At 42.9% G+C, this 57,671-nt stretch carries 49 protein-coding genes (2 of these 49 running past the window's edge); 20 read left to right on the top strand and 29 right to left on the bottom strand.

What is annotated here, in order from left to right:
• On the top strand, window positions 1-614 hold the 3' portion of the coding sequence (locus ABN702_RS16765) for a metal-dependent hydrolase (RefSeq protein WP_417897903.1). 253 nt of this gene lie to the left of the window's left edge; 614 of the gene's 867 nt are visible here — the last part of the coding sequence; its start codon lies off the left edge, out of view; its stop codon occupies window positions 612-614.
• 446 nt (window positions 615-1,060) lie between these two features.
• Complete coding sequence (locus ABN702_RS16770) at window positions 1,061-1,225, top strand: hypothetical protein (protein ID WP_386638203.1); 165 nt, start codon at window positions 1,061-1,063, stop codon at window positions 1,223-1,225.
• A gap of 105 nt (window positions 1,226-1,330) precedes the next feature.
• Here the strand turns inward: ABN702_RS16770 and ABN702_RS16775 are convergent, their stop codons facing one another.
• The 5 genes from ABN702_RS16775 to ABN702_RS16795 form a co-directional block, all read right to left on the bottom strand.
• Window positions 1,331-1,468 (bottom strand): hypothetical protein, encoded by a 138-nt coding sequence (locus ABN702_RS16775; RefSeq protein ID WP_417897904.1) that lies wholly within the window; start codon window positions 1,466-1,468, stop codon window positions 1,331-1,333.
• A gap of 24 nt (window positions 1,469-1,492) precedes the next feature.
• Window positions 1,493-2,731, bottom strand: a complete 1,239-nt coding sequence (locus tag ABN702_RS16780) for a S1C family serine protease (RefSeq protein WP_417897905.1) — start codon at window positions 2,729-2,731, stop codon at window positions 1,493-1,495.
• Between the two features lie 292 nt (window positions 2,732-3,023).
• Complete coding sequence (locus ABN702_RS16785) at window positions 3,024-4,439, bottom strand: sensor histidine kinase (protein WP_417897906.1); 1,416 nt, start codon at window positions 4,437-4,439, stop codon at window positions 3,024-3,026.
• Window positions 4,436-5,116, bottom strand: coding sequence for a response regulator transcription factor (locus ABN702_RS16790; protein ID WP_417897907.1), 681 nt, complete (start codon window positions 5,114-5,116; stop codon window positions 4,436-4,438). Before ABN702_RS16790 ends, ABN702_RS16785 begins: the two co-directional genes overlap by 4 nt.
• A gap of 209 nt (window positions 5,117-5,325) precedes the next feature.
• On the bottom strand, window positions 5,326-5,694 hold the full coding sequence (locus ABN702_RS16795; RefSeq protein ID WP_204415089.1) for a DnaJ family domain-containing protein: 369 nt from the start codon (window positions 5,692-5,694) through the stop codon (window positions 5,326-5,328).
• Window positions 5,695-5,888: 194 nt separating this feature from the next.
• Between ABN702_RS16795 and ABN702_RS16800 the strand changes: the two genes are divergently transcribed.
• On the top strand, window positions 5,889-7,184 hold the full coding sequence (locus tag ABN702_RS16800) for an NCS2 family permease (RefSeq protein WP_417897908.1): 1,296 nt from the start codon (window positions 5,889-5,891) through the stop codon (window positions 7,182-7,184).
• 118 nt (window positions 7,185-7,302) lie between these two features.
• Here the strand turns inward: ABN702_RS16800 and ABN702_RS16805 are convergent, their stop codons facing one another.
• Both ABN702_RS16805 and ABN702_RS16810 read right to left on the bottom strand, forming a co-directional pair.
• Window positions 7,303-7,749, bottom strand: a complete 447-nt coding sequence (locus tag ABN702_RS16805; protein ID WP_417897909.1) for an NUDIX domain-containing protein — start codon at window positions 7,747-7,749, stop codon at window positions 7,303-7,305.
• Window positions 7,750-7,968: 219 nt separating this feature from the next.
• Entirely contained in the window at window positions 7,969-8,286 is a 318-nt protein-coding gene (locus tag ABN702_RS16810) for a hypothetical protein (protein WP_417897910.1), read from the bottom strand.
• A 336-nt stretch (window positions 8,287-8,622) separates the two neighbouring features.
• Between ABN702_RS16810 and ABN702_RS16815 the strand changes: the two genes are divergently transcribed.
• Window positions 8,623-9,426, top strand: a complete 804-nt coding sequence (locus ABN702_RS16815; RefSeq protein ID WP_417897911.1) for a DUF4397 domain-containing protein — start codon at window positions 8,623-8,625, stop codon at window positions 9,424-9,426.
• Complete coding sequence (locus tag ABN702_RS16820; RefSeq protein ID WP_417897912.1) at window positions 9,413-10,078, top strand: sortase domain-bontaining protein; 666 nt, start codon at window positions 9,413-9,415, stop codon at window positions 10,076-10,078. The genes ABN702_RS16815 and ABN702_RS16820 overlap by 14 nt, the downstream gene beginning before the upstream one ends.
• A 33-nt stretch (window positions 10,079-10,111) precedes the next feature.
• Here ABN702_RS16820 and ABN702_RS16825 read toward each other — a convergent pair whose 3' ends face one another.
• A complete protein-coding gene (locus ABN702_RS16825) occupies window positions 10,112-10,672 on the bottom strand; it encodes a hypothetical protein (RefSeq protein WP_417897913.1) in 561 nt (186 codons plus the stop codon).
• A gap of 244 nt (window positions 10,673-10,916) precedes the next feature.
• Here ABN702_RS16825 and mreBH point away from each other — a divergent pair, with 244 nt between their 5' ends.
• Window positions 10,917-11,924, top strand: coding sequence for a rod-share determining protein MreBH (gene mreBH / locus ABN702_RS16830; RefSeq protein WP_417897914.1), 1,008 nt, complete (start codon window positions 10,917-10,919; stop codon window positions 11,922-11,924).
• 113 nt (window positions 11,925-12,037) lie between these two features.
• Here the strand turns inward: mreBH and ABN702_RS16835 are convergent, their stop codons facing one another.
• Together ABN702_RS16835 and ABN702_RS16840 are read right to left on the bottom strand one after the other, a co-directional pair.
• Window positions 12,038-12,793 (bottom strand): AAA family ATPase, encoded by a 756-nt coding sequence (locus tag ABN702_RS16835; protein WP_417897915.1) that lies wholly within the window; start codon window positions 12,791-12,793, stop codon window positions 12,038-12,040.
• An 83-nt stretch (window positions 12,794-12,876) separates the two neighbouring features.
• Window positions 12,877-13,695, bottom strand: a complete 819-nt coding sequence (locus ABN702_RS16840) for a helix-turn-helix domain-containing protein (protein ID WP_417897916.1) — start codon at window positions 13,693-13,695, stop codon at window positions 12,877-12,879.
• 209 nt (window positions 13,696-13,904) lie between these two features.
• Here ABN702_RS16840 and ABN702_RS16845 point away from each other — a divergent pair, with 209 nt between their 5' ends.
• Window positions 13,905-14,333: an SRPBCC family protein gene (locus ABN702_RS16845; RefSeq protein ID WP_417897917.1), complete on the top strand. Its 429-nt coding sequence runs from the start codon at window positions 13,905-13,907 to the stop codon at window positions 14,331-14,333.
• A gap of 55 nt (window positions 14,334-14,388) precedes the next feature.
• Window positions 14,389-14,592, top strand: coding sequence for a hypothetical protein (locus ABN702_RS16850; protein WP_417897918.1), 204 nt, complete (start codon window positions 14,389-14,391; stop codon window positions 14,590-14,592).
• Between the two features lie 248 nt (window positions 14,593-14,840).
• Here ABN702_RS16850 and ABN702_RS16855 read toward each other — a convergent pair whose 3' ends face one another.
• The gene (locus ABN702_RS16855) at window positions 14,841-16,091 is read right to left on the bottom strand and encodes a helix-turn-helix domain-containing protein (RefSeq protein ID WP_417897919.1); all 1,251 of its coding nucleotides are present in this window, start codon (window positions 16,089-16,091) and stop codon (window positions 14,841-14,843) included.
• A gap of 246 nt (window positions 16,092-16,337) precedes the next feature.
• On the bottom strand, window positions 16,338-20,582 hold the full coding sequence (locus tag ABN702_RS16860; RefSeq protein WP_417897920.1) for a S8 family serine peptidase: 4,245 nt from the start codon (window positions 20,580-20,582) through the stop codon (window positions 16,338-16,340).
• Window positions 20,583-21,031: 449 nt separating this feature from the next.
• On the opposite strand from ABN702_RS16860, the gene ABN702_RS16865 reads away from it, so the two are divergent.
• Genes ABN702_RS16865 through ABN702_RS16875 form a run of 3 tightly spaced genes read left to right on the top strand, consistent with a single transcriptional unit; the run spans window position 21,032 to window position 24,722 of the window.
• Window positions 21,032-22,528 (top strand): spore germination protein, encoded by a 1,497-nt coding sequence (locus tag ABN702_RS16865; protein ID WP_417897921.1) that lies wholly within the window; start codon window positions 21,032-21,034, stop codon window positions 22,526-22,528.
• Window positions 22,525-23,616, top strand: a complete 1,092-nt coding sequence (locus ABN702_RS16870; RefSeq protein ID WP_417897922.1) for a GerAB/ArcD/ProY family transporter — start codon at window positions 22,525-22,527, stop codon at window positions 23,614-23,616. The genes ABN702_RS16865 and ABN702_RS16870 overlap by 4 nt, the downstream gene beginning before the upstream one ends.
• The gene (locus ABN702_RS16875) at window positions 23,613-24,722 is read left to right on the top strand and encodes a Ger(x)C family spore germination protein (protein WP_417897923.1); all 1,110 of its coding nucleotides are present in this window, start codon (window positions 23,613-23,615) and stop codon (window positions 24,720-24,722) included. The genes ABN702_RS16870 and ABN702_RS16875 overlap by 4 nt, the downstream gene beginning before the upstream one ends.
• A gap of 150 nt (window positions 24,723-24,872) precedes the next feature.
• Here ABN702_RS16875 and ABN702_RS16880 read toward each other — a convergent pair whose 3' ends face one another.
• From ABN702_RS16880 to ABN702_RS16900, 5 genes are all read right to left on the bottom strand, one after another.
• Window positions 24,873-25,595, bottom strand: a complete 723-nt coding sequence (locus tag ABN702_RS16880; RefSeq protein WP_417897924.1) for a YebC/PmpR family DNA-binding transcriptional regulator — start codon at window positions 25,593-25,595, stop codon at window positions 24,873-24,875.
• A 176-nt stretch (window positions 25,596-25,771) separates the two neighbouring features.
• Window positions 25,772-26,863: a nitric oxide synthase oxygenase gene (locus ABN702_RS16885; protein WP_417897925.1), complete on the bottom strand. Its 1,092-nt coding sequence runs from the start codon at window positions 26,861-26,863 to the stop codon at window positions 25,772-25,774.
• Window positions 26,864-27,010: 147 nt separating this feature from the next.
• Entirely contained in the window at window positions 27,011-27,859 is an 849-nt protein-coding gene (locus ABN702_RS16890) for a YitT family protein (RefSeq protein ID WP_417897926.1), read from the bottom strand.
• Window positions 27,860-28,286: 427 nt separating this feature from the next.
• On the bottom strand, window positions 28,287-29,540 hold the full coding sequence (locus ABN702_RS16895) for an oligosaccharide flippase family protein (RefSeq protein WP_417897927.1): 1,254 nt from the start codon (window positions 29,538-29,540) through the stop codon (window positions 28,287-28,289).
• A 167-nt stretch (window positions 29,541-29,707) separates the two neighbouring features.
• Window positions 29,708-30,643, bottom strand: a complete 936-nt coding sequence (locus ABN702_RS16900) for a phosphotransferase enzyme family protein (protein WP_417897928.1) — start codon at window positions 30,641-30,643, stop codon at window positions 29,708-29,710.
• A gap of 128 nt (window positions 30,644-30,771) precedes the next feature.
• Here ABN702_RS16900 and ABN702_RS16905 point away from each other — a divergent pair, with 128 nt between their 5' ends.
• Window positions 30,772-31,488 carry a tryptophan-rich sensory protein gene (locus ABN702_RS16905; protein ID WP_417897929.1) on the top strand — a complete coding sequence of 239 codons (717 nt, stop codon included), beginning with the start codon at window positions 30,772-30,774 and terminating at the stop codon, window positions 31,486-31,488.
• A 46-nt stretch (window positions 31,489-31,534) separates the two neighbouring features.
• Here ABN702_RS16905 and ABN702_RS16910 read toward each other — a convergent pair whose 3' ends face one another.
• On the bottom strand, window positions 31,535-32,308 hold the full coding sequence (locus ABN702_RS16910; RefSeq protein WP_417897930.1) for an arylamine N-acetyltransferase: 774 nt from the start codon (window positions 32,306-32,308) through the stop codon (window positions 31,535-31,537).
• 135 nt (window positions 32,309-32,443) lie between these two features.
• Here ABN702_RS16910 and ABN702_RS16915 point away from each other — a divergent pair, with 135 nt between their 5' ends.
• Window positions 32,444-32,839 (top strand): C40 family peptidase, encoded by a 396-nt coding sequence (locus tag ABN702_RS16915; RefSeq protein ID WP_417897931.1) that lies wholly within the window; start codon window positions 32,444-32,446, stop codon window positions 32,837-32,839.
• Window positions 32,840-32,880: 41 nt separating this feature from the next.
• On the opposite strand, the gene ABN702_RS16920 is transcribed toward ABN702_RS16915, so the two are convergent.
• From ABN702_RS16920 to ABN702_RS16930, 3 genes are all read right to left on the bottom strand, one after another.
• Complete coding sequence (locus ABN702_RS16920; RefSeq protein ID WP_417897932.1) at window positions 32,881-34,011, bottom strand: S1C family serine protease; 1,131 nt, start codon at window positions 34,009-34,011, stop codon at window positions 32,881-32,883.
• Between the two features lie 13 nt (window positions 34,012-34,024).
• Window positions 34,025-35,215, bottom strand: coding sequence for a zinc-ribbon domain-containing protein (locus ABN702_RS16925; protein ID WP_417897933.1), 1,191 nt, complete (start codon window positions 35,213-35,215; stop codon window positions 34,025-34,027).
• Window positions 35,216-35,830: 615 nt separating this feature from the next.
• Complete coding sequence (locus tag ABN702_RS16930) at window positions 35,831-37,036, bottom strand: DEAD/DEAH box helicase (protein WP_417897934.1); 1,206 nt, start codon at window positions 37,034-37,036, stop codon at window positions 35,831-35,833.
• 149 nt (window positions 37,037-37,185) lie between these two features.
• Here ABN702_RS16930 and ABN702_RS16935 point away from each other — a divergent pair, with 149 nt between their 5' ends.
• On the top strand, window positions 37,186-38,715 hold the full coding sequence (locus ABN702_RS16935; RefSeq protein WP_417897935.1) for an FAD-dependent oxidoreductase: 1,530 nt from the start codon (window positions 37,186-37,188) through the stop codon (window positions 38,713-38,715).
• A 22-nt stretch (window positions 38,716-38,737) separates the two neighbouring features.
• Here the strand turns inward: ABN702_RS16935 and ABN702_RS16940 are convergent, their stop codons facing one another.
• A complete protein-coding gene (locus ABN702_RS16940; RefSeq protein WP_417897936.1) occupies window positions 38,738-40,015 on the bottom strand; it encodes an ATP-binding protein in 1,278 nt (425 codons plus the stop codon).
• A 463-nt stretch (window positions 40,016-40,478) separates the two neighbouring features.
• Here ABN702_RS16940 and ABN702_RS16945 point away from each other — a divergent pair, with 463 nt between their 5' ends.
• Window positions 40,479-41,447: an EAL domain-containing protein gene (locus ABN702_RS16945; protein WP_417897937.1), complete on the top strand. Its 969-nt coding sequence runs from the start codon at window positions 40,479-40,481 to the stop codon at window positions 41,445-41,447.
• Between the two features lie 47 nt (window positions 41,448-41,494).
• Here ABN702_RS16945 and ABN702_RS16950 read toward each other — a convergent pair whose 3' ends face one another.
• The 3 genes from ABN702_RS16950 to ABN702_RS16960 form a co-directional block, all read right to left on the bottom strand.
• Window positions 41,495-42,907, bottom strand: a complete 1,413-nt coding sequence (locus tag ABN702_RS16950; RefSeq protein ID WP_417900946.1) for an alanine/glycine:cation symporter family protein — start codon at window positions 42,905-42,907, stop codon at window positions 41,495-41,497.
• 521 nt (window positions 42,908-43,428) lie between these two features.
• On the bottom strand, window positions 43,429-45,234 hold the full coding sequence (locus tag ABN702_RS16955) for an ABC transporter ATP-binding protein (RefSeq protein ID WP_417897938.1): 1,806 nt from the start codon (window positions 45,232-45,234) through the stop codon (window positions 43,429-43,431).
• Window positions 45,215-46,957, bottom strand: a complete 1,743-nt coding sequence (locus ABN702_RS16960) for an ABC transporter ATP-binding protein (RefSeq protein ID WP_417897939.1) — start codon at window positions 46,955-46,957, stop codon at window positions 45,215-45,217. Before ABN702_RS16960 ends, ABN702_RS16955 begins: the two co-directional genes overlap by 20 nt.
• 672 nt (window positions 46,958-47,629) lie before the next feature.
• Between ABN702_RS16960 and ABN702_RS16965 the strand changes: the two genes are divergently transcribed.
• Entirely contained in the window at window positions 47,630-49,120 is a 1,491-nt protein-coding gene (locus tag ABN702_RS16965; protein ID WP_417897940.1) for an amidase family protein, read from the top strand.
• Complete coding sequence (locus ABN702_RS16970; RefSeq protein ID WP_417897941.1) at window positions 49,117-50,484, top strand: dipeptidase; 1,368 nt, start codon at window positions 49,117-49,119, stop codon at window positions 50,482-50,484. Before ABN702_RS16965 ends, ABN702_RS16970 begins: the two co-directional genes overlap by 4 nt.
• Before the next feature lie 409 nt (window positions 50,485-50,893).
• Here the strand turns inward: ABN702_RS16970 and ABN702_RS16975 are convergent, their stop codons facing one another.
• Entirely contained in the window at window positions 50,894-51,721 is an 828-nt protein-coding gene (locus ABN702_RS16975; RefSeq protein WP_417897942.1) for a DUF4037 domain-containing protein, read from the bottom strand.
• 22 nt (window positions 51,722-51,743) lie between these two features.
• Window positions 51,744-52,850 carry a D-TA family PLP-dependent enzyme gene (locus ABN702_RS16980; protein ID WP_417897943.1) on the bottom strand — a complete coding sequence of 369 codons (1,107 nt, stop codon included), beginning with the start codon at window positions 52,848-52,850 and terminating at the stop codon, window positions 51,744-51,746.
• A gap of 134 nt (window positions 52,851-52,984) precedes the next feature.
• Here ABN702_RS16980 and hpaB point away from each other — a divergent pair, with 134 nt between their 5' ends.
• From hpaB to ABN702_RS16995, 3 genes are all read left to right on the top strand, one after another.
• The gene (gene hpaB, locus ABN702_RS16985) at window positions 52,985-54,424 is read left to right on the top strand and encodes a 4-hydroxyphenylacetate 3-monooxygenase, oxygenase component (RefSeq protein ID WP_417897944.1); all 1,440 of its coding nucleotides are present in this window, start codon (window positions 52,985-52,987) and stop codon (window positions 54,422-54,424) included.
• 115 nt (window positions 54,425-54,539) lie between these two features.
• Entirely contained in the window at window positions 54,540-55,487 is a 948-nt protein-coding gene (locus ABN702_RS16990) for a glycerophosphodiester phosphodiesterase (RefSeq protein ID WP_417897945.1), read from the top strand.
• Between the two features lie 132 nt (window positions 55,488-55,619).
• A complete protein-coding gene (locus ABN702_RS16995; RefSeq protein WP_417897946.1) occupies window positions 55,620-55,817 on the top strand; it encodes a YwbE family protein in 198 nt (65 codons plus the stop codon).
• An 18-nt stretch (window positions 55,818-55,835) separates the two neighbouring features.
• Here the strand turns inward: ABN702_RS16995 and ABN702_RS17000 are convergent, their stop codons facing one another.
• Window positions 55,836-57,041, bottom strand: coding sequence for an MFS transporter (locus ABN702_RS17000; protein ID WP_417897947.1), 1,206 nt, complete (start codon window positions 57,039-57,041; stop codon window positions 55,836-55,838).
• A gap of 183 nt (window positions 57,042-57,224) precedes the next feature.
• Window positions 57,225-57,671, bottom strand: the 3' portion of a protein-coding gene (locus ABN702_RS17005; RefSeq protein WP_417900947.1) for an aldehyde dehydrogenase. It continues 930 nt past the right edge of the window; only the last 447 of its 1,377 coding nucleotides appear in the window; the start codon falls outside the window, past its right edge; it ends in the stop codon at window positions 57,225-57,227.

The raw sequence follows: 57,671 nt of genomic DNA on the forward strand, positions 1-57,671 counted from the left end.
TAAAGAAGAGGGATTGGCGCTTTTTATGGGTCCCGCTTATCGCTGTTTTCATACATAATACGAGTGATTTATTCAACGCATGGGGAACCGGATATCTTGAGCCCTTTTCCTCGATACGGATAACGTTTGGAACGATATCAATCGTTGATTTTATGATCTGGTTCATTATCGCAGTCGGCTTTTTTGCACGTCGCTTTTGGAAAAAAGAGCGCCATCAACTGTATCGAATGGTGTGGCTGCTCATTTTATTCCATGTCACCATCCAGACATTCCAGGGTTATCTTCTCTATAAAAGCTATGAGGATAAATACGATCAAGTTGCACTTTCAGCTAGTTTCATTCCATGGCATTACTCAGTGATCGGTAAGATTGAAAACACTGTCATGATTTTTGATGACAGCCTGTTCACAAAGCCGACCTTGCAATATTCCTTGGAATCTGCGGAAGATGCAGACCTAGAAGCTTTGTTTGCCGAAGTGCCGGAAGCCAAAACACTGTATGAGTGGTCTCCGTTTGTCGTGATTGTGGATGATGAGGAGCGACTCGGCGTCTATGATCCGCGCTTTTACCGGGATGGCCAGTCGTTTTTGTTTGAGTTTTTGGAAAAAGAATGATCTGTTGTTGTTTGTCAGTTGAAGTTGTAATTTTCGAGGCTTTCTCAGGTTTTAGCGGTTGTGTTGCGCATCCTGCTGAAACTGGGGAAGCTTTTTTTTGGATCATTTTTGGGCATTTTTGTAAAGTGGATACATTGCGGTGGTTTTTCGATAGATTAACAGATGTTTTGGATAGAATAATACTGATTGTGGATAGATCAACACTATTTCCGGAAGAGTTATACAACAAAGTGTGTAGATTCCAATTTTCACACGCGTTCCTCATCTCCAGCATTTGCTTGATTTCCCGCCCAGCCCTGCTACATCTCAGCCCCAGCCGCGTCCACAATAGACAATCTATAAAAAACAAAAATTTTTTTAGAAAAATAGTTTTTTTAGGTATATAAATCTAGCAAACTGGGAATTACTATAGAAAATACAAAAAAAATTTAAACGAGGTGCTGAACTTGCTAGTAGCAAAACGATATTTCTTAACTGATATGGAACGTGAAAGTGTAGAACAAACGCTAATGGATAAAGGTCACCTGCGTCAAAACTTACTTAGTTTAGATGATGAGGAAATTATTCATATATATCAAAAAATAATGGTAGATCAACTTATCACCAAATAAGAAACTTTTCAGGTAAAGCAAAAGCGCCACATCTTCCTCTCGTGTGAAAGGAAATGTGGCGCTTTTTTCATTTATGTTAAAGGGGAGGAAACATAAATTATTGTATTATTGGGGGCTTAGCCCTTTAATCAGGTCAAGCCTTGGCTTGCATACTTCCACATTGATGCCTTTTTTCTTGTATTTTTCCACTATTTTGCGAACATCGATACCTTTTTTCTCTTTGACAGTCGTTTTTTGCATCATTTAGATCGCCTCTATTCGTCGAATTTAAAACATTTGTTTTACTAACGTCATTTCAGCTTCCTGCAATTGACCATTTCGATAGAACGACACTTTCACTTTGTCTCCAATTTGCTTTTCATTGTAAAGGAATTTGCGAAGCCCTAAAGCGTCCTTGATTTCCTGTCCATCCAGCTTAACGATGACATCATATGCCTTTAATCCCGCCTTTTCGGCCGGTGACATTTTTTCTACACCAGTGACGACTATTCCGTTTTGAACTTCTTCCGGAAGCTTCAGTGTTGTGCGCTGTTGTTCTAGTGGGACGTCAGAAAGTGAGGCAAGACCGACACCCATAAATGGTCTTTGCACTTCTGCATGCTGTTCCAGATCTTCGATGATCGGTTTTACTGCTGATATTGGAATTGCAAAGCCTAGGCCTTCAATCTCGGACTGAGCGATTTTCATCGAGTTGATTCCGATTACTTCTCCTCGCAGATTGATTAATGCTCCGCCACTATTACCAGGATTGATGGCTGCATCGGTCTGGATGACATCCGCTTCCCAATCCGGCTGACCGTCTTGATTTATGTCAACGGGAATGATCCGTTCTTTTCCACTGATGATGCCCTGTGTCACTGATCCGAAGAATTCAAGTCCCAGCGGATTACCGATTGCGATTACCGGTTCACCAAGCGTGATGGATTCAGAATTTCCGAAGGTTGCAACCTTGCTGACCTTTGATCCATCCACTGTCAGTACGGCAAGATCTGTCAGTGCATCACTACCAACTACATTTGCTTCGACTCTGCTGCCGTCCGCCATGCTGACCTCCACTTTGGAAGCTCCGTCTATTACGTGGGCATTTGTGACGATGTATGCTTTACCGTTCTCTTTTTTATATACGACTCCTGAGCCTGTTCCCGCTTCCTGCGAAGATTGGGAAGGCCTTGGGTCAAATAGTGAATTTCTTCCTTCTTGTATATTTACTACCCCAACTACGGCGTCAGAAACTCTTTCTACCGAAGTTGTTACATTTGTTTGTATCTGTTTGAAATCTACCTGCTCGGTCTGGATGTTTGCAGTGCTTGTTTCCACCGTTGGAGGTGTTTCTTGGTCCTGTGCTTCATTATCGATATATAATCCCCAATCCATCAGGACCGGCAGCATGGAGACTACCCCAAGTGCTCCTACAATCCCGCCTGAAACGGAAGCGATCATCACTTTACCGAAGGATCTTTCCTTTTTCGAACGTGTCCGGTTCACATGTTCATCATAGTATCCCATTTCCTTTTCACCTCATCTTGTTTTTTCAGAAGGCTGTTTTCGCCGAAATTGTTGCTTTTAACGAATAAAATATTTTCACGTAAATTTATCTACCATCGTGTTTTTTTCAGAGATTGAGCAAATTTCCCATTTGAATTTTTCTAGTTTATGACTGTAAAAAATCCAAAAGCCGATAAGCAACAAACTTTATGAAAAGAGCCTTCCAGAATCATCAATGAAATATTCTATACTTATATTTAACCGTATAGTGATGAAAACAACCTTAAAGAAAAATTAGATTTTGATGAGAAATTTAAGATGGAAGTTTTTCAATATCAAATTGCAGTTGAATGACGGTCCATTCCCCTTCTTTACTGTCAGCTTCAATCAAACCATTATAGTTGTGGACAATGCGCTTGGCGATTGACAGTCCCAGCCCTTGTCCGCCTTTTTCACGGCTGCGGGCTTTATCCACGCGATAGAAGCGGTTAAAGATTTTTTTCAGGTCTTCCTCCGGGATGCCAATGCCATAGTCCTTGATGTGGCAGATGAACTTGTCTGCTTTTTTCTCAGCTATAATTTCCACTTTTGTGGATTCCTTGGAATACTTCACTGCATTATCCAGGAGGATGATCAAAAGTTGTTCTAAGTGTCGATCGGCCATTTGTATCGAGATGTCCTCTTTTAATCTATTTTCAAATGTAAAAGAAAACTCAGGGTGGAGCAGAATGAATTTTTTAATAAGCTCTTCTATTACAGGAACTGGACTTATGAGATCATCGCCGATTTCGAATCGGTCGGACTCCAGTCTTGTCAGCTCCAGCAACTCAAATACGAGCATTTTCAGTCGCTCCACCTCTTGCTGGGACGCTTTCAGCGATTCCTCGAGTACCTCGGGGTCATTTTTTCCCCATCGGTTGAGCATGGAAAGATGGCCTTCTAGGATGGATATTGGAGTTCTCAGCTCGTGGGATGCATCCTCCACAAATTGCTTCTGCTTTTGGAAGGATGTTTCTACGTCTGTCATCATCTCGTTGAACATATTGGAGATGTCCGCAATCTCATCCTTTTCGTTGCTATCCTGAGGAACACGCTCCTTGAACCCTCGCTTTTTGATGCGCTTCATCGTATCCGTCAGCGCTGCAATCGGTTTAAGGAGCTTTCGTGCAATAAGCATCCCGCCAATACCACTAAGAAGAATCGCCCCTGCTCCCGCTGACCAGGTAACAAGGAAAATGAGTTTCCTTAGCCGTTCGTAGTTTTTTAGATCCCTGATAATTTCTATGTATCCGATAAAACCGTTCGTAATGACCGGCTGGCGGTGAATGAGATAATGCTTTCCGTTTACCTTCACATGCTCGAGATTATCGCTGTCCACTGGAGTCACAAGCAGCTCCTGCGGTAGATTGGTCGCTACTGCAAGAACAAGGTTTCCGTCGCGGTCAATAATTCGGATAAGCTCATTGGCTTCATTTACTTTTTCTAAAAAACCGCTGCTATAGATGATTTCTGTGCGATCGACCAGAAAGGGCTTGTCTGCCAGGTAGGCTTGTACCTCATTCATCTTGTCCTGGATATTCCGCTCCTCCTGATCGATCATCCAAGTTCTCATCACATAGTATTGTATCGAATTATAGGTTACAAATAAGATGAACAGCACTAAAGACGACCAGATGGTAATTTTCCAACGGATCGGCAGCTGATAAAAAAAGTTGGTTATTTTCGTCATTTTCTCATCACATAACCCGTCCCGCGCACTGTCTGAATAAAGCTTTCTCCGTCCGGTTTATCAATCTTATTCCGTAGGTATCGCACATACACATCCACCACATTCGTTTCTGCATAGGTTCCGAGCTCCCATACCTTTTCAAGGAGAAGCTCCCTGGTCAGGACCCGATTGATATTGGTCATGAAAACAACCAAAAGGTCGAACTCCCTTTTCGTCAGCTCTATCAATTCCTTTTCCCGATGGACGGTTCTGGCATCAAGATCCACTTCCAGCTCCTGAAAGGTGAGGGTTTTCGTACTGGATGCCGACTTCTTTCCTTCGAGCCTCCGCAATAGGGCACGGATTCTCGCAAGCAGCTCCTCTATGGCAAATGGCTTGGACATATAATCGTCTGCCCCGCTATCAAGGCCTGATACCTTGTCCATTACACTGTCCCGTGCCGTCAGCATGATGATTGGCGTATCTTTTGCCGCCCGGATCCTGCGGCACACTTCCATGCCGCTCAGGCCCGGCAGCATCAGATCCAGCAGTATGACATCCCATTCTTCATTTATCGCTAAGTCAAGGCCCGCTCTTCCATCATACGCAGTGGCGATCGTGAAGCCTTCATATTGTAGTTCCAGCTCAATAAAGCGCGCCAGATTCTTTTCATCTTCTATTATAAGTACTTTACACATCTCTCCACCTCCAAGTATAAGTGGCACCTTGCTTACAGTTTAGTCTATTACCTTAAAAATCAATCGCAAAACTCCTATATATTAATAGTACCTAAAATTCCATCCTCACGGCATGAGAATTTGATGAGAATTAAAAACGTAATGATTGTAATTTTGCTGAAATGAATGCGGCTTCCACAAAAAAAGACCCGATATATTTGATCAGGCCCTTACTTTAACCTTTCATCGATCCGGTTTTGATAATTCTTGAACACTGCCGAGTTTAGGTCCTTTTTCTTTTTTTGCATAAGTTGGTTGAAGCGGAGTTGCTTTTCATTCAATCTTACCTTCAATCTGGACTCCTCAAGGTCATCATGCGCCCCTTTAATCAGGTCTTCGAGATATTCAATCTCTGTTTTCAATTGTTGCTCCTCCATCATGCCGGAGTTTTTCATGATTTTATATGCCATTCTCATTTCAGGCGGAACGTGCGACATGTCCTCCAATTCCAAAGGCTTTCCTAGCCCAGGCAAATTTTCAAATTCGCCGTCTTCATAAGCTTTGCGAATTTTCTCTTCCGTTATTCGAAAAAAGTCCATCCCATCACCCTTTTCCTTTGCGTTACTTATAGTATACCCGAAGATTTTCAAATTGATTGTGAATATTTTCTGAACATTCTAATATAGTGTTTTCAAATTTTACTATTGTTGTTTTCTTCTTATAGACTTATAATACTAGTTTGTGGGTCCTGCGAGACCGGGTGGGAGAGGGAAACTGAATAAGGTGTTTTACTATGCTTCAATGGATAAAGTCTTCTTTTGATTTACCTGGCCATGAAACCACGTTAAAGCGTGAAATGATGGCAGGTATGATATCATTCTTTACCATTGTGTACATTATTGCTGTCAACGGAACGATTCTTGCTGAAGCAGGAATCCCAATTGAAGCTGGAATCATTGCCACCATCCTCACTTGTGTAGTGGGTTGCTGGCTGATGGGATTCTGGGCAAATGCCCCGATCATCCTCGTTCCAGGTATGGGAATCAACGCGATGTTCACTTATACATTGGTTCATTCCATGGGATTATCCTGGCAGGAAGCGTTGGGTGTAGTAGTGATTTCTGGGGTGATCGTAACCGTCATTTCGTTTACGAAGCTCTCTCAATTACTGCTAGAAGCAATTCCAAACTCTTTAAAGCATGCAATAACAGTCGGTCTGGGTTTATTTTTAACCTTGATCGGGTTGGAAAAAGGCGGACTTGTGACAAAAGGCGATAATTCGCTATTGGCACTTGGTGATGTGACGAGTCCTTATGTGATCGCCACCATCCTTTCTGTAATCCTTGCTGTTATTCTGTTCATGCGCAATGTTCCTGCCAACTTTCTGATCAGTATGATTGTCGGTACAGGTATTGCTGCGGCTTTAGGAGTGGTAAGCTTTTCCGATGTAGGTGGAAATGCATTGCCATTGGATGCTTATGCTTCCTTATTCGGTGCCGTTTCATTTGCAAAGATTGGAGAGTTTACGTTTTTAGTAGCTGTCTTCTCTTTAACGATGGTTCTCTTGTTTGAGAACATCGGGCTGATAAATGGTCACCTGAGTATGATCAAGCGTCCGGAAAAATTCAAACGTTCCTTCCAGGCAAACGGTATCTCCGTTCTTACGAGCGGACTTTTAGGCACAAGTCCAACTGTTTCCACAGTGGAAAGTGCTGCCGGTATTGCTGCAGGAGGACGAACTGGTGTGACAGCCATTGTGACAGGAAGCTTATTTTTGCTTTCCATTTTTGCGATTCCTTTCATTAAGATCATCCCTGGAAGCGCGATTGCACCAATCCTGATCATCATAGGGGTTCTTATGCTGCAAAGCGTCAAACAGATCGACTTCCAAGATCTAACGGAAGGATTCCCGGCATTTCTTGTAATTGTAATGATCCCATTCTCTTACAGCATTGCCGACGGAATCGCATTCGGATTCATTGCCTACCCGCTGGTTAAACTGGCACTTGGCAAAGCAAAAGAAGTATCCGCACCGCTTTATGTGATCGCGGCGCTGTTCTTCCTGACCTTTCTGACTAATGTGCATTAATGATAGATCGTTCTTTTAGTGAGTGAGTAAAAAAAATCCCTGCCAGGGGCCAGACCCCGGCAGGGATTTTTTCATTTACGTCGAAGCACCTTTTTAACCGCATGCCCACGTGCTGCGTTTATCGCACAAATGCTTCCCTTCGATCGGAGAATGCGTCAACAAGCCATCTGGGGTGCATGGGCAGGAGGTCATGTGGCAGTCTGTTTGGCGCAAAGTAGTCGATTTCGATTAGTGCTTTGTTCTTCTTTTCTGTGGTTCCACCAGTTATCTCGGCTTCGAAGTAGGAGGTGACAAACTGCACCAGTCTTCCATCCGGGTATTCGAATGTCTGGGATTCGGGATCGGAATATACCCCGATAAGACGGTACGGATCGACAATCAACCCGGTGTCCTCATATACCTCGCGCACTGCTGCCTCCTCGACCGTTTCTCCAGGCATCACATGTCCGGCAGGGATGGTCCATAGCCCGACATCCGCCCTTTTTTGAAGCAGTATTCTCTTTTGCTTATCGAAAATTATCACTGCAACAGCAGGATACATATTGATTGGTTTTTGTTTATTCATAGGAATACTCCTAACACAACGTTTTTACAATAGTCTATCGCGGTACCCATCCACTTTCAACGGAAACCACTTGCCAGTTTGAAAAATAGTCCATTTATACAAGGGAAATATTCCAAATTATGCATTTAACTGGTCTAAACCTACCCATTTTTTTATGTACCCCCATAAAAGTTCAGCAGCATTGACCAGCCTATTCAAAAGAAAAAACCAGCGTGTCCATTACACCCGCTGGTTCAATCCGTTCATCGTTTTGATTTCCTCTTTTGTTGTTTCCGTTCCCAGTTCATAGATGGATGCAAAGATCTTGTCCATGATCAACTGCTGCTTGTTTCGATGTTCCTGGGTACTTTTTTCATTCAATGGGGCTTGAAAGCCATCAAAGCTGTATTCGGAACGGTTCAACTCGTCGAACAGCACGTCGAGTTCCCTTATCTCATCGTTTGTTGCAAGGACCTCATAATATTTTACCTGGTCATCAAAAGGTTCTCGGTGTATCTTACCGGTTTCCATCGTGACATAGTATAGATACTTATCCATTATCTTTTCCCTCCCGATTCTAAATCCGAGTATCGGTTATTGCGTTCGTGGAGTTTTTTTTCTTTCTTTGAAATATTTATAGCCTTCCTTTGCCAAAATCGGCAACACTGCAATGAATACTCTTCTAAATAATCTCTCCATGAATATCGCCTCCTAAGCTTTATACGGTATAACTACCCCTGCCCCTAAAAAATAAAACAAAATCCAAGGTTCGGTTTTCCACGGAGCACATTCGAGCACATTAATAGTTTGAATTAAAAATAATCACGTGGTATACATTAGTTATACAGTTAGTTAACATATACTGTACAAAAACAAGAAAAGGGAGAGATTTATTTGAAAAAGTTTCGTTTGTTGATTGCAAGTATTGCCAGTATTTTTGCATTTTCGGTGTTAAGTAGTTTTGCAAGTGCAGATGACCATGCAATGGTTCGAATCATCCATGCTTCCCCTGATGCTCCGGCAGTTGACGTTTTTGTAAATGGTGATGCAGTTGTGGAAAATGCTTCTTTTAAAGCTGCTACAGATTACATGAATCTTCCTGCAGGTACACACAAAGTTGAAATTTATGCGACAGGAACAATGGGAGAAGCAGATCCTGTCATTGCAGCCGATTTGACCGTGGAAGCTGGAATGTCCTACACGGTGGCTGCCATCAACACCGTGGCAAACCTGGAGCTTTCCGTTACAACTGATAACAACATGATAGAGGAAGGTAAGGCAAAGATCCGTGTGGGTCATTTTTCTCCTGATGCCCCTGCAGTAAACGTAGGACTGATCGGCGGGGATGATGTATTCTCCGGAGCGGAATTTAAGGCTGTGACAGATTATATGGCATTGGATGCTGGGTCCTATGACTTGGAAGTTCGCACAGCAGATGGCGGTCAGCAAGTATTAGACCTTTCCGGCACTGAACTTGAAGCGAACAAAGTATATTCCGTCTATGCAATTAATACAGTAGATAGCATTGAAGTATTAGTATTGGTGGACAACACGATGATGCCAAGCGAAATGCCGCAGACTGGTATGGGCGGTGCATCCGCTTCTGCTTCTGAAGGAATCAATACTTGGGCAGCGATAGGAACACTCTTATTGGTGGGAGCTGCAGTCATTGGGGTTCGTCGCTTTGCAGCGCAGTAATAAGCTGATTCTTCCCTTCTTTGCACTAGCAATTCTTATTGGGTGTCAGACCCCTGAAAATTATAGTGCCCCTACACCGGAGCAGGAGCAGCCCTCCTCGGCTCCGGTGGAAAAGAAGGAAGAGACTACCGTAAAAAATCCACAAGTCGAGATCAATAGCTCGGAAGGCACCTCCTCTGGAAAAATAACGAAAGATGCACAGATTACCGTTATCCCTATTCAACTGCGTATTCCTGCCATAAACGTGGATGCTCCCATAAAGCCGCAGGGACTGTCCGAAAACGGCGAAATGGAAGTCCCGGAAGATGGAGAAACAATCGGATGGTATGAACCAGGCACTAAACCTGGAGGAATGGGTAATGCCGTACTGGTAGGGCATGTAGATGATTACACAGGTCCCGCGATATTTTTTAATCTAAAACAACTCGAAGTCGGAGATGAGATTCTAGTAGAGGGAGAGAACGGGGAAACACTTACATTTGTTGTAAAGGATAAACAGGCGTATCCATATGACCTAGCTCCGATAAGGCAGATATTTGGACCAAGCAACAAAAAACAGTTGAATCTGATAACCTGTACAGGCTTGTACAACCGTTCCACACAAAACCACGAAGAGAGGCTTGTTGTCTACACAGAACTGAAAGATAGCTAAAAGCACCCAACATTTATGAGGTATTGGGTGCTTTTAGTATGTTTTAAAATAGAAACGGATAGTTCCATCCTCTAATAACTCATAGTTGATTTCTGCTAGATCCATTGCTGCTATCAAACTGTTTTTCTCTTCTTCCATCAACAGATCAATTCCCGCAAATTTCTCTTCTGCAGCAGAACGGGAACGGTTTCCAAGAGAATAGGCGTAAAAGGCTGCATACCTTTCTGCCAATATGGCATTCATCGTGTCCTTATGTTCAAGGAACTCCCGGGGTGCATCCAGCGCTTTGCCTTCTGCCATTCTTTGTTTTAGGGATTCCAGGTCATCATCCACTAAAGTAAAACTGTTATTCTCCCCGTTTGCATACATCAATAAAGGTTCAGTAAGCAGTTCCGTTTCCTTTAGAAGTCTATCCGAAGTTGAGATGTAATCACTGATTTTCTTTTCCTTGTTAACAGAAATCCCATCATAGAATAATAGGAAGGTTAATGCCCCAATGATCAATGTACAGGCTATCAAGAAGTAGGTGATTATTCGATCCAAGGAAAAGAACTCTTCCTCGGTACTGTCCTCTATTTTTCTTTTAAAAGACATAGGCATGATTCCCCGCTGATTTTTTCTCCAATATACCATAAAATGACTATATTTCCCACTAAAGGGTATACATCTAGGTGGAAGGAGTGGAAAAGCAAGTGAATAGAAATGACTAGTATCCTTCTTTATTTTAACAAGAAGTATATTACCATATTATTCTATTACTTTTACCCCCACAAAACGACATAATTCTTAGAACGTATATAAGAGACCTAAACTAAAAGAATGATTGGGTGAAGTGACTATGTTTTCAACAACGGAAATTGGTATTGACTTAGGTACAGCGAATACGCTGGTATACAGTAAAACTAAAGGGATCGTGTTCAATGAACCGTCCGTAGTGGCAATTGATCTAGAAACTAAGGCTGTTCTTGCAGTAGGAACAGAAGCAAAGAATATGATTGGTAAAACTCCTGGCAGAATCGTTGCCGTTCGACCTTTAAAAGATGGTGTAATCGCAGATTTCGACATCACCACCAGCATGCTTAAACAAATCATGAAACAAGCAGGTAAAGCGATGGGCTTCTCCATCCGCAAACCAAGTGTGGTAGTTTGTACACCATCCGGTTCAACATCGGTGGAACGTAGAGCGATCCAAGACGCCGTGAAAAATTGCGGCGCGAAACATGTCCACCTGATTGAAGAGCCGGTAGCAGCTGCAATCGGTGCTGACCTTCCTGTAGACGAGCCTGTGGCAAACGTGGTTGTCGACATCGGCGGTGGGACAACTGAAGTAGCGATCATCTCTTACGGTGGCGTTGTTTCCTGTAACTCTATCCGAGTAGGTGGCGACCAGTTCGACGAAGATATCGTTCATCATGTTCGCAAAAACTACAACCTTTTAATCGGGGAACGTACAGCTGAGCAGATCAAGATGACAATCGGCTATGCACTTGTTGATCATGAAGAATTGACAATGGAAATCCGCGGCCGTGACCTTGTGACAGGTTTACCGAAAACGATTGAATTGCATTCTACTGAAATCCAAAAATCCATCAGAGAATCTCTGCTGCACATCCTTGAAGCAATCCGTGCCACATTAGAGGATTGCCCACCGGAGCTGAGTGGAGACATCGTTGACAGAGGTGTCATCATCACTGGTGGCGGGGCATTGCTGAATGGCATGCAGGAATGGTTGAGCAACGAGATTGTCGTTCCTGTCTATATAGCTCCAAATCCTTTGGAGTCCGTAGCAATTGGAACAGGGAAATCCTTGACGTTCCTTCATAAGCTGCAGAAGGCTGCGACTTAATTAATCTAGTAAAAAAGAGCCTGTCCCAAGAATCGGTCATTTTTGACCGGACTATGGGGCGGCTCTTTTCTGTTTACTTTTACAGGTTCGGACCTTGTTATTGTGCCTGTAGATTATTGAAATAGATGGTATAGTAACCGTTCCTTATTCTCAAAAAACTGTTTCATAACCGAATAGTGATTTGTGTCCTCCAGAAATGATTCGTGCATGCCATCTTCTGTTATTTCAAAAATAGATGCTTGTGGATATGCCATGATAATAGGTGAATGCGTAGAAATGATAAATTGCGAGCCTTGATTCACAAGCTCATTTATCCTAGCGAGCATGGACATCTGTCTTAGCGGGGATAAAGCTGCTTCTGGCTCATCGAGAATATAGAGACCATTACCTTGGAATCGCTCCATAAATGCAGCAAAAAACGATTCCCCATGTGATTGTTCATGCAGAGACTTTCCGCCAAAGGAATCAATAATTCTTCTGCCCCCCGACGGCTCTTTATCCAATTCATCTATGTTGGTTGCTACATTATAAAACGTTTCGGCTCTAAAGAAAAAATGATCCCTGGCCCTATTTACCCCTTTTATTAAACGAAGATACTCATCCAAATCAGAATGGGAGTCATAGCTCGAAAAATTAAAATTCAGTGTGCCCCCTTCCGGATTGAATCCAAAAGCGATGGCGATCCCCTCCAGCAGAGTGGACTTCCCCATGCCGTTTTCACCAATGATATATGTGACATTGGGATGAAACCTTAACTCTTCGAAATTCCTGATAAGAGGAAGATTAAGTGGAAAGGAATCATAATTGGTAATATGATCTCTCTTAAGATTGACTGCCCTGATATATTGAGAATCCTCATTCAGCTTCACAGTATTCACCTCAGTTTGCAGAAAGAAATAGAGGGGGGGCTGGCCCTCTCTGTTTTTTATATGGCTTTCCAGAACGTTAGCGTTTAGTCTTCATATTCTCCAGGTCGTTTTCCTGTTTCTACATATTTCTTTAAAAACACTCCAAGAAGCTCCTCCCAACCTTTCCTATGACCTTCTTCCCAACCCGGTTCGATAAGACCAACCGCATGGTGGGAAAGCTTCAATATAGTAGAAGTTTCCTTCTCTTCTAGAACATATTTATAACTGCTTTGCACAGCTCCTTGCATACCGAGAAGACCTTGCAATCGGATTTCTACCGGCTTTTTTAGATAAGTAACTGTCCCCCATAAAGCTCCTTGGCCATTTCCAAAGTCTTCGTAAAACGCTCCTCCTATTTTCGGATCTAATAAAAGTGGCGCTTCTTTGTCTTCTCCTAATCGATAGGCCCACCATTCTCCGATTCTTTCAGTTAATGCATCGTATACACGTTCTTTGGGTGCATCAATAAAAATTTCTTGTTCAATTTGGAATGAGTTAATTTCAAACTTATGTTCTTTTTCTAACATGGTCTTACTCCTTTCTTCTTCCTCCAATTTTTCCTTTAAACTTAACAGTGAGGTCGCTGCCTGACCGGCATAAAGGCTAACCCACCTCTGGTACAGTTGCTGCAATGGTACAGCATTTAAATAATTCAACCGGGTTCTTCCTACTTTTCGGGGTACTAACAGTCCAGTTTCTTCTAATACATCGATATGTTTCATAACAGCAAATCTTGTTACTTGAAACTGTTCGCTTAATTCTCCAGTACTCATTGGACGATCTTTAATATAATCCAAAATTTGAATTCTCATAGGATGGCCCAATGCCTTGAAAATATTCGCCAATTTTTCGTTAGTCATCATTTTGAAATATCTAAAAGTCTCCTTCCTTTAACCAATAAAAGTTTCAAAAATAAAACGTGACTAAAATGTAACATATTGTTGACACCCTAACAAGAGGATGATATATTCTTAAATGTGACCTTTTGGTAACATTATAATCCCACGCAGTCAGAATAATGCTCTTCCTTAGAGCAAATCATAAATTTAATAGAAGAAAAGAGGAGTAAATAATGATGAACATGCCACATCAAATCACCATCAATGCATCGCCTGAGAAAGTATATCAAGCAATTACCACTTCAGAAGGTTTCAAGGGTTGGTGGACAACAGACGCTAAAGCTGTACCTCAAGTAGGAAGCATTGCTGAATTTGGCTTTTACAATCGCCAAGCTGTATTTCAAATGCATATTGACCAACTTGAAGAAGGTAAACTGGTTGAATGGACAGCTCAACACGAGATGCAAGGATGGAAAGGTACAAAAATCCGCTTTGAGTTGAATGTTAATGAACACGGAGCGACTATTGTCAACTTTAATCATTCAGGATGGGAGTCCATGGAAGGACCATATGCAATGATTAATACAACGTGGGGAACACTTATGTACATTCTTAAGCAATATGTAGAGGGAAACAAACCGGCTGTCTGGCATCAAGCATAAATAAATTATCGTTTACGCAATATTGGAATAATAATTTTTATACAAGGAGGCTCTTATGGAACATAAATCTAATGCAGAGTTTAATGGTCAATGCGCATTTGCAGTGAGCTTGGGAAAGAAAGACGTTTTGTGTAACGGAAACCACTATATTGTTCAAAACGGAAAGAAATATCAGTTTTCAAACCCTGTTGCCAAGTTTTTGTGGAAGGTTATTCCGGGAAGCAGAAAGAAAGCAGATTCGAATTGGTCTTCCAGATAAATGAAAACAGACTCGATCTTCCGTCATGTTGGCTAGAATAATATTTGGACCAAGATCGTTGATATTCATGATAAAAAGGTTCTAGGTCAAATGTTTGGGTGAAGTTAATTTTACTTCACCCTTATCCAATTTAATACTGAACCCTTCACGAAGGAACCCCACCTTATGTAATAGAACCTAAAAAACCACAAAAGCCGGCATTTCCCGTTTGGCAACTTCTGTGGTTCAATCATTGCATTGTAATAGACCTATACACCAAATCTATCCTCTTTCTTATTCATGAAAAAATGCATGGCTATTTCCAAAGCTTTTTCCGTTTCACCATGTTCTGTGTAATAACTAAATAGTTCTTTTTCTGAACGCTGGACTAAATAAATAAATCCATATTTCCTAAAGTAAGGTAAGCCTTTTTTAGAAAGATAGTTGAAATACTGATCCTGTTCCCCTTTTATTAAATACGATAAGAGATTAAAGAGGATAATATACAAATCATTATTCAATTCATTAGCTTTATTTATTCCTTCATTTGTTAAACTTAATAATTGTTTTTTTGATAATAGTTCTCCTTCAAACAAGCTACGAATATAGCCTTCAAGAGATAGTAAGTACTCACTTGACTTCATATTCTTTAGATTGCATGACTTTTTATATAGCTCACTTGCTTTTTTATATTTATTTCTAATAAAATATTGAAACGCCAAATTATGTAAAAGCTTTGATTTTCTTCTTATAGAATTGAGCATTTCACAGCTTTCAATTAATCTTTCATATTGTTGTACCGTATTATCAAAATCATGGTGCTTATCAAATTGGAGTTGGACTAAAAGAAGCATTTCAGTATCAATAATTTTTAGAAAGTTATTACTGTTTTTAAAATAGTGTAATGCTTTATCTGCATAGTAATAACACATAATTTGAGAGTTAATATTATGATATGAGACAGCAAGGTGGTAATAATATTCAGGGTTATTATATTCGCTTTGAGTGATAGTTTTAAGAATATTTATTGCCTTTAAATAATCGCCTTTTGATAAAAAGTACAGTCCTTTTACGTGTTTAAATAGGTTCTTCTCATAAGTCGATAAATGGACTTCTAATTTCTGGATATCTTTTATTAGTTCATGGGCTTTCTTATAATCATTATGTGTTAGTACATATCTAACAGTTTGCAATCTGTATAAATTTTTGTAGATGGAAATATCAATTAATTCAGCGTTTTCAAGCTCTTTTTTTATTACTTCAATTTCTTGAAATCCTTCTTTGACTATCACCTCAAGCCAACGGTCTAGAAGCTGTTTTATCTCGTTAAGCTTTTCCATTTCCTTTTCCATTTTAATTCCTAAACGGCTTGCGATGATAGCAATCGTATGCGGAGAGCACTCTGTTAAACCACGTTCAATTTTACTTAAATGAGTGATAGAACAAATTCCACTTACAAGCTGCCCTTGTGTTAGTTTAGCTTTCTCACGATAAAACTTAATGATTTCTCCCTCAATCATCAAAAAGTCTCTCCTTTACTGACTTTAATAACAATTTTAATATCTACTTTATTTTAAACCTTTCCAAGTAGATGAAGAAATATTCTTCTAAAAAACTTGAATCAGTGCATTTCGATAGTCAGTCAGAAAATATGTTACCAAATGATTAAAGCCACCTCTTGAAAATAGGGCCCCTATTAGGCCCTATTTTCCTTCATATATTATTAATGAAACATTTCCGTACTTTCTCTGACTCTAATAACTGAATTATTCATTATCCTCATTTAATAAATCAGTTAAACCCAACTCTTTAAGAATATCTTCAAGCGTTTTACCACCTTGTTTTTCTTTTGGTACTGGTGGATTGTCAACCATTTCATTCACACTTAAATAATTTTGGACGATGAATTTCATATCGGTAGCATCAATGGTTCCATCTTGATTAAGATCTGCTTTTGGTGTCCCTTCTCCTGGCTTATTGATATGATTTTTTAAGAAAAAAGCATCTTTAATATCAATAACATGGTCGCCGTTTACATCACCAGCTAACTGTAATCCTGGATAAACTCTTGTTTTAATTCCTAATACTTCACCATTTACCTCTGCACCTACAGTCACCTTAGTGTGTGATTCGAAGTGACCCGGAACTTTCACCACTACTTTATAGGTCTCTTCTGTAGCTGGAATACCGTGAATTTCAAATTCTGATTTAGATGATTCTGTTAGCGCTCCTTCATATTTAACTCCATCTGGTGAAATTGCGGTAATCTCCACACCTTTATCATGTAGATCTACATTTACCCATCCTTCCTCATGTAGGAATGCTTCAGGCCCTAAATAACCCCAGATAACAGAATGCGTTGGAACTATTTCAAGCTTCTCTGTAATAAAACCAGGAACTTGCACAGCCTCCCCTTTTCCTACTTTATGGTATTTAGCTTCTAAAAAATTAAAAGATGAAAGATAATCATAAAATTCGTCATTTATCACCTTAAAGGTAACGTCTAGAATAGGCATATTTCCATCTACCCCATCTATTACATCCCCTTCTAAAAATGCACCAATAGGAACGTTATTCTCCCAAAAATCATGTACTATTTCTCCCACTTCTACTCTAGTACTTAAATTCTTTTCTTCTGCGAATTTCATTAATTTTTGATTAACTTTAGCATCGACAAATTCAAAATAGGTATTTTGATAACTAAGCTTAAATTCTCCACCTATTAACTCTTCAACATTCTTCATTGTTAATGTAATTGTAACTTCATCCCCAAGGTAAAGTTCATGCTTATCAAGATTAGCCGTGGCATACTTTTCACCTTTTCCTATGAAATAATACTTATGCATACCGCCTCCTTGATCTCCAGCTGTTGCTGCATCAAAACCATAGAACATAAAGTCCACATATTGACCGTTTGCTACTTCTTCAGGGGTAACACCGAACTTAAAGCTTCCATCCGATTCAGGAGTAAAATAATGAGTCGGCCATCCCCACCCTTTACTATCATAGCCCACTACAGTATTTAATCCTTGGTCAACGGGGCTGAATTGGCCATCAAAATTATTCCTTATTTCTTTTAATCCTTTTTCTTTCATTAAGTCAACGTTTGAATCGTAAATTTTTCCATTAAACCAAGTGACTCCTTGTTCATCATTTTCGTTATACTCAATTTCATAAACGCCAGGCTCTTGTTCCATTGTGATTTCCGGCACTTGATTATCAATGAATACATAATCTGATGGCTTAAACATTTCACCATCTTCATTTACACCGATGATTTCAAGTTCATATGCTCCATCAGGTGCTATCACCATTTTTTCATTTATCGGATTTTCTTCATTTCCAGTAAATGGGTAGTATGCTCCACCACCAAAAACAAATGGCACTAAAAAGTCAACTCCTAGATTTTCATTTAAAAATTCTGGATTGAATGACCCAAGATAACCTAAATATTCACCTGTATCTCCATCTTTTACAACTAAATCCATGGTTTCCATCGGACTTCTTAATCCTACATATAAAAAAGTTGCAGGGACACTCATATGGGCATGGTATTTACTGCCGTCTGAAGCAAATGCAGGTCGATCGACTGAATAGTTAATTCCTCTATCAGCTACGATTATCGAGAAAGGAATTTGAAATTTCTCGTGTTCATTATTTACATTTTTAAAATGAATATATCCTTCATATGTTCCTGACTTTGCGTCTGATGGGACTTCTATACTTGGAGTAAATTCAACTTTACTGTTTGCTTCTACAGATATTGAATCACTTACTTTAATTGCAACTCCGTTTGTTTCTCCATTATTTGCACCTGAAATATCAGAAGACAATAGTTCTACACTTACGTCAAAATCTTTCTTTTGATCACTATCATTTTGTAATTCTACAATTCTACTATCTACAGTTGATGAATCTTTTTGTTTGTAATGATATCCGTACGCAATCGCTCCCGTAATATCATCAATGACAACTTCATTATAAGATTCATCAATAGATAGCGTTTCATCCATGACTTGAATTTTCACTTCTGAATGAACAGCATGATATGGATCAACTCTACCTGCACCCACTTCAAACACGCTGTAATCTTGACTTAAATCATCTGCAGTATTCATTAATACCGTTTTCACATCAAATGGTGAGTAGTCAGGGTTATTTTGTAGTACCAGTGCAGCTACACCAGCAGCATATGGTGTTGCCATAGAAGTACCTGACATTCTTTCATATGCATATTGATAATTAGAAGGATCATCCTTATCGTTTATATATCCTGGTACCGTCGAAAAGATACTGACACCTGGTGCTGTAATCTCAGGCTTGATATCATACGTTTTTAAAGCTGGTCCACGAGAACTGAAGTCAGCTAATTTATCTCCTTCTGTTTTAATCTCGCCGACTTCTTTAAACGAAAACTTCGTCTCTTCTGTTATACTTTCTTTCAGGCTTTGCCCATCTTCTTTCGTCATTGTGAAAGTAGGAATATAATCGATTCCTTCACCTAAAAAATTCGGAATCACTCCATCAACATTATTCCAAATAATTACTGCACTTGCCCCAGCACTCTTTGCGTTAGCAATTTTTTCATTAAAAGGTAATGTACCACGTTGAATCAAAGCTAATTTACCAGTAAAATCTTTACCTTCAAAATCCTCAGCAAAGCCTAATCCTGCATCCATTACGTCAAGTGATGTATCGATTAGCTCCGTTATCTTGTCGTCAAAATGCTTTGCTAGCAACTGCAGATTATAGGAAGTTTCCCCCATTTCTCCTTTTGCTGTAGGTATCTTAATTGAAACATCACTAGCACCCACTGTAATCGCTAGAGCTGATGTTCCAGGAGAGCCTAAGGTATAAGCATCAGAACCATTATTTCCTGCAGCTACAAGAGATACTGTTCCTGTTATCATCGCATTATTTAAAGCAACTGATGTTGGATAGAGAGGATCATTTACACTCGCACCTAGTGAAAGGTTAATGATATCCATACCGTCTTCAACCGCTTTATCAATACCAGCCAATACAGAACTTGTATACCCCGATCCATATGGTCCTAATACACGATAAGCATATAAATCGACACCATTCGCTACACCCGTCACCGCATGTTCTGAATCAGCTTTACCTTGTCCGGCAATAATACCTGATACATGCGTTCCATGTGATGTCCAATATGGAACCCCATTCCATGTTTCTGGCCAAGCAGAATGGTCTAGATTTTGCCACTCTCCATAGGTAGCCTCCATTGGGTCAGCATCATTATCTACAAAGTCATAACCACCTTTATAGACATCTTTTAAGTCGGGATGATTGTAATCAAGTCCTGTATCCAGAACACCAACTTTAACCCCTTCACCTGTTATCCCTTCATCGTGTAGACCATCCACTCCCAAAAAAGGAATACTATCATTCATCATTGGAGAAATGGATGATTCATTTTCTTCTACAGGAGGTTCTAGTTGTATCTTTTCGTCAACCCAAACTGCTTTAACTTCTGTTAATTCGATGAGCTCCATTACCTCTTTTGCTGGTAATGTCATAGAAACACCGTTAAACGCATTTTTATATTCCTTGTTAATCTTATTATTTTTAGCTGATTTTGATTTGTTTATTTTTTCTTTAAAGTCATTATGGGATTTTTCTACTTTTTCCTTTGCCTCGTTAAGTCCTAAAGCTTTAGCCTTTTTACCTTTAGCTTGTTCTTTTGCCACTTGCACTTCTGCAGGGTCTACTTGAAACTGAACGATTATATCCAACTCTTCTTCATTATTTAGATTTACATCAGAAGAAATACGTAATTTCGCCGCTTCTTCTGAATATAAGTTTTTAAGCTTTGACCTTTGTTTTTCTGTTAAATTTTTCAAGATACTTTCCACATCAGAGATCTTTGCATGTTCATTTGTAGCCTTTTCCAAATAATCTAACCCCATTGCAAATGAGCTTATCGGAGTTATAAATAAACAAAAAATTAATACTAATGATGTTAATGCCTTCAAAATAGTAGACTTCACGTTTCTAATCCCCCTTTAATCTTTTTACCATTTTTCTATTGCATGCTTTCCCTTTCTCTCTTCTTGATCAGTCGAGAGAGTAGTTCTATCAAAACTAGTAAGCTTGTACTATACTTTCTTTTCATAAAACAGCTCCTTTTTTATTTTTTAGAAAAGTCAAACTTATTCTCTTTTTGAATAGTAGCATGGTCTCTATTAAGCAGTAAATCGGGGTTTTTGTATCCTGAACGTCCTCTTTTGTTCACTATTAATAGTGATAAATAATCATTTTTCCAGATCTATTGGTACATAGTTAGTAAATAAGTCACAACCAAATGATTGATGATTTGGGGTTATTGAAATATTATCCACAAAATGTACTTAAACCCATTGATACAACATCTTATATGCATACTCGTATTTATAACGGAAATAATAGGATTAATTAGTAATCTCTAAGGGGTAATTAAATGAAATTCTTCAAAAAAACTACAAATCAAAATACAAAAGAAAATAATAACCTTTTAACAAAAAATATAAAAGATAATATCGAACAGATAAAAAAGCATATGAGCGAAACAGAAGATTTGATAATAAAAGAAATTATCCATAATGACCAAAAGCCTGTCCTTCTGTACATAGAACCATTAGTCAACAAAGAACTGCTTCACTCCTTCATTATTGAACCTATGCTGGAAAGTAATTCTGAAGATATTGTAAGAAATATTAAATCCTATGAAATGAAAAATACCTCTGATATTTCAAATATTTGTAATGGCATCTTGGACGGTTTTTGCATCATCTTAAAGGAAAATTGCAATAATGCCATTTTGGCAGCTGTACTGGGTAACCAAGAACGTTCTATACAGGAACCGGAAAATGAACAAAATATCCAAGGTCCTCGTGAAGGATTTGTTGAAAGCATTAGCACTAATATTCAACTCCTTAGAAAAAGGGTAAAAAGCCGTTATCTAAAAGTGAAATATTTTACAATTGGAAACTATACGGGTACGAAAGTCGCTATGCTCTACATAGATAACCTTGCTAACAGAACGATCATCGAAGAAGTGGAGGAGAGAATCACATCTATTGAGGTAGATCAACTTTTATCAACCGGAAATTTGGAGGAGATGATTGAAGATAATCCTTTTACACCTTTTCCTCAAGTTTTAAATACAGAAAGACCTGATAGGGCAGTCTCTTATTTAATGGAAGGGAAAATCAATTTAATCGTGGATGGCAACCCTACCGTATCAATCTTACCAACAACTTTTTTTTCTTTTTATCAAGCACCTGATGATTATAATAGCCGCTGGTTGATTGGGTCATTTTTCCGGATAATCCGTGTAATTAGTTTCTTCATTACCATTAGTTTACCGGCTATTTATATCGCCATCGTTTCATTTCATTCCGAAGTACTTCCTATCGGTATTCTTTATTCGATAAGAGTTTCATTGGAATTCGTGCCGTTTCTTCCATTAATTGAAGCTTTTACCATGCAAATCATCCTGGAGTTACTAAAGGAGGCGGCTATCCGCCTTCCATCTCCTATTGCTCAAACAATTGGCATTGTTGGCGGACTTGTCATTGGGACAGCAATTGTAGAAGCAAATTTAGTTTCAAACACGATGATTGTAGTAATAGGATTTACCGCAATCGCATCATTTGGGACTCCCGTAAATCAAATGGGGACAAGTGCAAGGTTATTAGGGTTTCCTACCATGATTGCCGCATCTGTTTTTGGTTTCTTCGGAATTGTTTTTACACTAATGATAATATTTATGCATTTGTGTAAACTAGAATCATTCGGAACACCGTTCTTGTCTCCATTAGCACCTCTCAAAATAATGGACTTAAAAGATACATTTTTTAGACTTCCTATATGGAAGCTTATTACGCGACCGGCAAATGCAAGACCAAGACGAATTGTTCAGCAAAGCTATTCTAGGGTGTGGAAGAAAAAATGAAGAATAACTCAATATCTATTACAAAATTCCAATTAATATTTTTCCTAGTACAGAGCCAGTTAGGAATTGGATTACTCTCTTTACCTAATGTTGTACAGAGTTCCGCTAAAGGGGACGGTTGGATTTCCTCCTTACTGGCCGGACTGGTCGTTCAACTTATTCTCATCATTTATTGGTTACTATTAAAACGCTTTCCAAATGAAATGTATACTGATATAACGAAAAAAATATTGGGACGTTTTTTGGGGAAGCTATTAAATGCAATCATTTACCTCTACTTTATTCTTACAGGAAGCCTAGCTCTTGTATTATTTATAAAAATTACCAATTTATGGCTATTGCCATTAACTCCTTCATGGATTTTATCATTGCTTATTATAGGGGCATGTATATATTTAACGATGAGTGACTTAAGAATCATTGCAAGATTTTTTGTCTTAGCTTCTTTTCTAATAATTTTGTTAGTTTTTCTTTCTTTTTTAACTTTTAGCTTGCCGAAGGATTTTACATTCATCCTGCCAATAGGCAGCTCGGGAGTTAAGAACATTTTACAGGGGAGTAATAAATCACTCATCTCTATGTTGGGTTTTGAAGCATTACTTCTAATATACCCTTTTGTAATTAATAAAAGAAAAGGTATATTAAAAACCATTTCGATAGCCAACCTATTTATCACTTTTTTATATACATTTTTTATCTTCCTTTGTCTAATAATCTTTAACCCAAATCAATTATTTTTGATAAAAGAGCCTTCCCTTTATATATTTAGAGCGCTTTCTTTTACGATGATGGACCGGCTCGATTTAATTTTTTTGTCTATATGGATTGTTCCTATGACGACTTCTGTTATAGCTTATCTTTTTCTAGCAGCTAAAAGTATCAGTAAGAAGGAGTCTTATAAGAAGAATGTAGTCATTAGTGGTAGTATAATTTGGCTCTTTTCGCTCATTCCTTTAAATGAAAATTCGATAGGTCTATTTAGCCAATATATTTCCTATCTCAGCTATTTTATCGTAATAGGACTTCCAGTAATTCTTCTTTGCCTGTCGATTATTTTTAACAAAACGGAAAGAAGTGAACCAGCTTGAACAAATGCTTTCTAATTCTTTTAAGTATCATTTCGATATTAACAGGTTGTTGGGACCAAAATCTATTAGTGGGAAAAAAGCTGATTAATGGCGTTGGCTTTGATTTAATAGAGGACAATCAGATTCTGGTAACTACAAGAGCATTAAATATTCAAAGTAAAGGTGGCGGTCAATTTGACATTCAAGATGAATTGGTTCAAGCAACACGGCCATCAGTATCAGGGTTAAGAATCGACATTGACAATAAGTTGCCAGGTAATTTAGATATAAGTAAAGCCCACCTTATCATAATAGGGGAAGATTTTGCTAAGAATGGATTACATCCTATTCTAGAGGGAGAATTTCGTGGTAAAGATTCGTATATTGCAGCAAAAATTGTGATTGGAAAAGGTAAAGCATCAGATATCATATCAATTGAACCCGGGAAAAGCCCCATCGCATTTGACATATTAAAAGGACTTGAGGCAGCCGAAAACACCAATGTAATCCCGGACGAAACAATAATAAACGTCTGGACAAAAATTGGAGATTCAGATAGGAGAGATCCTATCCTACCTTATTTAGAAAAGATAGAGTCAAATAAAATAGTGATAGCAGGCGTTGCGCTATTAAACGATGACAAATATACCGGTTTTAGCTTACCCAGTGAAAAGAGCACGTTATTATTACTTTTAATGAATGAATTAAAAAAGGTTAGCAATTCCGCAGTGATTCTGAATCAAGGAAAAAAAGTCCAATCAATCGCATTTACTACAACACGTATGAAAAGAAACTTTGAGCTTGAAGTTGATAAAAAGTCACGACAAATTATTTGTAGAATAGATTTGAAGCTAGATATACGAATTAATTCTTATCCACAAGAAAAAAATAAGAAATTGAATATAGATAAACTAAAAAATGCTCTCTCTACAGAATTAACAAAACAAGCGAAAGATGTGACAGACACTCTCTTGGATGCAAATTGTGATGCACTTGGAATTGGCCGAAGAATAGCCAGTTTCCACCCAGATATTTGGAAAGAAATCGATTGGGAAGAAGAATATAAATATGTTCAATTTGAACCAAATGTAAAAGTGGACTTCATTAATACAGGATCTATTTATTAGGGTGGATGAGAATGTTTCCATTCAAACGTATAGGTCTTGCTTCCTTCACCGTAAAATTAATAAAAAATAGAGTATGAAACCTTATGATGGTTTCATACTCTATTTTCTGTATTGTTTAATATTCTACTCCGATTGCTAACATAAATTTTATTATTCTTCCCCTAAATCCACATTATGATATACCCTTTGAACATCCTCCAGGTCCTCCAATGCATCAATCAGCTTCTCGAATTGTGCAACGGAATCTTCCGGGATCTCCACTTCGTTCTGGGCAAGCATCGTCAATTCCGCAACGGTGAATTCCGTAATTCCAGCTTCCTTCAGTGCAGCCTGGATGGCATGGAATTGGTCAGGCTCCGCGTAGATGATGACAGACTCTTCCTCTTCAAAGATATCACGTGCATCAAGGTCCGCTTCCATCAGGATTTCCATGATGTCATCTTCGGATTTCCCTTCGATGCCGAAGACAGCTGTATTATCGAACATGTAGGATACGGATCCACTTACGCCCATGTTTCCCCCATTTTTACCGAATGCTGCTCGCACTTCTGAAGCTGTACGGTTCACGTTGTTTGTCAATGCATCCACGATGATCATGGAGCCGTTCGGACCGAAGCCTTCGTAGCGAAGCTCGTCATAGCTCTCCTCGCCTCCGCCCTTGGCTTTATCAATCGCACGATCGATGATGTTCTTTGGTACATTGTAGGTCTTCGCACGCTCAAGGACGAATTTCAGCGCCATGTTGGACTCTGGATCGGGCTCGCCCTGCTTTGCCGCTACGTAGATTTCCAAGGCGAATTTCGAATATACACGGCTTGTATTGGCATCCTTCGCCGCTTTCTTTTCTTTGATATTGTTCCATTTACGACCCATATATTTCACTCTCTTTCCTGACATTGAATCCTCTAATTCCACTATCCATTATATCAGATATTTATGGGAAGAAATATTAAAAAAGAAGCATCCGGTTAGATGCCCCTCTTCTAGCTTCTTAAATAATAGATTTGGAGAAACCTTTTTACCGCTCTATAATTCATCTTGATTTCTCTTTAATAGAGCCTCTCTTGATAAAAGTAATTCGGAATAACTATCTTGTCCTCGTAAGAATGGTGGAAAATATGTGTCGCAGCTGGAGAAACAGGCGGGATCAGCCACGCCCATTCCCCAGTCACATGGCGGCAGCTCTTCGCTTCCTGCTGTTCAAAATGCTGGAACTGCATCGCTGCTGTATGATGGTCGACGATACTGACCCCCATCTCCTTGAAGGAATGAAGAACGGCGACATTCAGTTCGATCAACGCCTTGTCCCTCCATAGCGTAGCATTCGTGGTGGTATCGAGCCCCATGATGCTTGCGACCTTTGGAATCATATTGTACCGGTCTTTATCCGCAAAATTACGTGCGCCAATCTCCGTTTCCATATACCAGCCATTGAAAGGAGCTGCCGTATAGTGAATCCCTCCGATTTCAAGCCGCATGTCCGAAATGAGAGGCGTCCCATACCATTTCAGTTGGAGATCTTGAAATTGCGGGAGCTCCGGGTGCTGAATCGGAACCTCCAACACGATGTCCCTTGGGATCGGAAACAGTTTTGGATTGGCTCCATCAATCTGAACTACGAGCGGCAAAATATCAAAATGGGTTCGCGTTCCCTCCCAGCCTAACTCCTCACACACCTTTGTAAAAGCAATCGAGGCAGGGTCGCCGATTGTTCCATGCTCCGTTTCATACCCTGCATACCTTAACAGCTGGTGGTTCCAGATTCTTATCTCCTTATCTTCCTTCCTCTCTCTGAAAATAGTAATCGTCGGTCTGATTTTCCCTTTATTTGTGGCAAATTCAATATGATGAAGAAGAGCTTTCGCTATTGTTTCTTCATTGTTCAAATGCCTTTTATCGATTACATGAAGCGCATTCCAAAAAAGACGGCCAATACAGCGATTGCTGTTGCGCCAAGCCATCTTCGCCCCATGCTCTAATTCTTCATATGTATGTTCATACGTTCCATAGAGCTGTATACTATCTTTTACTTCTTGCAACCTGAATGATAGCTCTTGTGCTGACTTTTCAAGCTCAGAGTAGCATTGATTGATAAATTCCTCCGCCTTTTGAAGGAGTGTTTGCTTATTTTCTGACAACATGTCCACCTCAAAATAAAATTCCTTGCCCTCTATTGTATACTGATTTGATTTGGAAAAGAAATAATAGGTATGTGGTAAGTTTTTTCAGTGTTTCTCCCAAAAATAAAAACAAGCGAGCCGCTCTGCGCGACCCGCTTGTCCACCACATCAAGCCAGCTGTTTAAAATTCTGACCCAAGATCTCTTTCATATTATGCACCGTAATGAACGCCTGCTTGTCTGTTGCACCGATATATTTTTTTAGGCGTGAAAAGTCCTTTCGGCTCAAGACTGTTGTAATGACTTCCTTTTCATCCGATGTAAAAGCTCCTCTGGCATAATGGATGGTGGCACCACGACCTAGCTGCCCGACAATATAGGAGCGGATCTGCGCACTCTCGCTGCTGATGATTACCACTTCACGCATTTCATTGACCTGCTGCAAGGTATAATCAATCACAAGTCCATTCAGGATGACTCCGAACACTGCATACATGCCAACCTCCGGACCGAACACAAGAATGGAGGATAGCGCGATAAAGATATCAGCCAATAGAACTCCTCGCCCCATATCAATGGAAAGATATTTATTAAGTATCAAGGCAATAATGTCCGTCCCGCCTGTGGATGCGCGTTGATTGAACACAAGTGCAATCCCAAGCGCAGCGATGCACTGCCCGATAATCAACTGGATCAGTATGTCCTCACTAAGCGGAGTGGAGATCGGGAACAGCCACTCCAGCAGCCATACCATCACCGATAGCATAATGCTCGCATAGATGGTTTTAGCACCAAATGCAAACCCCAGCAAAATAAACCCAACGACAAAGAGGACTGCATTCACAATCAGCATCAGGACCCCAATTGATAGGTTTGGAAAAACATCATTCAGAATGATGGATAGTCCACTGACTCCTCCAGTAGCCAAGCTGTTCGGAGATAGGAAGAAATGTACATGTATGGCAACGAAAAGAGGACCTATATGGAGAAATAAGAATGTTTTCAAGTTTTTGTTCAAAATGGTCACCCTCCTTCAACTGTTTTCAATCATAGTCTACGGGAGAGTATAAAGACCTTTATGGCTAATGTAAACACATGTAGGAGAAGTTGCACAATTGAAAGCGATTTTATTTCCAGTGATCCACTTCACTCATTTTCTTAAAAAACCTTTTTTAAAAGTTAATTTCTTTAAAAAAACTTTTCTGCCGCACCACACATGAATTCTGCGCTAGCTTTAATCAATCGTTCGTTTGAAAATTCCTATCCTGAAAAAGAAAAAAGAAAAGATTTGCCACAAAACACGACCTCTCCCCTCTTTTTCGAAAACTATCGCGAAAATCCTTTTATAAAAGTAAATTTCTCAAAAAAACTTTTCCACCGTGGTATACAAGGATTCTGTAGACCTCTTAATCAAACGTTCGTTTAAAAATTCCTATTCTGCGAAACTATCCAATTTTCTGCGGTCCGGCATGCTTCAACCATAGAGTGACCTTTATTTTGTGGCAGACCGTCAAATAATGCATCAAGGTCAGCAGTACAATGCCCGTATTCATTCCCAATATGACTCCTGTCATGCGCAGCGATTCCATCGAGCCTAATATGAAAATCAAAGCAAAGGAAACCATCGTCGCCCAGATGGAATGCAAAAAGGCATCCTTTATCAAACCGAGGCCAATCAGGTAGGCCTGCAACGGAATGACAAAGAGGTGAAACAGAAAATACGGCCACAGCAGCTGCAAGTAGGTCGAGGCCTTGGAATATTCGTAAAAGATGTTAGTCAACGGTATGGCAAAATGGTAGAACACCATCACAACTGGAATTCCATAAAGGAAAGTGAGTCCCATCACCTGCTGAAGCAGCTTTTGCAGTTTTGGATAATCACCATTTTCATGGGCTGCTGAAACGGTTGGAATCAGGACTATCAAAAAGGAGTGCGCAATAAATCCAGGGAAAAATCCGATTGTCAGCGCAACCCCTGCCAGCAGTCCGAATTCCTCAAGGGCTATCGTTTCACTGAGACCCGCCTTTAGCAGCGCTATTTTTATCAAAAATGGCTGAATCGCACTGGTGACCGCGTGAAATATCCGCATTCCTGTCGTAGGGATGGATACTTCCAACAGACTTTTGCGGACGGACCTGGCATTAAGGCTGGCACTGGGCTGCTTCTTCAATTCACGGAACTGGAGTATGTACATGTACATTAAATAAACGCAGACAATCAGTTCAGTGAACACCAGGGTGCAGATGGCAATGAGAATCGCAAGCTCCATCGAGAAATGGAAAAAATGATAGACGAGAACAAGCAGCACCAGTTGGACCGCTTTTCGCAAAAAGTTCGAAATCGCGATTTTCCCCATATGATGAAGTCCCATAAAATAGCCTCGCGCAATGGACGAAAAGGAGATGATGGGAATCATGAACAGGATCATCCATCTGACCAACGGGTGATACTGGTCGAAAACTGAAATGAAAGGAAGAATGACCGCTGCCAGGCAGATGACACTGATCATAAATCCGACTGTTAGCCTCATGGCATGCGATAGCATACTCTTATGGTATTTCTCCTCTTTTGCCGCTACAAATTTGGAGATGGAAATCGGCAGCTCCAGGCTCGCGATGACCACAACCAGAAATATGACAGGCAGGACGGACATATAGAGACCCATGCCTACTTCCCCAAGCTGTTTGGCCAGTACCATATTCACAATGAATTCTAAGCTTTCCCCAAGAAAGCGGCAATGGCAAGCAGCAGCACAGCTTTGAAAAACTTATTCATGAACGTTCTCCTCTCTTCATGGAAAAGGCTTATCCGATGTGACCCATTCTCCATCATATGAGACAAGTTCATAAATATTGCTACCGGGTATCAGAGGAATTGCAGAAAATCGATATCGCTATGCGGTTTTTCTTTCAATATGGACTCCCTTAGTTGGTGTATCGTATATTCCTGCCATTCCTCTAACGCGTTCAGATTCCATTTCTCCATAAACAATGCATAGAGAAATAGCTCTCTTATTTTTAAAAATATAGGAATCTGAAGAAGAATATCCTTGTCGACACTATGCTCTTTTTTATATTCAGCCATAAAATTCCTTATGAAATCTTCTCCAAAGCTCACTGCATCCGGATTGGCGGACGTTCCCTGCCAATAGGCATGATAAAAGCTCACCGCGATGTCATACGCATACCAATGATAGGCGCAGTCATCAAAGTCAAAAAGGGTGATGTCCTCTCCATCGTAGAAGAAATTCCCTTGATGGAGATCGTTATGGATGAGGCCGAATGTTGTCTCCTTCTTTTCAAAGCCTTGCAGCTTTCCTAGCAACCTTTTGTATACCTCGCACATTTCCTTTGATTCCAGACTCTTCTCTAACCTTAGCAGGTCGGGATTGTCACAGGTCCATGCAGGACGATTTGCTAATGCCAGAGGCTTTTCCGAACTAAGTCGGTGCAGCTTGCCAATCAGCCTTCCCCATTTTTCAAATAAGGTTTCGTTCCAAACAGACATGTTGTACACGTCTACCTGTTTCCCCTTGGCCTTTTGGAAGGCAATTACATGATTCTTTTGCGAGCCCTCCACATAGGATTGGAGCACATTTTTGATAGGGGCAGCTACTTGAACGTCATTCTCTTTTAAAAAGAGCAACCACTGGACCTCATCCTCTATTTGGCCTTTCGTTCTCCTCTCAGCATCAGAAACCCTCATTATGTAAGCAGCTTCTCCTTTTTCAAATTGGTAAACTGTATTCTGATAACCCTCGGATAGAAGGTTCAACTTTCCTTCTACCTCATACAATTCCATACATTTATCCACTTTTCTCATCCCTGTTCCTACAAATGTTTTTAATCTTATTTTAGAACATCCCGATGGTTATGTCTCTCTCTATTAAGGAATAGTATAGAAAGAGAGATGAAAGGAGCGGACCACAAATGAAGCTATGGCTCAATGTGATTGCTTTTTTATTAGTTGTCATTGTGAATTATCTATCGAATGCACTGCCGTTGAATGGCCAGACGACTGGCGAAATTTCCAATAGACTGAATGTGCTATTTACCCCCGCAGGGTATGTATTTTCTATCTGGGGTCTCATCTACCTGTTACTTGGAGTTTGGATTATCCGTCAGTTTCCGAAAAGGCGCCGGAATCTTCCTATCTATCAGAACACCAGCACTTTATTCGTGTTGAGCTGCCTCCTCAATAGTGCATGGGTGGTGCTATGGCATTATGAGTTTTTCGTTACAACGGTCGCTGTCATGCTGAGCTTATTGCTCACGCTGATTGCACTTTATAAAAAAGTGCAGGTATCAGATCCCGGATTGTTTGACCGTCTGCCATTTTCCATCTATCTTGGCTGGATCAGTGTCGCAACTATCGCCAATATCAGTTATGTACTGGTGTATCTCGAGTGGGACGGGTTTGGCCTTTCTGATGTCACCTGGACCATCATCATGCTCGTTGTGGCTACCCTGCTCGCAATCTGGTTCAACATGGCTAACCGTGACCGAGTTTATCCTTTGGTGTTTGTCTGGGCCTTCATCGGGATCGGTGTGAAAAATATGGAAGCATACAGCAATGTATCCTATGTCGCGTACAGCTTGGCAGCGGTAATTTTTGTGATGACGTTGCTGTTTAAAGGGAAGAAGTAGTGCACATCCACATTAAAAAAGGCGAGGCTGCACTCACCTGTGCGCCTCAGCCTTTCCTTTTATCATAAATCTCCTTCGCCCGTTCATAGAGACAAAAGTCCATCCTGAACTTTTCTTCTATCCAGTAGCGGATCTCTTCATCTGTTAATTCTTCCTCGATCATTGTCTTCTCATGAAACGTGATGAGCTTGTTTTCTTTCACTTGGTACGGCTTGTCATCTATGTATCCGAAAACCTTCAAATGTCTGAATGCAAAGCCATCCTGCCAATCGTGGGAGTCCATGATATGCGGAATCAGCGCTTCAAATGTTACAGGTTTCTTTCCGAGTGTTTTTGTCGGGCCCGGTTCCCGTGACACAAGGATATTGTCTTTATGGACCTCATACCGGAATACCTCCCATTCATTTTCCGCTGTAAATGAATGGTGCAAAGGGTAAGCCTTGAATAATGGCGCGCAATATCCGATGTCTACGTAATAAGCTTGATCCAACATCACCTGTAAGCATAAATGACCCGGGTCCATATACAGGTATTCCACCTGAAACCCTAGCGCATCCAATACATAATGGAATCCCCGTGCCAAAGTCCAGCAGGTGCCGCCTGTTCCTTGGTCCACCACTCTATCAAGATAGGAATCGATTGAAGGCAAATAGTAGTTCTCCCTCTTTCCTTCCTCAAAATCAATGAATTTCGTGAAGGTCTCCCATCTCACCTTCTTCTGATGCGCCTCCACAAGCTTATTAAGATAGGCTAGTGTCGGGGCTTCCACACCAACCTCTAAAAAGTTCAAAAACTTTGCTAGTTTAGTATCCTGATTCAACAGCCTCTCCTCCTTCTAATAGAATTCTCCACCAAGAAATCAAATCCTTTTCCAAAATTGGATTCATTTTGTCCAAGCAATTAACCTCTCCCATCATTTACTAGATAGTAAAGGAAAAGTAGAAAGGAGATAAGCATGTTAGCAAAACGCATAATCAGGACAGGCAAAAGATATATAGGAACTCCTTATGTATTTGGAGCTCCCTCTAATCGAAAGGATATATTTGATTGCAGCTCGTTTGTCAGGCACGTCTATGGGAAACACGGAATCAGACTCCCGCGGAATTCACGCCAGCAGTTTCAGGTCGGCCAGGCTATTCCTCTATCATGGCTGAGAGAGGGGGATCTTCTATTTTTCACCACACCTAAGCGAAAAAAGAAAAATGGCCTCGAGCGGATTGGCCATGTTGCCATCTATCTCGGCAACCACACCATCCTGCATACCTCACGCAATGATAAGAAGGTGACCATCACTAGCCTTTCCCCATATTGGGAGAATGTGATTGTAGGTGCGAGAAGAGTCATCACATAAAAAGAGACGCAAGCTGCCAATGCAGTCAAGCGTCCCTCTTCTTATTCCACTTCTTCCCGCTCTTCGGACAGGATTTTCATCTGGTCGTTTTCAAGCCCCAATACAAATTTCACCTTGTACTTTTTATAGGTTACGCCTCTTTCCGAACGTTGCTGTACGGTTATAATCGTGACAACTTCCACCTTATCCCCGACCTTTTTGGTTAGAAGGTCTTCTGTTTCGATGGTGAGGAAATCAATATATCCCTCCCTGAAATCTTCATAGGCGGTTTCGGATTGCCAGCTGCTTCCCAGTAAGGAATAGGCTGTGACATAATCCCGGTAATTCAAGCTTTCATAGAAATAGTTGACGAGATATGTCGCAACATCCTCATTCGTCGATTCTGTTCCTGTATTGTTTCCTGGAGTGTCTCCTCCAATTTTCGGCAAGGACTGCATCGGAGATTCCGACCAGCTCTCCAATAAGGAAATGACATTGCCGAGTGGAATACTGAAGCCGATGACTCCTTTATCCATTGTTGCAGAATTGATCCCTACGACCTCCCCTGTAGTCGTATTAATAAGGGGGCCGCCACTGTTGCCCGGTGCAATGGGAGCAGAGATCTGAAAGACATCCTCATATTTGAAGGAATCTATTTCAAAGCTGCGTCCCACACCGCTGATGATACCGGTCGTAACCGTATTTTGAAATCCAAGCGGACTTCCAAGGGCGATGACCTCATCCCCAAGTTCCGCTTTCTTCGTTTTCGCAAGTCTCAGAGGCTCCGTTCCTTCGAGTTCCGGAACCCGGACGACGGCTACATCCGTATCGACACTTACTCCGATTACTTGTCCCGTCAGCTCTTTGGAGTCTGCTGTAACGACCTTTACATCCTTCGCATTCGGTACGACATGGGCATTCGTGATGACATCCCCTTTATTGTTATAAAGAAAACCGGAGCCAAAGGAACCGTCCGGCAGTTCGATTTTCACTACCAGCTTTTGGGACTCGAAGATAATCTCTTTCAATTCCTGCGGCACCTGCTCTTTTTCTTCAGGTTTCGTTTCTATATATAAGCTCGACTGTGCTGTCAGCTGCTTTGGAACTCCTTGTTTGATAAAAAAGTACCCATATGTTCCTGCCCCAAGGAGAACTAGGGTTACAATGACACTCACTATCCATCTTTTGTTCATCCCTGCACCTACTTTACTCTTCGACAAGCCATGTCATATTCTCTATCTCGACTGTTACGTCTTCAAAAACACCATAATAGTAATCTTCGAATTTAGCTTTTTCCCCAGGAGGCAATTTGTACGGATATACGGTGGTAAACCCGGTATCGAGTACCGTTTTATCCTTACTCAAAATATTATAGTAGACGGTGATGGAGGATACGGTTTTTGAGACAATGTTTTTCACTTCGCCGGTAATCGTCATTCCACCAGCATCGTCTTCTACATATTTTAAACCTACCACTTCAAGTGCAGCGTTTCGATTCTTCAGATCTTCTTTTGCTGCAGCTTCCATCGCCTTTTCGATTCTTTCCTGTTCCGCCAGTTCAAACTCTGTCTGGGTCTGCTCAATTTTTTCCTTCAATGATAATAGTCGTTTGTCATTGATGGCATATTGCAAGCCTTTGTCCGTTAAAGAAATGGCTTTTGTAAATTGTTTCTGCTCAAGCTCAGCTTCCGCATCGGTTGTCGTGATTTGAACAATCCGATTCAAGATCTGTTCTTTCACCGCTTTCCCTTCCTCTGAAGGAATGGCGGAAAGCACGGCAAGCTTTCTTGCCAATTCATCCACCGTTTTCAGCTGATCGAGTTCACTGTTGATTTTACCGACCTTAATCATCGTATCCTTTTCCGCAAGCTCTTTTCTGATCGGCTGGAACAACGGTCCGTTCAGTTTGGCAATCTTTTCGTTCAGACGGGTAAGTTCATTTTCCGCCCCTTCAAACTTTTTATCTTTGATCAGGGTATTGGTATTTTCCATTTCAGCCTGCAGTTCTTCTGCGATCATGACGACCTCCAGGTTGTTTTGAAGCACATAATATCGCGGCCTTAATTCGATTGCCGAGGACAGCTTTGACTTTGCCTGTTCATACTTTCCTTCTAAGGCAAGTTCTTCGGCGTTATCCTTAAGTGCAATAACCTCCGCATTCACATTCGTTTCATGGAAGTAGAACCAGCTCAGACCTCCGACGAGAAGGAAAAAAGCCACTAAAGGAAGCAAAAAGGGGATGATCATTCCGCCTTTTTTTCTGTTTCGATCTATTCCTCTGCCTTCCAATATTTCATTGTCATTTTTATGTATATCATCTTCTCTCAGGTTTGCACCGCAATTGGAGCAAAACTTGGCATCAGAAGAAACTTTTAATCCACAGTTGTGACAAAACATGTCGACCTAGCCTCCATAACTACTATTCTTTGACCATTTTACAATAGTTTCTTGTATAAATGTGAGATCTCTCTTTTAATCTGGCACTCTATATGATAGTAACTTTTTCCTTGATTGTGCTTTCTTTCCCTATCATACGGCATATTTCGGCAAATGTTAAATAATAGGGGGTGGATTCTACCGTTTTTTTGAAATTTTAATAAGGGAGCTAACTTGAAAATGGAGTGGATACTTTGAACACCCTGTTGGTTTCCGTTCCAGGGGTTCGCTTTCCGCGGGGCGGTGCTTGAGCCTCCTCGGCTTGCCTGCGGGGTCTCAAGTCTACCGCTGTCTCCCGCAGGAGTCTCACCCCTTGCACTGCAACCAACAGGGGCGGCTTGTAAAATATAGTGACATCATTCAGCTGTCGTTCAGTTTCCGTATGCAACTCAGACAGATATATCCAGTAAACCTTCAAACCTTCATTTCTACAAATATATGAATATGAAGCTAGGGGATTAGGAAATATTATGTCATCATTTCTCGGGAAATTGTGGTTTCACATGAAACATGTCGGATATTTCCATCTGGGTAAATGACAAAAAACTGCCTCAGTTGAGGCAGTTTTTTCTTTTCTTACTTTCTTTTCACTTTTGTTTTGCCGGCTGAGGGCTTCTTTTTGAATCCGCCTTTTTTTACGGGCTTCATGTCCTCTTCCTTGATCAGCTTGCCGCCGAACATGACTCTTTTATGAAGGGTGAGTCCGAGGTCTTTGGCAAATTGCTTTAGCTTTCGTTCTTCTCTTTCTGACACGATGGAAATGACCGTACCTTCCGCGCCTTGTCTTCCTGTACGACCGGAGCGATGCACATAGCTTTCCACTTCCTCTGGCAGGTCATAGTGGATGACATGGCTGAGTTCCTTGATGTCGAGTCCTCTAGCCGCGACGTCCGTTGCAAGCAGGACAGGGTACTCGTCCTTTCGGAAATTCTTCAATGCCGTCTCCCTCTCCTGTTTGGTTGATTCGGAATGGAGGGAACCGACGTTGAACTTTTTGAATAGCAGCTTCTCGGTCAGGACAGCCAGATTACCGATGTCGCGGACGAACCCAAGTGCCTTGATATTCTTTTCCTCACGCAGAATATTTGCCAGGACATTCGCTTTTTCACGTTGATCTACAACTACATAGATGTGATCCACTTTTGAAGGGGCCATTTCATCTTTTGTTACCTTTAATACAAACGGATCTCGCATAAATTGCAGGGCCTGCTTTTCCGTATCGTCCTTTAAGGTTGCGGAGCATAACAGTAGCTGTCTTTCCTGCATGGTCGACTTGAGAATGTTTTGGATCGTTTTGGTATGTTCCGGGATGAATAGCTGATCCGCCTCATCCATCACTATGGTCGTTACTTCATGCATTTTAATCTTTTTCATCTGAATCAGCTCTTGCAGTCTACCAGGCGTCCCGACAAGGATCTGCGGTTTCTTCTTCAGCTTTTCCACCTGTCGTTTGACATTGGCACCACCGATAAAAGAAGCACCGATAATGTCGCTTCCTTCCGTCCATTTCTGGATTTGTTCAAAAATCTGCATGGCAAGCTCCTTGGAAGGTGCTACGATAACGGCCTGTGGATGCTGCCTGCCAAGCTCTATTTTTTCGATGATAGGCAACAGGTAGGCCAAGGTTTTCCCTGTACCGGTAGGGGATTCTATCAGTACATCCTTGCCCTCCAGGATTGCAGGGATGGCTTTATCTTGTATTGGAGTTGGACTGTTGAATTCACTTTTATTCCAATTTTCCTGAATGAATGGTTGTAGGGATGTTATTACGGTTGTAGACATATACTTCTCCTTTATCACCCTCAAATGGGGTTTTCACATGGTTCTTTTCTCATTCTACCCTACTTGAGAGAAAAAAAGGAATACATACATGAATTTCTTCCCTTTTGGAAAAATTATGTACATGTTTGTTTTCAAGGAGGATTTACACTATGTCGGAACAAAATAAATTTGTAAAGTTGCCCAAGGGACCGGAACCATACTGGAGGGAGTCCGCTTCCCTTCAGTCCTTTTCTCCATTAAAAGAAGATACAGTGGCGGATGTCTGTATTGTCGGGGCTGGTATTACGGGAATCACCACTGCTTATCAGCTTGTGAAGGATGGCTATAACGTCGTTCTGCTTGATGCTGATCGAATATTAAATGGAACGACAGGACATACAACGGCAAAAGTGACAGCTCAGCATGGATTAATCTACGATGAGCTGATCGGGCATATCGGTCAGGAAAAGGCGAAGCTCTATTATGAAGCCAACAATGATGCCCTTCACTATATTAGAGACCTTGTCAATCAAAAGCATATGGAATGTGACTTCAGCGACCAGGATGCGATGATCTATGCCACTACCGAACAGGATAACAAGAAAGTCCTGATGGAGATGGATGCCTATCATAAGCTTGGTATTTCTGCTGAATTGAATGAGAAGGTCCCATTTGCCGTACCGACAAAAAGCGTGTTGGTAATGAAGGATCAGGCCCAGTTCCATCCCCTTCAATATTTGAAGTACCTAGTGGATGCTATCGTAGAAAAAGGAGGTAGGATCTACGAACAGACGGTTGCTACGGATGTAGAGGAGTCACCTGAGCTGCGTGTGGTGACAAAGGGCGGCTCCAATATCAAGTGTAAGCATGTGATTGCATGCTCCCACTTCCCATTTTACGATGGGAAAGGCTTTTTCTTCACAAGAATGTATGCAGAGCGTTCCTATGTTGTGGCAGCTAAAACGGATAAGGCATGGCAAGGGGGCATGTATCTTAGCGCCGGACAGCCGACGAGGTCCTTGCGCTCTGTTACCATTAATGGCGAGAAGTATCTTCTGATTGGCGGCGATGGCCATAAAACGGGACAGGGCAAGGACACTATGAAGCATTATCAGGCATTAAAGGATTTTGGAGAAGAGGTCTTTGGCATCCAGGATATTGCCTATCGCTGGTCCGCGCAAGATCTTTATACGCTTGATAAAGTTCCATATATCGGGCGAATCACATCCGGCAAATCGAATATATTCATTGCAACCGGATACCGCAAATGGGGGATGACCAACGGTACAGCAGCGGCACTATTGCTGCAGGACCTTGTTAATGGAAAGAAGAATAAGTATGAGGATCTTTTCACCCCTTCCCGCTTTGTGGCTGATCCGTCATTGAAGAATTTTTTCAGCTCCAATATGGATGTTGCCAGTCATTTGGTGGAAGGAAAACTTGACCGTCCAACTAAAACTCCGGATGAGCTCGGCTTGGACGAGGGTGGCGTGGTTTCTCTTAATGGTCGCCGTGCCGGTGCGTATAAGGACGAAAAAGGGGAACTTCATTGCGTGGATACTACCTGTACCCACTTGGGTTGTGAAGTGGAGTGGAATCATGGAGACAGAAGCTGGGATTGCCCTTGTCACGGCTCGAGGTTCTCGATTCATGGTGATGTACTCGAGGGCCCTGCAGATAAACCGCTTGAGAAGCTGTAAGACGAAAAACGGTGCAATCCGGCTATACGGACTGCACCATTTTTTTCTCCTTGTTTCTTGTGAAATCAGGAAACACAACCTTGACCTCGGTCCCTTTCCCCAATTCACTTGCATAAGACACCTTCCCGTTCATCGTCTCTATGATACGCAGCGAGACTGTTGTACCAAGTCCGGTCCCTTTATCTTTTGTACTATAAAAAAGTGTTCCGATGCGTGCGAGCTGTTCCTTCGACATGCCTTTTCCATTGTCCTTGACGATGATTGTCGTTTCGTTATTGCTGACAAGCAGCTTAATAAACACTCTTCCCTCTTGCTGGGTGGCCTCGATTGCATTTTTAATGATGTTGACGAGCACTTGCTTCAGCTGGTTTTTATCTGTATCCATATAGAGATTCTTTTCAAGATAGCTGTCAAGGGAGACACCGCTCTTGATTGCCAAGGGGTTCAACAGCATCATGACCTCTGTTATCAATTCTGCCAGGTTGACCTGCTCTATCTTTTTGAATTCAGGCTTGGCAAAGTTCAGGTAGTCATTGATGATGGATTCCGCCCTTCCCAATTCGCTGAGGACAAGCGGGATATAAGGGTACTTCCTATCCTCTTTTTGCATGAGCTGAAGGAAGCCCTTCACCACCGTTAAAGGATTCCTGACTTCATGTGCAATGGACGCGGCAAGCTCTCCAAGGGTATTCAATTTTTCCGCCCTCATGATCTCGCGTTTCATCAGTTCCCTTTCCAGTACCGCTTCATGAAGCATGGAAGCAAATCCGACCCCGATCACCTGAATCAGACCGAACGGCAGGATATACAGCAGCAGGGATGCTCCACCACTAAATTCAGGCTGGGTAAAAAGGAAGGCCAAGAGAATGCTGAGCATCACGATGTCCGGCCATAGTCCGACAAGCACCGATAGCGTGATCCTTTTCTTTTTCGTACGAAGCCTATTAAATTTCCTCACCATCAAGAAAGGCACCAAGGCGGACAACAGGGCACTGATATAGCCGAATAGAAGGGCATCTCCTCCCATATAGGTCCTTGTGCCAAGAATGGCAGCCAGGACAATAAGCCCAGCCTTGGGACCTCCGTACAAGACAGCCAGAACAAGCGGTATATACCGCAAGTCCCAGAATAATCCATAATCATAGTATGCAAAGAGCAAGCAGAGACTCGCCGAAGCCCCCTGGAGAAGACCGATAAAATAAGGGGAACCGCTGATTCTATTGTTCTCGGAGACGACATAATAGATTAACACCGGTGCTAATATGATCAATACATGTAAGAGTAGTTTTTCTGCAAGCATGAGGGATGGCTCCATTCCTAATCATATGGCTCTGTTTAACACCGCTGTTGATTTCCGCAAAAGGCTACGCTTTCCGCGGGGCTGACGAGAGCCTCCTCGGCTTCGCCTGTGGGGTCTCCACTAAACGCCATCTCCCGCAGGACAAGGAAGGCTGCGGCAGCGAGACATCGCACGAAGAAAATGCTCGCATTTTCGAGGAGTCTCCGCCTTTTGCTCCAATCAACAGCTAGATTCTTATTAAATCAACACTAGACAGTAACAGAGCTAATCATATAAAGATAACTTACTAGCTTTTATGTTCGACAGGTTTAGAGAAATCCCTTGTTCATTCTTTAACATTCGATAACTTTCTTTCTCTTTCACACCAAACAGACCATTTATTCTACTTTTCACGATATTATCTCTCTATTTTGCAAGAATAATAGTAAAATTACCCTAAGAACTATTTAAGGAGGATGTCACCATGCATTGTATCGATTGCGGGGTTCCAAGTCCCATCGAAGAAAGCGGAACATTGATTTTGAAGCAATCCGGAGAAGATGGGCAGTATACATATACTTCACATAGAGAATTGGCCGACTACATATTGAGGTTGAATAAAGAAGGGGCATCCGATCAAACAATAGTGAAAACTGCCACGATGAATGGCTTTATTTCTCTTTCTTCCTTTGAGTTGATGGTGCAAAACTATGAACTTGTCAATCTGATAGCCGGCAATTCCTTTTCCACCCATTTTCAGCCTATCATCGACCTGCAAAATGAGTATCGCATTTTTGCATATGAATGCCTGCTGCGTCCTGTATCAGCTGGGAATCCCATATCCCCATTCAAGCTCTTTGAATTTGCTAGAGAGTCAAATCTGCATAACTATCTGGACCAGAAAGCACGGGAGCTCTCGATTGTTTCAAGCAGCAAACTAGGTGTATCGCCAGAAGTGAAATTTTTTATAAACTTTCTCCCTTCTTCCATCTATAACCCGGAGTATTGCCTGCAGCATACCTTCCACATTGTGAATAAGCACAGCATTTCTCCCGACCAGCTTGTGTTTGAAGTGGTGGAATCGGAAAAAATCTCCAATATCGAACATTTGGAATCCATTTTTACTACCTACAAAAAATCGGGAATGCAGGTCGCTTTGGATGATGTAGGTTCCGGATACTCCACTTTGGATGTCCTACAGAAGCTGCAGCCTGATTTTGTGAAGGTGGATCGATCCTATATCTCGTTCTGCGATACAAACCAGGATAATCAGCTCTTTTTAAAGAAAGTTCTCGAGATCTCCCAAAAGCTCGGCATTAAAGTCTTGGCAGAGGGAATCGAAAGGGCGGAAGAGTTGGAATTTTGCCGAGAAATCGGCATCGACTATGCTCAAGGTTATTATATTGGAAAGCCTAGTGCAGAACCGGTAGTCCCTCAATTTGAAACCGTATAAGCAAAAAAAACGACAGTCCCTGTTTAAGAGGGTCTGCCGTTTTTATGTTAGGACACTTTTTCTTTCTTTTCCTCTTGGTAGTCCTCTGTCCAGAATTCAGCGTTTTTGATTCCCAGCTTATCCGGATTAAAGACAGGATCAAGTCCTTGCTTTTTCTGCTCATCATAATCCTTCAGCGTTCTTAATGCAGGCTTGGCCAGGATCAGGATGGCGACCAGATTCAGCCAGACCATGATACCAAGTCCAATATCACCTAAAGCCCATGCGATCTTGGAGTTATTTACCACACCATAGTACGTGGATGCCAAGAGAACTACCTTCAACAAGAACATTGGAATGGCATTGTTTCGTCCACGTACAAGATAGGCAACATTCGTTTCAGCGATATAATAGTAGGCCATGATGGTCGTAAAGGCGAAAAACAACAGGGCGATACCTACAAATCCTGCACCGAATCCAGGAATGGCGGATTCAATGGCCGCTTGTGTATAGGCAGGTCCAGCATCTACATTTGCTCCCAGGTTGTTGGTGATAAAGCCACCTTCAGGATTTTCCACATTGTACATCCCTGTGAAAAGGATCATGAATGCCGTTGCTGAACATACAAGCAAAGTATCGATATAAACGGAAAAAGCTTGTACCAACCCTTGCTTCGCCGGATGGGACACTTCTGCCGCTGCTGCAGCATGTGGTCCGGTCCCTTGACCAGCTTCATTGGAATAGATGCCCCGTTTTACACCCCAGGCAATCGCCATCCCGATAATCCCGCCAAACGCGGAATCAAATGCAAATGCACTTCGGAAAATCAAACCGAATACTGCAGGAAGCTCGGTAAAATTAACCGCAATGATATACAGTGAAACGAGAATATAGGCAACAGCCATGAACGGTACAACATACTGTGCCACCGTCGCAATACGTTTTACGCCACCAAAAATGATGAGTGCAATAACTAGAACCAATCCGATTCCTACGTATGTCTTATTGGCACCGAACGCATTGCTTAGCCCATCCCCGATAGCGAAGGCCTGAACCCCAGGCATCAGAAGACTCATTGCCAGAATTGCAGAGCCGGCAAATAGGATTCCATACCATCTCCAACCGATTCCTTTTTCTATGTAATAAGCCGGACCGCCTCGGTATTCACCGTCTTGCTTCACTTTATAGATCTGCGCCAATGTGGATTCGATAAAAGCACTCGAAGCTCCGATAAACGCAATCGTCCACATCCAGAATACCGCTCCAGGACCACCCATTGCAATGGCCGTTGCCGTACCTGCAATGTTACCCGTTCCCACACGTCCCGATAATGATATCGCTAGTGCCTGGAAGGAAGATACGCCAGCGCTTGATTTCTCCCCGGAGAAGATATTCTTGATCATATCTTTGAAAAGTCTAACCTGTACTACCCTAGTAAGAATCGTAAATAAAAGTCCAACACCCAAACAGAAAACAATCATCGGTGTGCTCCAGAGAATCCCAGCTACTTCCCCAAATGCACCTTCGAGCCAAAGCTTCCACTTTTCCAAGAAAACGTCCCCCTCACGATACGTAATTTTTAGAATTTTCTTTCTATGTTTTTGGATTATAAAGCAAATTGTACTAATACACAATGCTCAAATCCTCCCAAACTTGTTACCTCTTCACCACCTGATCTAGTAATTTTCATTAAAATTTGAATAATCTATTATTTTATTCATAGTCCTTTTCCCTTAATTTTGAGGGAATAATCCTATTTTGAAAAAAATTATGTACAGTTTTGGGTAATTTGTAGTGTTTTGTTGAAATAGGGATTGCTTTCGGGACTATTGTTCTTTTCGATTGGGCAAAGTTGTGTAATATTACAGGGTTAACGAATCATCTGTCCGGGTGCCTGGCCCCCTTCCCTAGTAATTTATCCACTTTACAAAAAATCACATCTAACCGCACAAAAAAGCCCAGCACATCGTCCCAACAACCGACGACACACTGGACTTTTTCTTTAACCGACTTCCTTCTTCAACTGACTCGTAAATAGGTCATAGTAAAACCCTTGCTCCTCCAGCAGTTCCTCGTGGGAGCCTTTTTCAATGATTTCGCCCTCTTTCAGAACGAGGATCTGATCCGCTTTCTGAATCGTGTTCAGCCTGTGCGCAATGACAAAGCTTGTTCGCCCTTCCATCAGGCGCTGCAAGGCTTCCTGGATTTTCATTTCCGTGATGGTGTCTATGCTGCTTGTCGCTTCATCGAGCACCAGGATTGTCGGGTTGGCGAGGACCGCCCGCGCAATGGAAAGCAGCTGTTTCTGTCCTTGACTGATCCCGCTGCCATCCTGCTTCAGTTTAAAATCGTACTGACCAGGAAGCTTTTTGATAAATGTTTGAGCATTGGCAAGCTTTGCCGCCTCTTCCACTTCCTCGTCGGTCGCCGTCAATTTCCCATAACGGATATTCTCACGGATTGTTCCTTCAAACAGAAACGAATCCTGCAGCACGAAAGCCATATGCTTACGAAGACTCGAGCGCTTTATCCTATTAATCGGATGGCCATCAAGCAGAATGCTGCCGCTATCCAGATCATAAAAGCGCGATATCAGATTAATGACCGTCGTTTTCCCTGCTCCGGTTGGTCCGACGAATGCTACCGTTTCCCCGACGGATGCATGGAAGCTGATATTTTTTATCGTTGTATCATCATCGTCATAGGAGAAGGAAGCGTCAATGAACTCAATTTCTCCTTTAACTGATTCCAGTTCGATCGCTTCTTTTTCATCACTTGCCTCTTCTTCTTCATCGAGCACATCGAAAACTCGCTCCGCCCCTGCAACCGCCGACAGCAGGGTATTGAATTGGTTGGCAAGATCATTCAACGGCCTTGTAAATTGACGGGAGTACTCGGCGAAAATGACGATGACCCCGATGGTTATTCCCATGCCATTCAGCGCCATGATGCCCCCGACTCCGGCAATAACTGCAAAGCTCAGGTTGTTCAGCATATTCATCAGTTTCGGGATGAAGCCTGAATAGGTCTGGGCCCAATAGGCACTCTTTTTCAGACGCTCGCTCTTCTCCAGAAACTCCGTCATGACCTTATCCTCCTGGGAAAAGGTCTTGACGATGCGCTGACCGGAAATCGTCTCTTCGATATAACCATTCAATTCTCCAAGATTGCGTTGGGTCTGCTTAAATAGCGGCCCGGTCCGTGAAGTGATCCACCTCAACCCGAAGAACATGACAGGCACGATCACCAACGTAATCAATGTCAGAATCGGACTAAGATAAAGCATCACTGAAACTGTTCCGACCAATGTCAATATACTTGAAAAAATCTGTATCACCGAACTGTTCAGGGTGGAGCTGACATTCTCCATGTCATTGGTCACCCTGCTCATAAGCTCTCCATGCTGCCTTTTATCAAAATACGGAATCGGCAGCTTATGCAGATGCTGAAAAAGCTGGGTCCTCATTTTATAAACGGTATCTTGTGCGATCCCGACCATCCAGTAGTTCTGCAGCCAGGTGGACAGCGAATAAAAGATATAGATGAACACAAGGCCGATCAGGACGTTGATAAGTCCTGTGCTGTCTCTTTCCACAATATAATTGTCAATGGCCATTCCTACAATGAAAGGTCCCAATAATCCGAGGGCGGAGCTTGCAAGTACCATCAACAGCACCAAGGAGAGCAATCCTTTCCGCTCGCCAAGATACATCCAGACCCGCTTGATCGTCCCTTTCCAATCCTTTGCTTTCGGCTTTGGATCGGCCTTATTCTGAACGGCGGCACTACTACTTATACGCTTCGGCATGCTCTGCCACCTCCGCTCCAAATTGTGATTGATATATGTTCTGATAGAGAGTCGAATGTGCTAGAAGATGTTCATGACTGCCCTCTTCCAGAAGCATTCCATCTTCGAGCAGCAAGATTTTATCCGCTTCCATTGCGGTACTCACTTTTTGCGTAATGATGAAAGTGGTGCAATCATACTTCCGCAAGGCTGTCAGAAGCTTTCCTTCCGTCTTCAGATCCAGTGCACTCGTACTGTCATCAAGCATCAGGATCTTCGGCTTTCTGATTAAAGCCCGAGCAATCGATAATCGCTGCTTTTGTCCACCGGATAGATTCACACCCTTTTGCCCCAGCACTGTTTCGTATTTATGAGGCAGGCGGTCGATTGTCGCATGAATCTGCGCATCCTTTGCCGCCTGGATGATTTCCTCCATGGATGCATCCTCTTTGCCCCATGCAAGGTTATCCCTGACAGACCCTGAGAAAAGCAGCGCTTCCTGCGGGACATATCCGATCTGTCTGCGAAGATTTTTCAATGGCAGGTCGGTAATATCCTTTCCATCAACGGCAATGACACCTTCGTTCACATCGTATAATCGCGGCAGTAGCTGGAACAGGGATGACTTCCCGGCACCAGTAGCTCCCATGATGGCAACGGTCGAGCCCTCTTCCGCGTCAAACGTGATGTTTTCCAGTACTGGAGTATCGGTGTTTGGATAACGGAAAGATACGGAACGGAAGCTTACTTCGCCCTTAAGCACCGCACCACCCCCTTCAATTCCCTGCTTGTCGATAAGATCCACTTCCTCATCCAGGACATCAGCAATTCGGTGTGCCGAAGCTTTTGCACGGGCAAATGCCATGATAATAAAGGAGATGATCGATAGGGCTCCGGTAATTCTCGTGGCGTAGTTTACAATCGCAACCACTTCCCCCACCTGGACGCTTCCGGTATTCACGCCTGCACTTCCAAACCAGAGGACTGCCAGGATGCTCAGATTCATGATCAACAGAAGGATCGGCATCGTCATTTCCATTAGCCGCAGCGCGGAAACAGTCTGATCCTTCAAATCCTCACTTGCATGGTCAAAGCGCTTGATCTCATGATTTTTGCGCAAGAATGCTTTGATCAGACGGATTCCTCCAAGGTTTTCACGCATCACATTGTTCACACCGTCCAGCTTTTCCTGAACCGCCTTAAACAGCGCTCCCCCTCTTTTCATCAGCCACATAAGGAAAACAAAAAGTACCGGCACTCCAATGACAAGGAATAATGCCAGTTGGAAATTGACAATCAGTGCCATGACTACGCCACCGATAATCAAAAGAGGTGCACGCATCATGATGCGCAAGCTCATGAATACGGTATTTTGAACCTGTGTCACGTCGTTGGTCATTCTTGTGATAAGGGATGACGTCGGGAAAAGGCTGAAGTTTGCGAAGGAGAAGGATTGAATCTTCCCATACAGCCCCTTCCGGATGTCATAACCGAAGTTTTGTGAAACATGTGCGGCAAAGAAGGAGTTGATGACTCCGGCCAGGAAAGCCAGAAAGGACATTCCGACCATGATGCCTCCCCACTTCATGACCACTCCCAGATCCTCCTGCAAAATGCCGTCATCAATGATTTTCGCCATCAAGAGTGGATGCAACAGCTCCACGACAAGCTCTGTAAGCATCAGCATCAGCGCTATCCCAACCGCCAGCTTATATGGCTTTAAAAAAGAAAAAACTTTCCCCATGTGTCTTGATCCCCCAAACTGTTTGCTATGTTTAGTCTATGTTGAAAACTGTTTCCGCATTAATTTTTGCTCTACGTATGAAATGCAATCACGCATTCAAACGCTCCTTCGTGCTCTTTTCCTATTGAATAACTGTAGAAGGGTAGCAAATTGCCTAATTGTAGAGAAAAAATCCAAAAGCCGATTTTTTCTTGAGTCAACTGCCAACGATGTGTTAGAAAAGAGCTTTGTTGAAACAAATGAATCTAAATAATATTCAATCAAATACTTCGTTTAGCTAAACGAATATCTTGAATTATCACCTTTTTTTACTATCATACCTTTTTTACTATGTTTTTTAAATAGTTTGAATTATTATTATGAAGTATAAAGGAATATTTTTTATTTTATAGACTCTGTTAGACACCGCTGTTGATTTCCGCAAAAGGCTGCGCTTTCCGCGGGGCTGACGAGAGCCTCCTCGGCTTCGCCTGTGGGGTCTCCATTAAACGCCAGCTCCCGCAGGACAAGGAAGGCTTCGGCAGCGATACATCGCACGCAGAAAATGCTTGCATTTTCGAGGAGTCTCCCCCTTTTGCTCCAATCAACAGCTAGTTTCTTATTAAATAAACACTAGACAGTAACAGAGCCATTTTATAAAAACCAAGTTGAAAATCAAAGGAGGAAGCGGCTATGTACCATCCAAAGCTTGCTGGGCTAGTGAATGAATGGTTGCCAGAAGCGACCATCGAGCAACTGCAGGAGGCGCTCGAGAACGGGGAAGTCACCTCAAAAGAACTGGTTCTTATGTACCTTCATCGAATCGGGCAGCACGATAAAAAGGGGATCGCCCTGAATTCGATTCTTGAAATCAACCCTGATGCTGTTTTCATTGCCGAGGCACTGGACCTCGAAAGAAAGCGAAAAGGTGCAAGGGGACCTCTTCACGGCATCCCTGTTCTCGTAAAAGACAATATCGATACAGGCGACCATATGCATACAAGTGCTGGATCGGTTGCCTTGGCTGAGCATAACGCTGCGGAAGACTCCTTTGTTGCCAAGCAGCTCCGGGATGCCGGCGCCATCATCCTTGGGAAAACGAATATGACGGAATGGGCCAACTTCATGACGAAAAATATGCCTAGTGGCTACAGCTCCCGCGGCGGACAAGTATTGAATCCTTATGGACCTGGCCAGTTTGATGTCGGCGGATCAAGCAGTGGTTCGGGTGCTGCGATCGCAGCGAACTTTGCAGCAGCTGCTATCGGCACGGAAACTTCAGGATCCATCCTTAGTCCCGCAAGCTTGAACTCACTAGTCGGAATCAAGCCGACAGTAGGTTTGATCAGTCGCAGGGGCATCATCCCGATTACATACAGCCAGGATACGGCAGGACCTATGGCGCGGACCGTAACGGATGCAGCGATTCTTTTGAGTGCACTCACAGCAACCGATGACAAGGATCCCGCTACCTTTTCGAATCCAAACCCCGGCCTATTGTATACCTCTTTTCTTTTAAAAGAAGGATTGCATGGCATGCGAATCGGTATTGCGCGCGACCCATTCTTTACGTATCTTTCTGATGAAGAAGCACTTGTCATGGAAGAAGCGATTGCCTGCCTAAGGGAGAATGGAGCGGTGGTTGTAGATAAGGTCAACATTCCTTTTGCAAAAGAGAAATGGGACTACCACACGCTTTTCTATGAATTCAAACCGAGCCTGAACGCCTATCTGAGCAAGACCGGCCCACATGTACCGGTCAAAAGCCTGAAGGACCTGATCGCCTTTAACAAGCAAGACTCCGGCAAGATGCTTAAATACGATCAGACCGTTCTCATAGAATCCGAGAATCTTAGCGGCACTTTAACGGAGGAAGAATACCTGGTCAGCAGGGAGCGGGACCTGTATAGCACACGAGAGGGCGGCATTGATGCTGCTATGGATGGGTATGAGTTGGATGCCATCCTGACTCCAAATAATTTTGGTGCAAGTCTTCCTGCCAAAGCCGGATACCCTTCCATCACAGTTCCGGGCGGCTACACGAAGACAGGCAAACCGGTTGGTGTGACCTTCACCGCTAGAGCATACGAGGAAAGCACGCTGATCCAGCTCGGCTATGCTTACGAGCAAGCGACCCTATACAGAAAAGCACCTGTTTTACAAAAGAAGGAGGTAAAAGCATGACCTTTCAAACCTATATAGAAGAACAGCGGTCCAAGCATTTGGAAGAGCTTTTCGAGTTGCTCTCCATCCCTAGCATCAGCGCACTACCTGACCATAAGGAAGATACACACCGTGCAGCGGAATGGTTCGCATCAGCACTGCGCAATCTTGGCATGGACAATGTCGAGCTCTATCCGACAAACGGCCATCCTATTGTCTATGGAGAATGGCTGAAGGCACAAGGCAAACCGACTGTCCTCATCTATGGCCACTACGATGTTCAACCGGTGGATCCGCTTCACTTATGGGACACAGCACCTTTCGAGCCTGCCATCCGTGAGGAAAGCATCTATGCCCGCGGAGCCAGTGATGACAAAGGCCAAACTTTTATGCACCTAAAGGCACTTGAGGCTATTCTGAAGACGACCGGCACCCTTCCGTTCAATTTCAAGATATGCATTGAAGGCGAAGAAGAAGTAGGCAGCCCGAACCTGCCAGTTTTCATCGAGGAAAAGAAGGACATGCTTGCTGCAGATGTCATCGTTGTTTCAGACACGGCGATGATGGAAGAGGACAAGCCAACCATCTGCTATGGCCTGCGTGGAATGTGCGGCTTTCAGCTGGATGTAAAAGGGCCGCGCCGAGATCTGCATTCCGGACTCTATGGCGGTGCCGTACAGAATCCGATACATGCTGTAGTCGAGCTTCTACAATCCTTTCATGACAAGGATGGTGTCATTACGGTCGAGGGCTTCTATGATAAGGTCGTGCCATTGACCGAGGATGAAAAGGCAGCCTTTGAAGCATTGAATGCATCAGAGGAAAGCGTCATGAATGAGGTTGGGGTAACCGAGCTATTCGGTGAGAAGGGCTACACCCACTTAGAAAGAACATGGGTCCGCCCGACACTTGAGGTGAATGGGATCTATGGCGGCTTCCAGGGTGAAGGCATCAAGACCGTTCTGCCATCGGAGGCACATGCTAAAATTACATGCAGACTTGTGCCTGACCAGGATCCGGACGAGATCCTCGAGCTTCTGCAAAAGCATGTAAAAGAACACACGCCACCTGGAGTTGAAGTGACAGTCAGCCTGTTCGACAAAGGCGCACCATTTGTCACGCCATTTGACCACCCAGCCATCCAGGCGGCAAGCCGTGCCTTTGAAAAGGTGTTTGAAGTTCCGACCGCCTTCACCCGCGGCGGCGGCTCCCTGCCGATCGTCTCCAACCTGGATGAAATCCTGAAAGCGCCAATCGTACTGATGGGCTTCGGCTTGCCGTCAGATAACGTCCATGCACCGAACGAGAACTTCAAGCTGAAGAATTTTGATAAGGGTCTGCTGACGCTCTGCTATTATTGGGAGGAGCTGGAGGGAGTTCTTTAATTTTAGGCTGTGTTAAACACCGCTGTTGATTTCCGCACTAGGCTGCGCTTTCCGCGGGCGGTCCGGGAGCCTCCTCGGCTTCGCCTGTGGGGTCTCCCCTGTCCCTTCCTCCCGCAGGACAAGGAAGGCTGCGGCAGCGATACATCGCACGAAGAAAATGCTCGCATTTTCGAGGAGTCTTCGCCTATTGCTCCAACCAACAGCTAGATTCTTAGAAAATCTATACTACTCAATAACAGAGCCTAATTTTATAAAACTGTCCGAAACGCCTTGTAACTGGCATTCGGACAGTTTTTTTTCTGGTGAATGTTAGATTGGTAGAAAAAATCGCCCAAAAATCCTCAATCATTCTATGCACTTGCATGCCAAGCTGTATTTACGTTTTCAGCCGCATAGCAATTTTTTCACATTAACTCGACCTAACAAACACGCTCTTTTCTCTAAATGTACGAAGGTCCATAAAAGGCATTTCTCTTTCCACAACGTCGAAAACATCCTTGATAGCCCCTTCTAGAACACGCAAGCCTTCAATCGGGTGAAGAACCAAAACCTCTTCCATTTTCTCTGTGAATCCAGCGGGCAGCACAGACATCCTTTCCAAGCTCTGCCTCTGCCATTTATAGGCTGGATGATGGACATACATCCGGTTCAAACCGAACATTGCACCCATAAGCTTCGATTGGACACTGGCCATCACCTGATAGAGCATAAGCCAATCCTCACGAAATAAGAGCGCTTCACGGTTCCCCCAACGGCTGCCAAAGTCCAGATTTTCGAGGATCATCTTTTCTCTCAGCGCTTCTGGATACACACTAATTTTATCCTTCAAATCCAAGAGCAGCTCATGCCCAAATAAAGGCTTCCCATCCTGAAAGGAAGCCACATTACATTGTAAGTCCAGGCATGTATCATGATGAAGCACCACTTCGTCAATAACCCTGGTGATGGTTTCAGATAAAAAGCTGCTGATCTCAAATTTCACGCCTTTATGCCAGTAGGTCTCTGACCACTCCTCGTCCTCATATTCATGGAAATCTATGATGTTCCCTTTCACCTTTTCGATTGGTGCCATTCTATCCTCGTCTTCCGGTGCCTCCCGCCAAAGAAGATGCAGCTCAATGTCTGAATAGGAATCCTCCCAATTGCGCGAGACGGATCCAGCAATCATGATCGCTTCCACCTTTGGATTCTCTGCATATACCATTGCCATTGTTTCGGCTAAAGATTTCAATTTCATACAATATCCCCATCTTCTATCATTATTTCCGCATCCCTCTCGCATCGACCTTCCAGGTGTCCACCACCCGATCCCCTTCCACCACGGTATATTCATCGAACTGGTTCACTACCGTGCAGGCATGGTTAGGGATGATTCGGACTTTATCGTTCAGCTTCAAGGATGGCTTTTCATCAAAAATGACCACCCCATGCTCCTCGGAAAGCCGATCGATCTTCAAATCCGGGTATCCGACTATATAGCCATAGCCTTTTACGGAATCCAGGCCATGTGCCCCTTTGTCGAGGCAGAGCGTTTTGCTTCCTGCATCAAGCACGATTCTATCCTCATACACACCAACAACAGATGCCAATACCGTCAGGGCACAGTCTGCGCGCGCAGCCACACCAAGTCCCACTTGAATGGCATCATAAAAGACTGCATTGCCTGGTCGCACTTCCGTAATTCCTTCCACTTTTCCGGAGATCTCGTAGGTCGGAGTCGATCCGACACTTCTCACTAGAATTGGTATCCCTGCCTTCTCACATGCTTCTGCGCTCTCCACAACCGCACTGGCCTCCGCAAGCGCAATCTCCTCGATTTTTTCTTTGGAGGCTGCTCCATAGGAATGTCCCGCGTGGGTGAAAATACCACCGACCCTCAAGTGTGATAAAAAGAGGACTGCTTGCGCCAGCTTTAGCGCCGCCTTGCCCGGTTCCACTCCGCATCTGTTCAAACCGCTGTTCACCTTGATCCACACTTCCAGGGAATGAGAAGTGGATTCGATCTCCTTTTGCAGCAGCTTGATCTGCTCGAGGCTGTCCACCGAAATTTTCAGGTCCACTCCCCTGTTCAACAAACCGATGACTTGCTTGATTTTTTCAGGACTGGATATCGGAAAGGCAATGAGTATATCCTTTATTCCGGCACTTGCCATAACGATCGCTTCCTCGATTTTCGCGGTCGTAATCCCGACAGCCCCACTTTCAAGCTGCAGCTCGGCAATTTTAATCGACTTATGGGTTTTAATATGCGGACGGAGTTTTAGACCATGGTCCTTAGCAAATCCGCTCACCCTGTGAATATTGGTTTTTAATTTTTGTAAGTCTAAAAGTAGGGACGGCGTGTCCACTTGATGGAAATCGTTCATGGATAAAATGCTCCTTCCAAGGTGCTTTTTTTTACAATATACCACACAATCCCATTTTTTCAGCCCTCTCTTTGCAAAAGGACAGAGCTCCCTGCATACATTATAGATAGAATTTCCGGCAAGGAGGACAAAGGATGGCTATTAGCAGCGGACAGCAATATATTGATCGCATCAACCGTTTACAATCGAATGTTTGGCATAACGGCAAAAAGGTTAAGGGGAATATCTCCGAGCATCCCGCCTTTTCCGGCGTGATGAAAAGCCAGGCCGCCTTGTATGATATGCAGCATGATAAGGATTTGAAAGATCTGATGACATATAAGTGTGAAAAAACAGGGGAACCTATCGGCACTTCTTTTCTGCGCCCCTTTAAAAAAGAGGACCTCGAAAAACGGAGAAAAATGATTCAGGTGTGGGCAAAAGCCTCATTTGGCATGATGGGGCGGTCGCCGGACTATAAGAACACAAACATCATGGCGCTTGCCGCCGCCTCTGATATCCTGGCAGAGCAAGGCCCGCAGTTCCCGCAGAACCTCCTGCAATTCTATGAATCTGCAAGCACAAAGGATCTTTCCTTTACCCATACCTTCATTGCGCCCCAGGTGAACCGGTCCTCCATGCACTTTGAATCGGATGATGATATCGTCGCTGCAAGAATCATAGATAAGAACGCTGAGGGAATTGTGATTAAAGGGGCACGCCTTTTAGCGACACAGGGTGGGATAACCGATGAAATCATCGTGTCCTCATCCGGGCTGAAAATGTTTGAAGAGCCTTACGCCTATGCCTTCAGCATCCCAAGCAATACGGAGGGGCTTAAATTCATCTGCCGGGAATCATTTTCCTATGACTCCTCCCTATTCAATCACCCCCTCGGCTCCCGTTTCGAGGAGATGGATACGGTCATCGTCTTTGATAACGTGCTCATCCCCTGGGAGCGTTTATTCGTGGTGGAAAATATCGAGGTCGCCAATAATCTGTATTCCAAAAGCAGCTTCAAGCCGCTTGTCCTGCATCAGGTGGTCTCCCGCCAAGTCATGAAGGCGGAATTCGTGCTCGGTGTGGCGCAGCTGATTGTCAACACCATTGCCATCGGGGAATATCAGCATGTAAAAGAAAAAATTTGTGAGATAATCATAGCCTTGGAGAATCATAAGGCACTTCTTCTCGCATCCGAAATCGGTGCCAAACCTGATAAGTGGGGAACGATGGTGCCAGACCTTGCACCGCTATCTGCCGCGACCCTGCAATTCCCTAAGGTCTATCCTAGATTCATGGAGATCCTCCAGCTCCTCGGTGCGAGTGGGCTCGTCAGTATTCCTACCGAATCCGACCTGAACTCCCCGATCAGAGGAGACATCGACCAATACTTCCAGGCAGCCTACGCCGATGCAGAAACCCGCATCAAGCTGTTCCGTCTCGCCTGGGACGTAAGCATGAGTGCATTCGGCTCCAGACAGACGCTATACGAACGCTTCTTCTTCGGGGATCCCAACCGCCTCACCCAAGGCCTCTACTTCGAATACAATCGGCATCAGATTGTGGAGGATGTGAAGAATGCGTTTAGTATTTAAAGAAGGGGCCTGACCCTCAGCGCTTTAAAGCTCTGAGGGTCAGGCCCCATATACATACTATTCCAAATATTTTATAATGAGAATAGAATGTTATGAGATTGCGGGGGGAACAAGGATGGCTGAAGTTAATATTCCTTTGAACAGGAAGAGGGGTTGGGCGCGCAAGGTGGGGCTAGGAGCCGGGCTTTTGGTGGCGATTGTTGTGTCCTTATGTTTGGTTTTCACTTTTAGTCCCATTAGCAAGATAGAAGAGAAGCCTTATTTCAAGAACGATCGGCCATTGGTCATTGCCCATCAGGGTGGCGAGCTGTTGGCACCTTCCAATACGATGGTAGCTTTCAGGCAGGCTGCTGACATGGGAGTCGATGTCATTGAAACGGATATACATATCACAAAGGACGGACATCTGGTTGCCATTCATGACCCGACTGTGGGCCGCACCACTGACGGAACGGGAACAGTGGCAGACATGATGCTAGAGGAGATTCAAGCCTTGGATGCGGGCTATCACTTTCAGGATCTGGATGGTGAGCATAGCTTCCGTGGAAAGGGAGTCTATATTCCCACTGTCGAGGAAATGTTTAAGGAATTTGGGAACATGCGCATCGAAATAGAAATCAAGGATAGCAATCCTCCTGACAACTATGACGAGATGGCCCAGAAGCTCTGGGAGTTGATTGAAGAATACGAGATGGAAGATAAGGTGCTCGTGGCAGCTTTTGATCAGGACATCATCAAGAAATTCGACTCCTATGCCAAGGGGCGTGTGGCGCTTGCTGGAGGAGAACAGGAGATCAAGAGATTCGTCATTTTCCATAAGCTTTTCATGCGAAACCTCTACCTTCCAGAGGTGGACGCTTTTCAGATCCCCCAGGAGCAAAGCATTATCGATCTTACAAACCAGCGGCTGATCAACGACGCACAGCGCAGCGGACTGCAGGTTCACTACTGGACCATCGATGACAAGGAGACGATGCGCTATCTGTTGGAACGGGGGGCGGATGGACTGATCACCAACCGCCCTGATCTCATGATCGAGCTATTGGATGAAATGGGGTATTGATAAGAACAGGAGCGACTCGGTTTGCTTTTGTTCCATTCATTTCAAATCCCCTACAAGCGGGACTTCTTACGGTTATGATATGATTACAAAGTAGTTCAATCAAACCTCAAAAGAATGGACGGGATTTACCAAATGAATGGACAAAATAGAACGGATATAAAACCGGGCCTATCTGTAAAGATCGTTTTGAAGCAGGATCAGCGGTCAGGCAAATTGACTTCTGGGGTTGTAAAGGATATCCTCACAAAATCAAGCTTCCATCCCCACGGCATCAAGGTCCGTCTTGAAGACGGACAAGTAGGCCGAGTAAAAGAAATAGAAAAGGCCTGAGCCCGCTGCTTTAGTACTTTATCGCAGCGGGGCCAGGCCCCTTTTTGTGTTCTTCTTTTTTCTTCCCTCCACCACTACAAACCACATGGCGAAGAGCAGGAAGATGCTTGAGATCTGGAAGAGGGTTGCTGTCTGGACGAATTGGGCGAGCACGCCGAAGATCAGTCCACTGAGTCCGATTCCAAGGTCGATGGATGAAAAGAACATGCCGTTTGCTACACCGCGGCGATTGTCCGGTGTCGTAGAAAGTGTCCAAGATTGCAAGGTAGGGATCAAGGAACCGAATCCTACACCAAACAAGGCGCCAGCAATGCCTATCATTGCGTCGGTGTGGGCAAAAGAAAGCACCCACATGCCGATGAAGGAGAGCGTCATACAGAAAAGCACAAGCCCTTTTGGACCATGAGAATCAAACCATTTACCAGCAAAAGGTCGAGAAACAGAGGCCATCACTGCATTGAACAGATAAAAAAGGAAAATATGCTCGATTCCTCTCTCCTCTCCGAAAATCACGATGAACGTCACAATCGCTCCATACCCGAAGGTCGCAACCAACGTGATAAACGATGGATACCAGCTTGATTTCTCCACCAAGGACCCTATATAGGAAAACTTCAAGTCTTCGCGCTTGGCTTCCTTCACTACATCAGGAGTTTGATAGTTTACGATTCCTAAAAGAACCAGCGCTATGACTCCGAGCACACCTGAAAGATATATCAAGTTGGAGAATGTTGTCACCTGATAAAGGAAGATTCCTAAGCTTGGTGCGATGATCATCCCAAGCGTGATCGATAGTCCGTAATACCCCATCCCTTCCCCAAGACGGGATTTCGGGATAACATCAACCGCAGCTGTGCCGTTTACTGTCGTCGACCAGCCCCATGCCAACCCATGAATAAAGCGGAAGCACAAGAAGATCACGACAACCTGGGACATGGGATAAATGATGGTAATCAATAGTAGTGCCACAGCACCGACAAGTACAAGTGGTTTTCTTGCTTTGAATTCCAGCAGGTAACCGATGAACGGTCTGCTCAGAACCGCACCGATCGAGAAAAGGGCGGTTACCAACCCAATTTCAAATCCGGTAGCCCCCAAGGATTTTATATAAGGAGGCAGCGTCGGGATCAGCATCTGAAAGCTCATGAAGACAAACAGGTTTCCGACCATCAGCATAATGAAGGATTTCGTCCACAACGGTTCCTTTATTTTTTTGGGTATCATTTTATACACCTTCCTAGACTAGTAAGAACATAAAAAGGAAAAACGAAAAATGAATCTCCACCAGCGAAGATCCATTTTTATGCGCACGTTTCCTACATATATATTTCGTATTCCTAAATATTAACACACCCGTCAGGAAAAAGGAATGACAAAATAGACCCAAACCTTTTGGAATATATCTCCTTACTTCATAATTTTCCTTAAAAAATTGATGCTTTTTTCCGAGTACGGTGGATAAATGAAGCTCAAGTTCACCTTGGTGCTCTTTTTCATGACACTTTTCTTATGTGAGAAGGTTTCAAAGCTGTCTTTTCCATGATAGGAGCCAATTCCGGACGGCCCCACTCCCCCAAAGGGCAGATTCGGATTGGTAAGGTGCGTCACCGTATCATTGATGCATCCGCCTCCGTAGGAACAGCTCTGGATTACCCGGTCCTCCACTTCGCTATTTTCCGTGAAAAGATATAATGCCAATGGTTTCGGCTTCGCATTTATCTGCTCGATTGCCTGCTGCAGATCGCCATACTCAAGGATAGGTAAAATTGGACCGAATATCTCCTCCTGCATCACCTTATCATCCCAGCTTACTTCATTCATCAGAGTAGGCTCCATGAACAGTTCTTCCCTTTG

This window comes from Bacillus haimaensis (genome assembly GCF_048270625.1).
Classification (GTDB): domain Bacteria; phylum Bacillota; class Bacilli; order Bacillales; family Bacillaceae_I; genus Sutcliffiella_A; species Sutcliffiella_A haimaensis.

What these genes read in the sequence shown, in the direction of transcription:
- ABN702_RS16775 (WP_417897904.1), bottom strand. Translation starts at nt 1,468, where the DNA reads ATGATGCAAAAAACGACTGTCAAAGAGAAAAAAGGTATCGATGTTCGC.
- ABN702_RS16780 (WP_417897905.1), bottom strand. Translation starts at nt 2,731, where the DNA reads ATGGGATACTATGATGAACATGTGAACCGGACACGTTCGAAAAAGGAA.
- ABN702_RS16785 (WP_417897906.1), bottom strand. Translation starts at nt 4,439, where the DNA reads ATGACGAAAATAACCAACTTTTTTTATCAGCTGCCGATCCGTTGGAAA.
- ABN702_RS16790 (WP_417897907.1), bottom strand. Translation starts at nt 5,116, where the DNA reads ATGTGTAAAGTACTTATAATAGAAGATGAAAAGAATCTGGCGCGCTTT.
- ABN702_RS16795 (WP_204415089.1), bottom strand. Translation starts at nt 5,694, where the DNA reads ATGGACTTTTTTCGAATAACGGAAGAGAAAATTCGCAAAGCTTATGAA.
- ABN702_RS16800 (WP_417897908.1), top strand. Translation starts at nt 5,889, where the DNA reads ATGCTTCAATGGATAAAGTCTTCTTTTGATTTACCTGGCCATGAAACC.
- ABN702_RS16805 (WP_417897909.1), bottom strand. Translation starts at nt 7,749, where the DNA reads ATGAATAAACAAAAACCAATCAATATGTATCCTGCTGTTGCAGTGATA.
- ABN702_RS16810 (WP_417897910.1), bottom strand. Translation starts at nt 8,286, where the DNA reads ATGGATAAGTATCTATACTATGTCACGATGGAAACCGGTAAGATACAC.
- ABN702_RS16825 (WP_417897913.1), bottom strand. Translation starts at nt 10,672, where the DNA reads ATGTCTTTTAAAAGAAAAATAGAGGACAGTACCGAGGAAGAGTTCTTT.
- mreBH (WP_417897914.1), top strand. Translation starts at nt 10,917, where the DNA reads ATGTTTTCAACAACGGAAATTGGTATTGACTTAGGTACAGCGAATACG.
- ABN702_RS16840 (WP_417897916.1), bottom strand. Translation starts at nt 13,695, where the DNA reads ATGATGACTAACGAAAAATTGGCGAATATTTTCAAGGCATTGGGCCAT.
- ABN702_RS16845 (WP_417897917.1), top strand. Translation starts at nt 13,905, where the DNA reads ATGATGAACATGCCACATCAAATCACCATCAATGCATCGCCTGAGAAA.
- ABN702_RS16850 (WP_417897918.1), top strand. Translation starts at nt 14,389, where the DNA reads ATGGAACATAAATCTAATGCAGAGTTTAATGGTCAATGCGCATTTGCA.
- ABN702_RS16855 (WP_417897919.1), bottom strand. Translation starts at nt 16,091, where the DNA reads ATGATTGAGGGAGAAATCATTAAGTTTTATCGTGAGAAAGCTAAACTA.
- ABN702_RS16865 (WP_417897921.1), top strand. Translation starts at nt 21,032, where the DNA reads ATGAAATTCTTCAAAAAAACTACAAATCAAAATACAAAAGAAAATAAT.
- ABN702_RS16870 (WP_417897922.1), top strand. Translation starts at nt 22,525, where the DNA reads ATGAAGAATAACTCAATATCTATTACAAAATTCCAATTAATATTTTTC.
- ABN702_RS16880 (WP_417897924.1), bottom strand. Translation starts at nt 25,595, where the DNA reads ATGGGTCGTAAATGGAACAATATCAAAGAAAAGAAAGCGGCGAAGGAT.
- ABN702_RS16885 (WP_417897925.1), bottom strand. Translation starts at nt 26,863, where the DNA reads ATGTTGTCAGAAAATAAGCAAACACTCCTTCAAAAGGCGGAGGAATTT.
- ABN702_RS16895 (WP_417897927.1), bottom strand. Translation starts at nt 29,540, where the DNA reads ATGGTACTGGCCAAACAGCTTGGGGAAGTAGGCATGGGTCTCTATATG.
- ABN702_RS16900 (WP_417897928.1), bottom strand. Translation starts at nt 30,643, where the DNA reads ATGGAATTGTATGAGGTAGAAGGAAAGTTGAACCTTCTATCCGAGGGT.
- ABN702_RS16905 (WP_417897929.1), top strand. Translation starts at nt 30,772, where the DNA reads ATGAAGCTATGGCTCAATGTGATTGCTTTTTTATTAGTTGTCATTGTG.
- ABN702_RS16915 (WP_417897931.1), top strand. Translation starts at nt 32,444, where the DNA reads ATGTTAGCAAAACGCATAATCAGGACAGGCAAAAGATATATAGGAACT.
- ABN702_RS16920 (WP_417897932.1), bottom strand. Translation starts at nt 34,011, where the DNA reads ATGAACAAAAGATGGATAGTGAGTGTCATTGTAACCCTAGTTCTCCTT.
- ABN702_RS16925 (WP_417897933.1), bottom strand. Translation starts at nt 35,215, where the DNA reads ATGTTTTGTCACAACTGTGGATTAAAAGTTTCTTCTGATGCCAAGTTT.
- ABN702_RS16930 (WP_417897934.1), bottom strand. Translation starts at nt 37,036, where the DNA reads ATGTCTACAACCGTAATAACATCCCTACAACCATTCATTCAGGAAAAT.
- ABN702_RS16935 (WP_417897935.1), top strand. Translation starts at nt 37,186, where the DNA reads ATGTCGGAACAAAATAAATTTGTAAAGTTGCCCAAGGGACCGGAACCA.
- ABN702_RS16940 (WP_417897936.1), bottom strand. Translation starts at nt 40,015, where the DNA reads ATGCTTGCAGAAAAACTACTCTTACATGTATTGATCATATTAGCACCG.
- ABN702_RS16945 (WP_417897937.1), top strand. Translation starts at nt 40,479, where the DNA reads ATGCATTGTATCGATTGCGGGGTTCCAAGTCCCATCGAAGAAAGCGGA.
- ABN702_RS16950 (WP_417900946.1), bottom strand. Translation starts at nt 42,907, where the DNA reads ATGATTGTTTTCTGTTTGGGTGTTGGACTTTTATTTACGATTCTTACT.
- ABN702_RS16955 (WP_417897938.1), bottom strand. Translation starts at nt 45,234, where the DNA reads ATGCCGAAGCGTATAAGTAGTAGTGCCGCCGTTCAGAATAAGGCCGAT.
- ABN702_RS16960 (WP_417897939.1), bottom strand. Translation starts at nt 46,957, where the DNA reads ATGGGGAAAGTTTTTTCTTTTTTAAAGCCATATAAGCTGGCGGTTGGG.
- ABN702_RS16965 (WP_417897940.1), top strand. Translation starts at nt 47,630, where the DNA reads ATGTACCATCCAAAGCTTGCTGGGCTAGTGAATGAATGGTTGCCAGAA.
- ABN702_RS16970 (WP_417897941.1), top strand. Translation starts at nt 49,117, where the DNA reads ATGACCTTTCAAACCTATATAGAAGAACAGCGGTCCAAGCATTTGGAA.
- ABN702_RS16975 (WP_417897942.1), bottom strand. Translation starts at nt 51,721, where the DNA reads ATGAAATTGAAATCTTTAGCCGAAACAATGGCAATGGTATATGCAGAG.
- ABN702_RS16980 (WP_417897943.1), bottom strand. Translation starts at nt 52,850, where the DNA reads ATGAACGATTTCCATCAAGTGGACACGCCGTCCCTACTTTTAGACTTA.
- hpaB (WP_417897944.1), top strand. Translation starts at nt 52,985, where the DNA reads ATGGCTATTAGCAGCGGACAGCAATATATTGATCGCATCAACCGTTTA.
- ABN702_RS16990 (WP_417897945.1), top strand. Translation starts at nt 54,540, where the DNA reads ATGGCTGAAGTTAATATTCCTTTGAACAGGAAGAGGGGTTGGGCGCGC.
- ABN702_RS16995 (WP_417897946.1), top strand. Translation starts at nt 55,620, where the DNA reads ATGAATGGACAAAATAGAACGGATATAAAACCGGGCCTATCTGTAAAG.
- ABN702_RS17000 (WP_417897947.1), bottom strand. Translation starts at nt 57,041, where the DNA reads ATGATACCCAAAAAAATAAAGGAACCGTTGTGGACGAAATCCTTCATT.